Source organism: Ruegeria sp. BG11 (assembly GCF_056538565.1).
The window spans coordinates 170580-227235 of record NZ_JBQFTH010000009.1 but is presented as its reverse complement, the minus strand read 5'-3'; the positions used below and the strand labels follow the sequence as shown (position 1 = coordinate 227235).

Below are 56656 nucleotides of genomic sequence, written 5' to 3'. Positions count from 1 at the left end.
GGAATCTCCGATCATAAGCGCATTCGGGACTGCGGCGCGCATGGCCGCCAGAATCCCGACTTGAGCGCGGTAGTCCGGCCCTATCTCTTCAAACGCCGCAGCGCGGGTTCTTTCAGCGCGGTCCATTCCATCTCGCTGGTTGGATTTTCCGGGCAATGCCGACAGCAAGGACGAAACAACCTGATCGGTGCGACCCTCTATGGCTATTGCGGCTTCGTGACGGGTCAGTTGATCCGGGCAAATATCCACGCGTATGAGCCCCGACATAGAGGCCATATCTCCGGTGGCATACATGTCGTAGTCCGTTGGGCCCAACTCGGTCCCCAAAGCGAGGACGCAATCGGCATCTTCGATCAATGCCCGGACGGATTTCAAGCTTGCACTGGCGGGAACAGTCAGTGGATGCCCATGCATCAGACCGCGCGCATTTACGGTTTGCACGACAGGCGCATCGAGACGCTCTGCAAGAGTTTGCAGACCTTCCGCGGCTGTTTTCGCGCCGCCCCCCGCCAAGATGACGATTTTGTGCGCAGCTGACAGCCGGTCTGCGGCCTGTTGGATTAAGTCGCTGTCCAGTGCCTGATGAGGATGATCTTTCGACGTCAGGGCGCTTTCAGCGACCAGCCCCGCCACATCCAGCGGGATTTGGATATGGGTAGGGCCCGGTCGTCCAGCGGAATAGGGTGCAAACGTGCGATCCAATGCAGCGCTCAGATCATCGGGCTGGTCCACATGTTCGGACACCAGCGCAACAGTCTTGGCGAGCGCATGTTGGTCGGGCAGTTCATGCAAGTGGCCAAGGCCTTGGTTCAGCGTGCTCTTCTTGTTGACGCCGGAAACCACCAGCATGGGAACGGAATCCGCCCGGGCCTGCGCCATCGGTGTCAGTGTATTTGTCAGGCCGGGTCCTGTTATGACAAATGCAACGCCCGGCTTGCCTGAGACACGCGCATAGCCGTCAGCCATAAAACCTGCACCTTGCTCGTGCCTTGGGGTCACATGCTGAATGCCCGAGGCCGCAAGACCACGGTAGAGCTCAACGGTGTGCACGCCGGGAATACCGAACACGCAAGACACGCCCCGTTGCTTCAATTCGGCGACCAGTGCCTCGCCCACTGTTTGTTTGGTCATGCAACATTCCGTTTGCTGAGGTTTGCGTGGGCGACGATGCGGTCCAGCGCCGTCGCGAATTGGCTGTCGTCGATGGTGAGGGCGACCCGAACCCAGTCCTTGAGGCTTTCACCAAAGGCCGAGCCCGGCATCACTGAAACGCCATGCTCCAAAAGATCCCAAGCATAGGCGTCACCATCCATTCCAATGCCCGATACGTTGACCAGCGCAAACATGCCCGCATCCGGTTGGTGGACGGTCAGAGGCGTTTCACTATGAAGGCGGCGCTCCAGAACACGAGCGCGAGCCGCAAAACGAGACGCCATGCCTGCAGCGACCGAAGATCCGTGTCGCACAGCTTTTTCAGTCATGTCTGCGATAAAGGGCTGGTTGCCAAACAGCATCGTTTCCGAGACCGGTAGTAACGCAGTACAGAACGCGGCTGGGCCAACGCACCAACCGCTGCGGAAGCCAGGGGCTGCGTGAGATTTGGAAATCGACGACACGGCGATGACCCTATCGGCCAGGTCCGGGTCCGAAAGCGGAGATACAAATTCTGCTCCTTCAAACACCAGATGCTCGTACACTTCGTCCGAGATGATCCAGAGGTCGTGCTTGATCGCAAGTTCGCCAATTATCCGTACATCTTCAGCGGTCAGGATCGCGCCTGTCGGATTATGCGGTGTCGTCAGAAGTATAGCGCGGCTGCGCGGGGTGATGCGCTCGGCAATATCTTCGGCCTGCAACCGAAAACCGTTTTCAGGGCGGAGCGGCACCGGCACGGGTTCGGCTCCTGATGCGCGGATCACGCCCTCGTACGTGGCATACATCGGATCACCGACCAACACTTCGGAACCGGCTTCGGCGACGCCTTGCATCACCGTATAAAGCGCGGTCTGCGTGCCGGGAAAACAAAGAATATTCTCCGGCAAAAACTGCCGGCCGCGGCTTTTGGTATACGACTCTGCCAAGGCTGCGCAAAGCCCGGCCTCTCCGCGGCCGTTGGAATAGCCGGTACGGCCCGCCTGCAAGGCCAAGGCAGCGGCGTCGCACAGCTCTGGCGGCGTTGGCACGTCCGGCTCGCCGATTGTCATTTCCACCAGATCAGCACCCGCATCAACCATTGCGCGCGCCTTCAAGTGTACTTCCCACTTGCCACCACCCAATCCGGCCAGCCGGTCAGTAATTGCTGTCAACCTCATAGGGGCTCGCTCTCCTGCGTTAGATCCAAATCGATAATGGCGGAAACGGATTGCAGCCCGATTTCAACCAGTTCGCCCTGCTCAAAGGCATGGGGCAACGCGCCGCCTTCCAGCCACAGACCGTCGATGACCGCGTTGCAGGCGATAGCCAGCTGCCGCAATTGGGCAGACGATGCCGAACGGTTCGCTTCTTTCAGCGAAGCCGCGATCAACCCTTCAAGCTGGTCCCGAAAATAGCCGTATGTTCGTTCGTGGGTCGCCTTCATTTGCTGGTCCTGCTGAACTTTGTTCAAAAAACTGGCCCAAAGAGCGATAGCACGGGGGTCGACAACCGGGGGCGTCAACGACGCCTTCACGAAAGCTGCCAACTTGGCTTGGGCGCTGGCTTCGACTTGGCTCGCGGGTGCGAATGTCTGATCTGTCATCGAGTTCATGTGGTGCTCATACGCCGCGACGATCAGCTCCTCCTTAGAGTTGAAATAATGACGGATGAGCCCCTGCGTAACATCTGCGCGGTCTGCGATTCCCCGCACTGTGGCGCCACGGACGCCCTGTTCTGCCACCAAATCAAGCGTCGCGAGAATCAGTGCGTGCTGTCTGGCTTCGGCCGACTCACGCTTAAATTTCTTGCGGTCTTCGCTCACGATTGGTCCTTTTTTGCGGATGCCGTAATTATACACTTGCATAATTACTATGCTCACGGCTTACTGCAATCAGAAAGTTGGGGTCAAAGAAAAATGGACACAGCCGCCGCTGACGCAGTCGCTGAACGACCGGATACGCGCCGAGAGGCGATCCGCGTTGAAGACTTGCATAAGTCTTTTGGAAATCTCGAGGTGCTAAAAGGCGTAGACCTCACTGCACATCAGGGCGATGTCGTAGCGATCATTGGTGGCTCGGGGTCTGGCAAGTCGACTATGCTGCGATGCATCAATTTCCTTGAAACGCCGACCTCCGGCAAAATCGTAATCGGAGGCGAGGAAGTGGCCATGCGGGCGGATGGCAGCCCGGCCAGCCAAAAGCAGATAGAGCGCATTCGGACAAAGCTGGCGATGGTGTTCCAGCAATTCAACCTGTGGACCCACCGCACTCTGCTGGAGAATGTTATTGAGGTTCCGGTACATGTGTTGAAGGTTCCCAAACCCGAGGCGATCGAACGCGCCCGCGAATTGCTGGTCAGGGTTGGCTTGGGCGGCAAAGAGGACACCTTCCCAGCGTATCTATCCGGCGGTCAACAGCAGAGGGCCGCTATTGCTCGGGCATTGGCGGTTGATCCTTCCGCCATGCTCTTTGACGAGCCAACATCCGCACTGGATCCGGAACTCGTGGGCGAAGTGCTGACGGTGATCCGTGATCTGGCTGCCGAAGGGCGAACCATGTTATTGGTCACCCATGAGATGAAGTTCGCGCGCGAAGTGGCGAACCATGTCGTCTACCTCTACCAGGGGCGCATTGAAGAGCAGGGACCACCTGCCGACCTCTTTGGAAATCCAAAATCAGAACGACTGAAGCAATTCCTCAGATCAGTCGGATAGCATCAAAACACCAAATAAAACCAACCGGGAGACTCCTAATGAAATTGAAAGCACTTCTGACTGCAGCAACAGCCGCAGCCGTTCTAACTGCAGGCGCGGCCGCAGCTGAACAAGTTAAGATCGGTATCGCCGCCGAACCCTATCCCCCATTTGCGTCACCCGACAGCTCGGGCAATTGGGTCGGATGGGAAATTGAGGTGATCAATGCCGTCTGCGCCGCGGCGGAGCTTGACTGCGTGATCACCCCTGTTGCCTGGGACGGTATCATTCCGTCGCTGACCGGCCAGCAGATCGACGCGATCATGGCGTCGATGTCGATCACCGAAGAGCGTCTGAAAACCATCGACTTCAGTGATGCGTATTACAACACACCCGCAGTGATTGTGGCGGACAAGTCGATGGACATCGAACCCACCGCAGAGTCCCTTGCTGGCAAGATCATCGGGATCCAAGCCTCGACCATCCACCAGGCCTATGCGCAGGAGTACTTCAAGGATTCAGAGCTGAAAGTCTATCAGACTCAGGATGAGGCCAACCAAGACCTTTTCGCGGGTCGCATCGATGCTACTCAGGCGGACAGCATTGCCATGGCGGATTTTGTGAATTCGGAAAATGGCAGCTGTTGCGAGATCAAAGGCGCTGTCGCGGATGATCCGGCAATCTTGGGCCGTGGCGTCGGTGCCGGTGTGCGCAAGGGTGACACCGAACTTCTTGAAGCGCTAAACAAAGGGATCGCTGCGATCTTGGCGGATGGGACCCACGAGAAAATCACCTCGGGTTATTTCACCACCAGCATCTACTAAGGCGTTGCTGTGACCGGACTGTTAGAGACACTGGGCCTTGGCACCAGCATGGAGTTGCTGTCGCTGTCTAGTTGGGGTGGCAACCTGTTGCGCGGGCTTGCCAATTCCCTGCAAATCGCCTTCGGCGCATTTGGAATGGGGCTGGTTATCGGGCTGTTCGGGGCCTACGGAAAACTCTACGGCGGGAAGGTCACGCGTGACCTTCTTGCCATCTACACAACAGTGATCAGGGCTGTACCCGAATTGGTGCTGATCCTGATCCTGTATTATGTCGGCAGTGATATCATCAACAAGATCTCTGAAGCGGTCGGAGGCGGCCGGGTTGAGATCAACGGTGTAGCCGCCGGTATTTGGGTGCTGGGCGTTGTACAAGGGGCCTATGCCACCGAGGTTCTGCGAGGTGCCATAAAGGCGGTGCCCGTCGGGCAGATCGAGGCGGCGAAGTCCTATGGAATGCCCGCTTTCATGATCATGCGTCGGGTGACCATACCGGCAATGATGGGATTTGCGGTGCCCGGGCTGGCCAATCTGTGGCTTATCGCCACCAAAGACACGGCCTTGCTTGCTGTCGTCGGGTTCAGTGAGTTGACGCTGGAAACACGCCAAGCGGCTAGCAGTACCCGTGCTTATTTCACCTTCTTTTTGGCTGCAGGTTTCTTGTACCTTATGGTGACCCTTTTCTCAGGGGTCGTTTTTGCCCGCATCGAGAAATGGGCGCGGCGTGGTCAACCTTCGTTGAAGGGTGGCTCGGCATGATCACTGTAAAAGCTCTTATGCAACCGCACCGTATCGTCATGATGTTGCTGTTTGCAGCATTGGTGATCTGGTGTGCGTTCTCGTTGCGTTGGGATTGGATTCCAAAATATGCCCCTTTGGCGTTGCAAGGTCTCTGGACCACAATCTGGCTCTTGGTGGTCACAACCGTATTAGGCTTTCTAATGGCTGTGCCTCTAGGATTGGCGCAGGCAGTGGGTCCGTGGTACTTGGCTACGCCCGCCCGGGTTTTCTGCACGATTATTCGAGGCACACCGCTGTTGTTGCAGATCTGGTTGCTATACTACGGGCTTGGTTCGCTATTTCCGCAGTTTCCCTGGATACGATCGTCTGAGCTTTGGCCCTACCTGCGTCAGGCTTGGCCCTACGCCGTCCTAGCGCTGACACTGTCCTTTGCAGGATATGAGGGCGAGGTCATGCGAGGCGCGTTTTCCGGCGTGGCAAAAGGCCAGCTGGAGGCAGCAAAGTCTTTCGGGATGCCACGTTTCACGATGTTCCGCCGGATCTGGCTACCCCAAGCCGTACGCAATGTTCTGCCTACCTTAGGCGGAGAAACCATCTTGCAGCTCAAAGCAACTCCACTCGTAGCAACGATCACGGTGGTCGAGATATATGCGGTTTCGTCCCGGGTTCGAGCAGACACATTTGTGGTCTACGAGCCGCTGTTGTTGTTGGCATTGGTTTACATGGCCATCGCCGGGTTAATTGCCTTGGCCTTCCGACGATTTGAGGGAGTTTGAGGCTTTGGTAGCAATGCTTACGTATGGTCGACAGGTGTACCGGGTCAGAAATGCTTGATGTTTGGGGCAGATATTAGTGACGTGATGTACTCATTCCTTGAGGTTCTGGCCATCGATTAAGTCAAAGATTTATGACGTCCCACAATTCTGGTGATCAACCACCGCAGCCACCTGGATGGTTTCGCTCTGATGGACGTGGTGCCCGACGCCAAGTGGATCACCTTCGCCGCAAAAAAGGAACTTTGCGACGCGGATAGCAGCCATTGCTGGGTGCTGTCAGACGAATTCGAACCAGTCTTAGTTGGGTCAATATGGCTGTCCTTAGTACCGATCAAAGATCGCGCCACTCTGCAAGAGCAGCGCTGCGTGTCAGCTTGAAGGTGTCTCTGCTGGCGAGCGATCTTTCCTGGTTGAAGTGGTTGTAGACGGAGGAATGGAAGGGCGCGAATTTCTGTAAACTTCGCATGCGCCTGAACCGCTGCATGGCGCGTTCTCTTCGTCAGAACGGCAGGTGAGAGTTCTAAACTCGATTATCAAGCCATCTGCCCGTCTGTTGTTTTTCGGTGGCTCCCAGCTCTCTGAGCGCGGCCCTGTATGACGCGAAGCGATCCGTTACAATTTTTTCCGCTTTACCGTGTCGTTTCATCAATTTTTTGAGGAATTTCAATGCCGCCTGCTTGTTTCGGCGTTTGGTGACTACGGCTTCCAGCACCTCACCTTCATGATCGACCGCACGCCAAAGGTAGTGCCGCTTTCCGTTCACCTTCACAAAGACCTCGTCGACATGCCACTTCCATTTTGAGAATGCACGCAGTTGTTGGACACGCTTTTTTTCTGATCTCCGAGGCAAACATCTGGCCGAAGCGGTTCCACCAATATCGGACGGTTTCGTGACTCACCTCAATTCCCCGTTCGTGCAATAAATCTTCCACATTTCGAAGCGAAAGCGAAAAACGGATATACAGCATCACCGCAAGGCGGATGATCTCGGGACTGGGTTTAAGATACTTGAAGGCGGCAGGTTTTGTCATTTCCAAACGCTACGCAACCGCCCTGCCCCGCTCAAGTTAAGTTACTCTGACAAGACCCTCACACGTATAGTACATTCATTGCTGCGCTATGGTCCATGTCGCCAGAGCGGTCGTTGAAAAGCAGTTTCAGGGGCAGTACAAAAACTGTCTTTTCGCCGCAACCAAGACAGACCATCGAGACGCGTAACAAAGCAACCGTAAGCTCAACCTCAACGGCCCGAAGTAAATTGTACGTCTACTCTGCGGCCAAATCCGCTTATTTTTATTCTTCTGAAAACCAATCAACGTGTTGGTTGGATATATCCCAGCTCGTTATGACGATAATCTGGCGACCGTACGTGTGCCGCAAGAAAAGCGGCTTCGTTTATTTGTCACACAGGGCGAAAAGCAATCACCGTCAAGTCATCCATGCGCTCTTCATTCTTCATATAGTCTAGGAACGCAGCGTCGATGGCCTTCAAAAGCTCTTCCGAATTTGACCAACTATCTTGTTCAATTATCGCCATTAATCTTTGAATGCCGAAGGCTAAACGCTTTTTGCCACCCAATTGGTCGATTAGGCCATCAGTGGAGATAATCAGGTCCGTGGCTTTATCCAATTGGATTTTGTGCTCGACGAACTCTGGCTCATTTGGGGTTTCCACATACCCAATGCTCTGTCTGTCACCCCGGACTCGATCGACACCGGCCATCGATTTAACCAACAAAGACATATGCGCACCTGCAAACTTAGCTATCCCTTTGCTTGAATCGATCTGGCAAATTGCGGCGTCCATGCCGTCATTAGAAGTCGCGCATTTAGTGTCCTGATTTAGGAGCTTGCGGGTCAAGTCGCTCAGCTTCGATAAAGCCGAAGCGGGGCTGAGCGTATCGTTTTCAAAGTAAAGCCGCTCGAGAGTTGCGATTGCCAGCATGGTCATGAAGCCTCCGGGGACGCCGTGCCCAGTACAGTCAATTACGGCGAGCGTCGAAATCCGGCCTTCTGATCTAACCCAGTAGATGTCCCCACCGACTAGATCGCGAGGTTCCCATTTGACTGCGAAATCTGCAAAGGCCGCCTGGCACAGACTTGTCGTAGGCAACAAACCTTGCTGAATTCGCGTGGCATAGTTTACACTATCGACGATCTGGCGGTGACCATCACGGATTGCATTTACGCGTTCGACCTCCCGATCCAGCATAGAGTTATAGCTTTGAACAACCTTGCCAATCTCATCTTCCGACTGGTACGGGACCGTCTGCGGGTCATCGTATAGCTCGAACCGTTCAATGGCTTTCAACATTTGGCTGAGAGGCCTGTTGATAAGCCATAGAAATGCCGTCGCGCCTGCTAAGATCAGCGCGAATCCTCCGAGAATTCCCAGAAGAACAACAACTCCCACTTCTGTTTGCAGCTCCTTGTTCAGGATCTCCTGATCAATTCGCGCCAACATCGTAGTCGGCCCTGCAACCGTCGGAACGGAAACGATGATATCCAAACCAGATTTTTTTATCCTGTCGCAACCTATGGCAGGCCAGGAAGCCAGTGTTTCTGAGCTTAGCTCTAACTTCTGCTCAGCGCAGATTACGTAAGGAAAACCCGAATAGACGGCCAGCAGGCTCTTCGCTTGGGTAACATTCCCTGCTTCAACCAATTCAGCCAACGGGCGCGCAATACGATTCGCAATCGTTGCCATTTCCGCGGCAACCTGATCCGTTTGAGCTTGCCTTTTGAATTCATAGTAGAAAAGAAGCACAACGGCATTCAAAACGCCCCCAATCAGGAGGGTCGTCAGAATATGCTTTAGAAAAATTCGGCGCTTTACAAAGTTCCTGAGTTTATGCACTAAATGCCTCTTCAGTGTTTGGCATCTAGTTTGCGATGTTCTTCATCGCGGCCTGAAGAGCGCCACGATTATTTACGATCATCTGTACAACCTTGTAGTCACCTGAAACTTCACGCACCAGGAAGTCTGCGGTCACCGTGTCGCCGCCTTCAGTTATCATTTCAGAGCAGACGAAATAGTCATTTCCCGCAGGAATAACCATGGGATGAACGTTTGCAGGGTACACGGTTTCAATCGCGTTGGTGGTCGTGTCCAGATAAGTGTAGGCACCGTCGACCATAACGCCATCGACATGCGCAATCATTGCGGATTGAAGCTTTGCCTTGACCTCAGTCGGAATGTCGGCCGCTGCAGCCGGACCGGACGATAGTATCACAGCGACCACACAAGATAGCCTAATCATGCTAACCTCCACACTAATAATCCTGCACAATTGATACACTAAAAATGCATAAATGTGTATCTTATGATATTAAGGCCTGGATTGAACTTGGTGCTATCCAAGCATGATCAAGGGGAACAAATGCTTGCAAGCGAAGTCTACGAACTACGTGCCAATCTGCGCGGACAAGGCGTTGTTTTTGCCTACAGCGGGTATGTAACCGAGGGTATTCTTAGTGGTGTTGGCGATGCATTGAAGCAGAAGTTGGTGTCAGAAGATGCGGACACCAAAACGCTTCGCAGCGTATTCGCAGTGTTTGTAGAGCAAATGCAGAATATCATCAGATATTCGGTTGAACGGCTGCCTGCTGACGGTGAGGCTGAGGTGCTGGACATAAGTTACGGCATCCTGACCATCGGGAACGAAGCTGGCAACTATGTCGTTCATGCTGGGAATCTGATCCTCTTAAACGACGTCGACACCATGCGAAGCCGTCTCTCAGAACTGCGTGATATGAGTCGAGATGAACTCAAGGCCGCATATAAGGACCAGCTCCGATCCGAAGCCGTCTCTGTCGGCAACAGCGCGGGCATCGGGTTAATCGAAATTGCGCGCCGAGCGTCAAGACCAATCGAGTTTGATTTTATGCGAATTAACGACAAGCACGCGTTTTTCGCACTCAAAGCAACGGTTTAAGAGGGGGCTTATGGAAAAAATTGAAATCCCGGCAACAAACCGTACTCCGACGGTGGCGTTTGATTTTGACGCGGGCCACCTCAGGCTGATTGGAGAGTCCTATCCAGAGGACGTTACGACCTTCTTCAACCCCTTGTTTGATGCTCTGAAAAGGTGGTTGTCAGAAGGTTCAAGTCGTGACTGTCGCTTTGATTTCGAACTCATTTATTTCAACTCCTCCAGCGCTAAGGCGATTATGATGCTAATGGAGCTTTTGGACTCCGCCGCAGAGGCGGGGAAAAACGTCGAAGTTTGCTGGTTTCATGATCCCGAAGACGAAACCATGGAAGAGCTTGGCGAAGAGTTTGGAGAAGATCTGAAGCACGCAAAATTCACGCTGAAGAAGTTGTACGTTCGATGACCATCGACGATCTTTTCGCCCGAGAGAAAGAGGCTTTAGAAGTCGCGGAAGCAACTTTGAACCGCGGTCAATTCTCTAGTTTAGAGACGCGTAACTCAATTAAAAACCTTATTGAAGAATACAGGAAACTGCTCCGAACTACGCGACGAATGATGCGATTGAGCGATCGTAACGAGCGGGAACTGAATGCATTGGCCGAAAATCAGCGCATCGCAACCGAGGAAGTTACCCGGAAAAACCAAGAGCTTGAGGCGTTGTCAGGAAAGCTCGCAAAATACCTATCGCCACAAGTCTATAATTCAATCTTTTCCGGTCGGCAGGAAGTTAAGCTCGCCAGTCAGCGGAAGAAACTGACAGTGTTTTTCTCGGACGTAGCTGGGTTCACAGAGCTCACAGATCAGATGGAGTCGGAGGACTTAACGCAACTTCTGAACAGTTACCTGACCGAGATGGCACAAGTCGCTCTGGCCCACGGCGCGACAATAGATAAATTCATCGGTGACGCGATCCTCGTCTTCTTTGGCGATCCAGAGACTAATGGGGTGCGGGAAGATGCCTTAGCGTGCGTGAGAATGGCAATCGCAATGCGAGACAGGCTGACCGAACTGCAAGCCGAATGGAGGCATCAGGGAATATGGCAACAGTTGCAATGTCGAATTGGTATCAACACAGGCTTCTGTACGGTGGGAAACTTTGGAAGTGAAGACCGTATGGACTACACCATTATTGGTGGGGCTGTGAACGTTGCCTCAAGGCTCGAGCACCATGCCGACGAAGGAGAGATTTTAATTTCTTACGAGACCTGGGCTCACGTCAACGAAGAAATAGAGACCGAAGAGGTTGGGCCCATCCGGGTTAAGGGGGTAGCTCAACCCGTCATTGCGTATCGTGTCTTGGGTCGAAAGGGGGCGAAATCACGCCCCGAAGAGGTTACGTACAGGAAACCGAACTTTCAGTTGTTTTTCGACCCAAACTCCATGACATCTGACGAGCGCGCTGAGAGCGCGGAAATATTGGAATCAGCGCTTGCATCAATCCGCGGCTACGATGCCTGAGATGTGAGTGGATAGGCTTAAAAGTTGCACCGGTTATAACACTTCGAACCTCACGTACACAAAGCTTTTTGGGCCGCTGCAAGTTAGCATTGTGGAAACTTTCTAAAAAGAGACTTCCAATCAGCCATTTGGTAGTATGAGGACGGTGCTGTCAGACGAATTCGAACCAGTCTCAGTTTGCCGCGGAAACTGTGAATCTATCCAGAATAAAGTTGACGCCACTCTGCGAGAGCGGCGGTGCGTGTTAGCTTGAATGTATCTCTGCGGGTCAGCGATCTTTCCTGGTTGAAGTGGTTGTATACGGAGGAGTGGACGGCGGCGAACTTCTGCAAACTTCGCATGCGTTTGAAACGTTGCATCGCGCGTTCGCGTCGTCGAAACGGGAGGTGCGAATTCTCGACGCGGTTGTTGAGCCACCTGCCCGTCCGTTGTTTTTCAAGCGCGCCCATTTCTCTGAGCGCAGCCTTGTAGGAAGCGAAGCGATCTGTGAAGACCTCCTTGGCGCAACCGTGCCGCTTCATCAATTTCTTGAGGAATTTTAGCGCTGCAGCCTTGTTTCGGCGTTTGTTTACAACGGCTTCTAGCACCTCGTCTTCATGATCAACAGCCCGCCAAAGATAGTGCCGCTTGCCGTTCACTTTCACGAATACCTCGTCCACGTGCCACTTCCATTTCGAGAATGCGCGCAGTTGCTGAACCCGTTTTCTTCGGATCTCTGATGCAAACATCGGGCCAAACCTGTTCCACCAGTATCGGACAGTTTCGTGGCTCACATCGATGCCTCACTTGTGAAGCAGATCTTCGACATTCCGAAGCGAGAGCGGGAAACGGATGTACAGCATCACCGCAAGGCGAATGATCTCAGGGCTGGTTTTGAAGTATTTGAACGAGACAGCTTTGGTCATTGCCAGAAGCTATGCGACCACCCTGCCCCGCTCAAGCAAAGTTCTTCTGACAAGGCCGTATGAGCTATGTGCTTCTGCACGACGCTGACCACGTTAGCCCCTGAAACGGCTACATATTTTCTTCACAGGGAAACGCGCCCCAAAGGCTTTTTGAGATTGCTGAACCAGCACTCTCCTCCCATGTCTCGGGGTGATCCGAGATATAGTTCACCACGATTTCACGCATTTGGTGGTTCGGAAGTCTGGGAAAAACACACCTGCCGAAGCGAAGCGGATCTGTAAACTCTTCTGTATTCTCAATTGGCTCGCTTCCCAAACCTTTTGTGGTTCGGATAGTGTGCCAAGTCGTGTCTCTTCCTTCGCGATATCCGGCCATATACCCCATACAATAGCCCAGTTGCAGCGCATCCCCGTCAGTGCAGATATCAACAAGTGTACGGCCATCCATTTCGGCAGCGGCTTGCGAAACAATGCTCGATAAAAGCACTGCTGCGGCTGAGTTTAGAATTCTGGCTGTCATTTCACGCCTCCTTACTTTCAAGCATTTGCCAGTAGGAGCGGCATTTCTCGGAGACCTCATTTCAGATCCCGAGTTGTAGATAACTAACATAATCTCGGCATTTCTGCTTTGACCCAGATCATGTTCGTGGAACTTAGACGTCCTTCAATGTCTGCGCTTGGGAAATGCGCTGCATTGCTACGGTCTATTTGGCGTAGCGATGCAGCAGTGAATTTGGCCGCGTCAACATCAGGCAACTTGTTCTGCAGTTCGGACGTTAGCGCCTAAAGTTCGCTGCGCTCTTAATCAATGACAGTTTTTTTGTCTAAAACGCAGCTAGTGGGGTTGGCGAAAATTTTCTGCGCCCGTGAAATGCAGGAAAGCAGCACTTCCAGTATTAACTCGATCCAGACCTTCTCTACTCAGTACACCAATGGCCGCTCCGGCACGAGAGTGCTATTCCGCCGCAGCCGTAAGCGTCTCACAAATATTTTCTATTTGTCTCACCCCACCTATCGTTCCATGATTTCACTGGGAAATAAGCCCGCCAGCTCTTGGCTACAAAACCCACAACGGCCGCATTTCTTCAAGCCATCCCCCTCGTCGGCCGATTGTTGGAGATATTGAACTTCATTCCATCTAGCAACTCTTCCAGATCCGGACGTGCCGCAGGCCCGTTAGACAAAATGACAATCTGCGTCGTGCCATCCGGAAGAATGAAAAAGGATGCCGGTTCCGCAAAACGCCGATCCGTTTCATTTGGCGAAATAGGATCGGTTACATAGACACCCAATTCCCTCATTTGATCTTCACTAAGATCATAAGCTAAATCAAACTCCCAGCCGAATTCATCATGGTCCGCGAGAGATTTTTCGATCGGATCAGCGGAAGCGACCAGGACATCAATGCCTGCTTCTTCGAATTCTGGCAGCATCTTTTGCAATTTGTTGAGGTGTCGCTTGCAGCGAGGGCAGTGCTTTCCGCGGTAGACGACGAAAAACTGATGTCGCTCACGCTTTCCGCCCACGGTCATTGTTCCGCCGCCGACTGTTGGTAGCGAGATATTTGCAATGGGGGTGCCCACAGCGGGTTTGTAGTTATTCATTCTTTTAGCCCTTTTTTAGGTTGGGGGTATTGTACGTCGATTTGAATTTAAAAATTGCCAAAATGACCGAAGTCTGCGGTGGTCTGCCCGATTTGTACTTCAGTCGGTGCTGTTTGTATGCCTGCTGTCACAATAACGGACGTTCGACAGTATTGGGGCAACGACCGAGTTGCGAACAGAGCAGCCATCAAGTTTTTCAGTACCCCTGCTTCACGCGTATTCAAAATGGTCAACCAAACGTCTGCCGCAAATGCTGTGTCCTAGTAGACAAAACCTATCGCGGATCTTGGAGGGCTTTCCAGATTTAAGCCATGGGCATGAAGCGCCTATCATATAAGATCGCCTAGGGACTTTCAGCTCGACGAAATTCGTTTCGTGTCTACCGGAAGAACAACCTAAGCTTGGAGTTAACGTTTCATGGAGCACAACTTGGAAAGACGCCTCGCTGCGATTGTGGCCATGGACATGGTCGGTTTTTCCCGTCTTTTGGGTTTAGATGAAGAAGGAACAATAGCGCGGCAACAACGTTTAAATTCCGAAATATTCGAGCCAATTATTGCTGGAAATAGTGGTCGCGTTTTTAAGAGTAGCGGGGACGGTCTATTTATCGAATTTCCCTCGGCAGTTAGCGCCGCACGAGCTTGTGTAGCGATTCAACAATCAGTTTCAGAAGCCGAGAAGTCTATTGATCCCTCTAAACGCATTGCTTATCGGATAGGTTTGCATGTTGGTGACGTAATAGTCGACGGCGACGATTTGTATGGTGACGGAGTCAATATCGCTGCTCGTCTCGAAGCTCTGGCGGAACCTTCAACGATTGTTACTTCAGCAGATGCACATCGCCAGTTTGATGGTAGGTTTGAAGCGGATTTTGCACCAGCAGGATCCCGCATCCTAAAAAACATATCTGAACCTGTTCACATCCTCCAGTGGCCCCCTGACGCCGTTATTGCTGCGATGACTGTTTCCAAGCCGACTGTTGCAGTGCTCCCTTTTGAAAATCGATCCTCTGATCCAGAAAACGAATTCATTGCCGATGGTATGGCGGAAGATATAATTACAGACTTAAGCCGTATGCCTTGGTTCAATGTGATTTCGCGAAATTCCACAATGACCCATAAGGACAACGGACTGGATTTGACGGCGGCGATTAGAGAACTGGGTGTTGTCTATGTACTGAAAGGCTCTATCCGTAAGTCTGGAGACCGAATTCGGGTCACTACTCAATTAATTGACTTGGCGACTAAAACACAGGTTTGGGCAAACCGCTACGACAGAGTATTCACTGACATCTTTGATATTCAGGACGAAATATCGAACGCGATAGTGTCAGCGGTCGGGCCAGGATTTTTGAGTGCCGAAGCTAGGCGCGCCCGGGCTAAAGATCCGACGCAGTTGGACGCCTGGGAATGTGTAATGAGAGGGCGACCTCTCGTCATGCGTTTGGGGCAGACGGAAACAGCAGAAGCTCGACGCTATTTTGAGCGGGCAGTCGAACTGTCCGGCGGCGCATTTGGCAACGCCGACCTGGCTCTCGCGCATTTTCTACAAGCTTTCTACAGTTGGGCAGAACCCGGTGAGAATTCCGCCGCGGCTATGGTCGCAGCGGCAGATGCAGCGGTGCGAGCCGACAATCAAGATCCCATTATTTTGGCGATCAAAGGATGGTCTTTGATGTTTGTCGGCCGCTGGGACGAGGCAGTTGACCTCTTTGATCGCGCCATTACACTCGCGCCATCGTTTTCGACTGTATTGGGCTTTTGTGGAAGCGGATACTGCATAAGCGGCGCATACCAAAAGGGCCTGGATCTGGTTAAACGAGCAGAGACACTAAGTCCTCAGGACATTTTTACACCGCTTTGGTTGATGGGCGTCTACTTTGCCTATTTTTGCTTAGAGGACTACGAAAGTGCAGAAAAGACGGTGCGTCGTGCACTGGCCTTGGCACCCGAAAACCCAACCTACAGAAGGCAGTTGGTGGCGACGCTACATCTTTCTGGTCGCATTGAGGAGAGAGACAAGGCGTTAGACGCCTACCTGGCAGTTGCGCCGGACGTCAGAGCAAGTGATGCAAGACGAATTCCCGGTCGAGACCGCGAACAAGTAGAGCGCTTTGTTGAAGTCTTGATTGCCGCTGGCGTTCCAGACTGAATTCTTCTGGAAGAATTTGCTAAGCGAACAAGGTCCACCTTAGGCTCGTTGCCACCTTTGGCTACTTTACAAATCAATAACCGGTAGCGGCCCAAAGCGGACCTTCATTACCAAGCTTTGTATACTCCGAGATGCGGATAATGCTGACTATCGTCACTTGGGGTTGGCTAACACAAATAAGGTTTCAATTGCTTGAGCGCCTCTGCCATTAGAACTTTTAAAGCAGTTGCTCCAACGTGCGAGAGCTTTATGCTGGAATCATGGCCAAACGTACCCTGCTAATTCTCAACAGGAAGTCCGCAGCAAGACCCGATCTGCGTTTTGCTGTCCGGCCATTGGAAAAAGAGCTTGGCATTAGGGTGTGTATTCCTTGGTCAGGAAAAGACTTGAGGAAGACGCTTCGAGAAGCCGTAGCCGATGGGGTAACCAGGGTGATCGCGGGCGGTGGTGACGGCACTTTGAACTCGGTCGCGAGTGCAGTTTTGAAGTTGAAGACAAAGTCGCCTGTCTCGCTAGGTCTTGTTCCCTTAGGAACAGCGAACGATTTCGCTCGATCGTATGGTGATAAGGGTTTGGACTTGGCAACATCTGTTCGAGTTGCTGCATCGGGAGACGCGCGACCTATCGATGTCGGATACATAAACGGCAGTCCGTTTGTGAATGTTGCAAGCGGCGGTTTTGGAGCGATGATCACTGCAACGACACCCAAGGAAATGAAGAAAAGACTGGGGGGACTCGCGTACACTCTGTTTGGGCTTGCTCGTTTATCTGATGCAAAATCTGTTCCCGCAAAAATCTCGATTGATGATGAAGACCCGTACGACGTTTCCATTTCCGCTATCGCGATTGCGAACAGCCGCTATGCGGGTGGCGGTTTTGACGTGGCGCCTGAAGCGGAAGTGTCCGACGGGTTGCTCGATTTAAGCGTGCTTTCCGCAGAGCGTTTAATGCCAGAAAATCTGCCCTTTGGCAGACTGCCGGATATCTCGGATCCTAAAGATGGTGTTGTACAGCGTTCTCGTCTGAGATCTATGGTTTTGGAAACCTCCCAACCGTTTCATATGAATCTGGACGGCGAGCCGATGATCGATCAACGCTTTGAGGTTTCAATTAAACCAAATGCGCTGAACTTCGTTTTCCCAAGCGGTAAGTAGCTCGGGTTTCTCTTTAAACTCAAACGTTGCACGGTGTTTCGAACTATGTACGGGGCTGACACATACACTCGACGATTTAGTCAGGTAAAAAGCTGCCATCCAGTTTGGCGAACGTCTCTCGCGCTTAGCTGTCAACTGCGTCAGTGTTGTTTATCTTCCCATCACCGGACATCAGTATCGCGATTGGCTGCGTAGATGGGATATTCGAAAGCACAATCATAATGCACACGGTGATCGGGACGCTCATCAACGCTCCGGCAATGCCCCAGATCGCAGTCCAAAACGTGAGAGCCAAAATGACCATGAATGGCGACAAATTCAGGCTTTTCCCAAGTAGCATTGGCTCCAGAATATTGCCGATAGAGAATTGAACAGCGCCACAACCAATCAGAACCACAAGAAAGGGCACGACTTCTTCAAACTGTACCAGTGCGACAATGGAAGGAAGTGCGACGCCCACGATGGAGCCGACTGTCGGGATAAAATTCAACAAAAACGCAAGAACGGCCCAGGTTTCAGAGAAGTCCAAGCCGACGGATGCCATCACGGCGTAACTGCCCAAGCCAGTTAGTGCACTCACCAGCGTTTTGATGCCAACATATCTTTGAATGCTGTCCGACGTGCTCTCAAGAACGCGACGAACTTTTTCAGCGGCTTCCCTGTCTTTGATTGCCAGCTTGATTTTGGCGCGCATTGGAACACGTTCGACCAACATGAATGGCACATAAAGCAGCACCAGGAAGAAAGCGCTTAGGAATGCCCCAGCAGAGCCGATCACTCCTGTCGCGAGCCCAGCTAGGTTGATCTGCTCCAAGGCTTTGATCGCGGCTGCATAGTTATCTTGCCCAACCAGTGATACCAGCTTTGCGACTATGCTGGAAAACCGTTCCTCATAGCGCGGAAACGCTTCCGAAACCTCGCCGGCTTGACTGGATAGTATCGACAACACAAGCGAGAGGCCAATTAACACAATTGAAATTGCGGCCAAATGCGCAAGCCACTTCGGGACGGTGCCGCCAAATATCTTGAATCTGCCAATTCGATCCGCAGTCGCGGTGAGAAGAACGAACAGGAGAGCCGCAAAAGACAGGGGAACCAGCACAGAGGCGGCGAGGACTAGCGACGCTATGGTCAAGAACACAAGGACGACCAACTGATACCAGAACGTGAGTCCCAAGAAACCTGATGAAGGATCTTGATTATGCATACCCTTTTTCATTTATTGGCTCCCTACAGGACTGAGCGTTGTCCGGCCGCTTTCTGCAATTATTAAGTATTAGCTCGCCTTGATCGCAACTTGGCAAGTGGCTAAAGCCTTTCCCTATAGCGCGAATAGCTGAGGTTTTCAGATGATGGTCCTCATTTCTTTGCTTTGAACTGGCTGTTGATCAGAAACTCTAGGCTGCAAGACTGTCGGAAATGGGGTGCTGTCAGACGAATTCGAACCAGTCTCAGTTTGCCGCGGAAACCGCGAACCTATCCGGAACAAAGTTGACGCCATTCGCTGAGAGCGGCGGCGCGGGTCAGCTTGAAAGTGTTTCGGCTGGCTAGCTATCTTTCCTGGTTGAAGTGGTCGTATACGGAGGAATGGACGGCGGCGAATTTCTGTAGACTTCGCATGCGCCTGAAACGCTGCATCGGGCGTTCGCGTCGTCGAAACGGGAGGTGCGAATTCTCAACGCGGTTGTTGAGCCACCTGCCCGTCTGTTGTTTATCGAGCGCGCCCATTTCTCTGAGCGCAGCCTTGTAGGAAGCGAAGCTATCTGTGACGACCTCCTCGGCGCAACCGCGCCGCTTCATCAATTTCTTGAGGAATTTCAGTGCCGCAGCCTTGTTTCGGCGTTTGGTGACAACGGCTTCTAGCACCTCGTCTTCATGATCAACAGCCCGCCAAAGATAGTGCCGCTTGCCGTTCACTTTCACGAATACTTCGTCCACGTGCCACTTCCATTTCTAGAATGCGCGCAGTTGCTGAACCCGTTTTCTTCGGATCTCTGATGCAAACATCGGGCCGAACTTGTTCCACCAATACCGGACAGTTTCGTGGATCGCGTCGATGCCTCGCTCGTGCAACAGATCTTCGACATTCCGAAGCGAGAGGGGAAACCGAATACACAGCATCACCGCAAGACGGATGATCTCGGGGCTGGTAGTAAAGTATCTGAAAGAGGCAGGTCTGGTCATGGGCAATAGCTATGCAACCGTCCTGCCCGCTTCAAGAAAAGTTCTTCCGACAAGATCCTGCGGACAAAGCCGCCGTCCACTCAGTGCAAGACAGTGCCCGCACCCGGTCCAAAGCGGACATCGCGCTTCCGCGCAATGAAAAAAATGTTGTAGCGGTTTCTTTCCAATTGATGAGCTTTCTTTACAGCTATCCTTGATCAGGAGAACCTTCATGCTTGTCCAGGTCCAACACCGCAGGGTCGATCATGCGTTTGCTGGCGCTCACATTGACAGAGTTCCGCATGGCCTTGCTTCGCCTCAGCAAGCGCCGGAATCTTGCTTCGTCAAGCATAAGCAGTGTCGAGGGCGCCAACGCTCGCGCGTTTACCCGACGGGGCCGTTTCATTAGCATGGCCAATTGCCCAAACATTTCGCCACGACCTAACCGTGTGGTATGTCTGCCGAACTCCACTTCGACTGCTCCAGAAGCGATGAAAAACACACTCCGGGTCAATTCATCTTTGGAAAGGATCGTGTCGCCCGCGTTGGCGTAGCGCGTACGCAGCGCTCTACTGAGTTTTCGCAATGAAGCTTTGTCGAGATCAGAGAATAGTGGAAACTGCCTGACCAGATCCCGCCCCTTCAGGGCGATGTCCAGTACAGGACGCCCTTCGGATAAAGCACGTCGTGCCGCCACTTCCTGCATCAACACTGAATAGAGCTCTTCGCCTACCAGGCCATCCTCGCGCATGACCGCGTACTCTCGCTCCTCCAGTCGCAATGCTGTCTTTCGGATGAACCGCCGCTCCAGCTTTTCCGCATAACCTGGATATTGGAGCCGTAATCCTTCAAGCGCTGTCTCGACCGCCTCGGATCGGCGCTCCAACAGGTCGTCTAGCAACTCCGCAACCCGGCGACCGTGGATCCGGCGTATGCGACCACGGACAAACCCATCGAGATCTCGAAGGATCAGACGTTGCATGAGCAGTCTTTCGAACCTGTCCGCTGTTATACGAGTGAGCGGAAACGAGATTCGTAGGCGGTTGTGCAGGAAAACGGCGATCCGAAAAGACTTGCCATAGACGACAGATCGATTGGACGCGCGCTGATAGCCGATCCGACCACCGGTCCTTGCGCCTTCAATGAGCCGATCCGCGTCTGACAGAATTTTTTCGCTGAGAACGGATGACATGGTGCGCTCTCGCATTCGGGCCAAAACTGAATCCCGCTCTGCACCGGCCAACGCAATAAGGCCAAGCGTGATCCTATCGCGATCAAGGATCTCCGCGCTCTCTTCGGCGGCTTTTACAGCCTCGTCGAGGCGTTCGCTAAACTGCTTGGCTTCGTTTCTTACAATTTGGTGGGTCAGGTCGTAGTTTTCCGCGGTGCGGGACACATCCTCGCGGACTGATTGCAAGGCGACCGCGACCACCTGGCGCGACAATGCCGTATCAAGCGGAGTGAGTTCGTCGAGCCCTAGCTTTGTGATCACCGTTCGCAAGGTTGTCCCTTGGACAATCAGTGTAAACAGCGTAAAGCCAGTGGCCAAAATACCGACCAGACGCTTGGTTTCGAGCGGTACTTGAGTGCTTTCAGTGACTGCTAGTGCCAATGCCAAAGTCACGGCGCCCCGCAGCCCACCCCAAAGCATTGCGGTGCGATAGGGGCGTTCCACAAATGGCGACAGACCGATTGTCGTGAGCAAGGGCAACAAGCCGAACAGAACCGCCGCCCGCGCCAGTGTTGCTGCAAGGACCACCACTGCCAACAGGCCAAAGTCAGACGGCTGCACCCCTTCCAAAAGCCTCGGTATCAACAATGCTGCAAGAATAAAGATCAGCGCTCCAGCCCAATGTGCTAGGAGATCCCATACTTCTTGCAGATTTGTCCAAGCGATTGGCGACAAACGACCAGGGCCGGTGAGGTTGAGCGTTAGTCCTGTGACCACCACTGCGATAACACCCGAAGCCCCGACGCTTTGTTCCGCAACGATATAGGCGAGGTACGGCAGCGCGACAGAAATTGAAATTTGCGCCTTCTCCCAACGGTCTACGAAAGCCATCATCCAAACCGCCAAACGCGCCATAAGCCAACCAGTGAGTGCTCCGCCAACGATCAACAGCGGAAACTGCCCCACGGCGTCACTTAGCGACGGATCAGGTCTCCCGAGCATCACAAAGCTCATGAATAGCCCGAAAAGAGCAATCGCGGCAGCATCGTTCAGGAGGCTTTCACCCTCGATTATTCGCGACAATCTGCGTGGTGCGGAGATCGACCTAAAAATGCTGACAACCGCCGAGGGATCTGTTGTCGATACGATAGCACCAATCAACAGGCAAGCGACCAACGGTAAGGCACTTACCCAACTGAGCGCATAGCCAATGGAAAGTGTCGCCACAATCACAGCCACGACGGCCATCATCAAGATGGGCATCCAGTCATCCAGCATCCTGCGCAGGTTCATGCCGAGTGTCGCCTGGAAGAGCAACGTTGGCAGGAAAACATAGAGGAAAACGTCTGACCGGATCGGCAAATCAATAATCGCCTGCGCTCCCGGGTTCAGCGCATCCGTCAAGTCAGTATTGAGAAAGAACGTAGCGCCAAGTCCGATCACTATCCCCAAGACGGCGAGAATAACGCTGAAGGGTAAACCCAATCGAGCGGCCAGTGGCTCCGCCACGCCGATTACAATAAAAAGAGCAGTAATGATGGTCGTAGTGACGACAATATCCATCAGTACCTATTATCTAAGAACTCGAACTAAGGGAACTCGCCCTTCCAACCTGATCAGCTTTGTGAGGTCAATGTGCTAGCTTACAAACATCTAGGTTGTGCAGTTGCAACGAGTGTTTGTAATGGCGGACCGCTCTTTGACACTAGTTCTGTGAGTGAACCGCTGAAATATGTCGACCACCTGGCTTTGCAAAGTCCGCTTCCTGCGCATAGCCGCCGTCGATTGATCGCGCAGCATCGGTCACTATGGGCTCGTAGCGGTCATTCGCTGTACTCGGCATGAGCATCCGCTTTGCGGACAGAGTTGCCGTCCGCCTGGATAGCCCGATTGTCCGGTGATGAATGCTGATGATCAAAATGCAACAAAGCACCCATGTTTCCATGGGCGCTTTGGTTAATATGAAGGCTCTTACCGTGCCAGTTGGTAGCGCTTCATCGACATAGAAGATGCATCGATCATGCTCATAAACTTCTCAGCAGCCGGAGCAGAGGCAAAGCTGTCCATGGATGCTTGCGCTGCCTCCGCGCTTTCCCAATTGACGACAACCGCCCATTTGTCGTCTGCGAAGGCGGCTTGCCGGGAGATGAAGCCAGGCTGTTTACTGACGTACTCGTCCTCAATGGCCTTGTCGACCGGTTCGAACGCTTGAGCTGAAACACCCTCGGCAAGGTTCATTGTCACAATCTCGACTACACCAGTTTCTTGAGCCATAGCTGTGCCTCCTAGCATCATCGTGAGGGTGATCAGGAATGCTCTCATGTTCCCCCGATCAAAACTTGCCGTTGTCATGAGCCATTTCCGCAGGGATATCTGCGATCACGTCCCAATGCTCAACGATTTTGCCGTTTTCGACGCGGAACAGGTCATAGAAGGCCGTCGGCTTGTCGGCAAACGTGCCCTCAGAGGCGCTGAAGACAAAGTTGCCCTCGGCCACAACAATGTGGACATCCGAGTAAATCATCTGGATGCCTCGCTCGGCCATGCCAGCGAGTGCCGCACCCAAACCGTCCAGTCCGTCAGCAATGTTGCTGTTGTGCTGGATATAGGTCTCCGCGGACAGGAAATCCGTGATCCGGTCAACATCGCCATTTTTAAGGATCGTGTTCACAAAGTCGGTGACCAAAGCCTTGTTCTCGGACGTCTTTTCCAGATCGGTGATCTCAGTTGGACCATCGATCTGAGTGTGCCCCGAAGGATTTGGCGGTGTAGTTGGGGTCAGGTTGTCCCAGTGTTCTGCAACCTTTCCGTCTTCGACGCGGAAAACATCGAAGCCCACCAGAGTTTCAGCACCGAACGCCTGAGCGTTGTTGTAGGTGGTGTGCAGGACAACCATGTTGCCTTCCGCGATCACCCGGTGGATATCCACCTCGATCCCGCTTTCTTTCAGACCAGGAATGAAGCCAAGGATCGGCGCAGCCCCCGTGGGGACGGCTGGGTTGTGCTGGATATAGTCCTTTGCCAGCAGCTGTTCGGCGGCAGTTGCGTCGAAGTGGACAAAAATGGCAGCTACGGCCTCCATTACGAGTTCTTTAGGTGTCATTGTTGTAGCCCTCTCTTGGTTTGATTTGACGACATTCACGCGGCGCAAGCCTGCACTGAGGTGATCGTGAATTCTGTGCCCCACGGATCGACCTTCTGGCCGGGCGTGAGACTTGCGGGGTCAGCCAACAGCTCAACACTCGCGAGACCTGTGGTTTCGACAGAGCGCGGGCCTGCCCCCTTCGATTGCCAAGCATTCGCCGCAAGATGGTGATGGTAGCCACCGGACCCGAACCAGCGGGCTGAGGGCAGCTCAAATGTCTGAACCATACTCAGCTCGTCAGTAACGAACTTGGCTGCCTTGCTGACATCACCGACACGTAAATGAACGTGTCCGATGACTGTGCCTTGCGGTGCGCCTTGCCACTGTGTGGCATCTTCCGTTAGTGATTTCAGGTCGAGCGGGTGCGTTGTCATATGGATGGTATCGCCTTGGCGTTTCCACGCTTCGCGAGGCAGATCACGATAGATTTCGATGCCGTTTCCTTCTGGATCGTTCAGATACAGCGCCTCACTGACACCGTGGTGGGATACGCCATCCAGGCGAACACCGCGCTCATCCGCGTAGACCAGCCATGCGCCGAGGTCTTGTTTGGACGGCAACAGAAATGCGGTGTGAAACAGCCCCGCCTCTTTAGGAAAGGGTCTAGCGTTTCGGTCCTGGCGCAACTCGATCAGCGTTCCGGCTTCGGTGCCGAGGAAGGCGCTTTCACCGTTGCGTTCGATCAGGCCGAGGCCAATCACGTCTTCATAGAAGGTGGCGGTCTTATCCAGATCGCGCACCGTCAGGGCGACCTGACCTATTGAGATGGGGGCGTCTGACGTTGCCATGTTCTTTTCTCCTGCGATTCAGCTTGAGAGGAACTTAGCGATGGTCTTTTCTCCATGAAATGGCGATAAGAGCGAGTGTGTATCGCGCAAATGGAGGCAATGCTATGGACCGGATCGACGGGATGCAGAGCTTCGTGGCTGTTGTGGAATCCGGTTCTTTTGCCGCCGCCGGACAACGGCTTGGCATTTCAAACAAGCTGGTCAGCAAACGTGTGGCCCAGCTCGAAAACATGGTTGGGCTGAATCTTCTCCATCGCACCACCAGGTCTATGTCGTTGACCCACGAGGGGGAGCGATATCTGGAAGGAGCGCGACGGGTGCTGGCTGAATTGGAGCAGTTGGAGACTGAGTTTGACGCTTCAGAGGGCTTGAAGGGCATCGTTCGTGTGGCGGCGCCCCTTACCTATGGCGACACGGCGGTGGCTAAAGCAGCAAGCCGTTTCGTAGAGCAACACCCGGACGTCACAGTCGAATTGGACTTGTCGGATCATTATGCTGATCTGGCCAAGGGCGGTTTCGATATCGCAATACGGATCGGCGCGCTCAGTGACTCCAGTTTGGTCGTTCGCAAGCTCGGTGAAACGCATATGAAAGTCGTCGCGACTCCTTGCTACCTTGAAGAACATGGTGCGCCTTCACATCCTGCGGAACTCTCGGACCACATTTGCATTCGAGATGCGAACAACCCCGATCCAAACCGCTGGCCATTCCAGATCGAAGGGCAAACCGTGCAGGTGCCTGTCTCTGGCCCATTTCTGGCAAACAGTCCTCCCGCCTGCCTCGTACCGACGCGTGCCGGGAGCGGCATCTTCATATGCCCAGATGTGTTTTTGGGGGACGACCTTGAAACCGGACGTCTTGTGCAACTCTTTCCGGAGTTCCATTCCCGCACTTTGCCGATCCAAAGCGTGCAGTTACCTTCGGCCTTTCGAAAGCCGCGTGTAAGGGCCTTTGTGGAGTTTATGCGTGAAGAGGTTCGGGCGTAGGTCGGCTCGAAAGTGGCCATTCGTGCAGTGTGCAGCATTTGGTAGGTATGGGCTCAAGTCAGTCATCTGAGTCGTTAAGTCAGATGACGGCTTAGGAACGGATAGCAGTCATTGTTGGTGGTCATTCCGAGAAATTTCGCCTGAACGTCTGCATTGAACGGCGCTGGACGTTCTTTGAAATCTGCTGAACGGCAGAGTTTCGGTCAAAGCAGACACGGGAAATAACAGACCGCGTTGCCTCGTTTGAATATCGCACTCGATCTGGCCACTCACTCGGATAAACCAAAATTCGTTGCTTTCTTGACAACGCCCGCACCAGTTTCGGCGGGCTAACCAAAACCTTGATGCTTGAGGCGAAGAGACAAAAAATGACGAATAAATGACCCCGCAAACTGCGGGGCCACAAAGGGTTTGACGAAAAGGCGACTCAACTTTTTTGAGGTTGAGCAACGGCCTAAGTTAGCTTGCAAGTGCAAGGTTGCATTTACGCCCTTCTTCCATAGCCTTCTTTGTACCGGTTAGGTCCACAATGAAATTTGCGGACTTCTTTGGAAATGCGATCAAAGTCTGTCCTTCGGCCACGGCAGTCGCCATGTTTGCGTCCTTTACAACGATATAGCCACCAGAGTAGTCATCCGCTAGCTTCTTGCTTTTTATGCCTTTTGCGCGACCTTCATACACGAAGTCGTCAATTGCTATTTCTATTTTTTGACGGTTTTTGATGTCTATGTCAGCTTGCGTGAATACTCCCAAGTAACCGTGTTTTTGGTTTTTGGTTAGACCCATTTGCATTACGTTCCCGCTCTCGAAGACTTTTTCTATCAGGCATGTACCAGAGTCGTTGTCAGCATAAACCGTCCAGCCTTCAACCTCACTGTAAATCTCGAAGTTGTCGCTACTTGCCGGAACTGGGTCTTTGGCAGCGGCAACAGTTGCATAAGCGGAGATTGCCACGGCGGCAAAAATGGCAGCATATTTCATGTATTCCTCCCAATTAGATGATGCGTCGCGTAGCTACCTACGACGCAACAAAAGCAAATATTTCGATGTGAATTCATTTCAACGAGTGAAAGCGTCGTTTGCAAACAACTGCTCGAAAAGCACTGCGGAACGTCGGTGAACACCTATAGCCTGAACAACTCGCAAGCTCCTCTTTCAAAATACAAATCTTTTGTGGGAGTTTTGATCCAAACTCATGATGGCTTCGTACCTATCATACCCCTAACTGATACCCACGGTCGTCTCCCATCCCATGAACGACCGTGGGTTTTTTCGCCAATTCCATTGGTTCGTGTCTGGAAATGACTAGGGGCTGCACCCAAAACAGAACTACAAAAGCTCGTCGCTGCATTTACAGAAGTATTTTCCATCTCGTGGATGCTTTTTGAGTAATTGTTTGGAATAGCTCCAAAAAAGTATCAACCAACATAAGCAACCAAACAATTCTAAGAAGGTGCTCGGTTAACTCGCGACCAAAGCTCTCCATCTCGAGGGGTGTGCGCATTGCATGCTCCGACTTTTAAGAAGTTGGATCTATCAAATATCCAAATTGGATACATAAATAGAGCAAGCATCGAAATATCAGAATGTTTCCCGTAGTGAGTGCGGGCGTCATTTGATTACCTAGCACTTTCCTACAGCCCCGCGTTGATCCTATCCCAGGGTAATCGACGCGGGGCAACAGATAGAATCACCTCTACAAGCAAATAGTCTGCAACTTTGTCATTGTTCCAGTTCACTTTGTTTCTTGATCCTAAAAGAAAACGTATAAAGTGACCGAACTAGGTTAGCTTCCCGCCCTACTCGGGTTGGACGCGGTTACTCGTCGCATCCAACCTGAACTTTAATTTGTGAGCAATGCAGACGCCAGCGGCTTGCTTTTGCAGACGACCATTCAAGTATGACCGGAATTCCTTTGGCGATAGTCAGAGGGTGCCAATCCCGTTACCTTCTTAAATGCGCGGCTGAAATTATTTGCGGTTTCATATCCTAGCATGGAGGAGATACTGGAGACTGTCTCGCGCGTATCTGTGAGGAGTTCCTCGGCCCTTGCTACCCTGATATCGTTGACGATTTCGCGAAAACGAACCCCTTCGCTTGCTAACTTCCGTTGTAGTGTGCGAACGCCAAGATCGAGCGAACGCGCGGTGGCATCAATCGACATTTCCTCCCGATGAAGTTGTTGCCAAACCACTTCCTCGACTTGTCCTCTAAGTGTTTGAGGTGGGCCGCCCAATCGTTCGCGTGAAATATCTCCGACAGTTGTCGAGCCTCTGCTAAGTTTCTTGGGCGCGGCTTCGGAGCTCAAAGCCGAAGCTTCAAACTCAACCCCAAGGCGGGTGGCGTTCCAGATTACAGGACAAGCGTAAGTGTCTTCTGCCTCGACAAACCCAGGAACTTTCGGGAAGTCCAAGAGCACGGCCGATGGCTTCCAGTCGTTTCCTAAATACGCGCGGAATATGCTCAGAAAAACCCCAACGGCCGAGAAACCGATGTCCGGATACGCGAAATGCGAGCGAAGTCCAAAACGATAACAGTAGCGCACGCTAGTGCCCGAAGTTTCAAGCCACGCGCGATCCGTGGACGAATGAAATGGCATGACGGCAGAAGCTCGTATTAGCGCTGCCCCCAGCGTTGGAGCAGAAAGAACGTAACTTCCCCAGGCGCCGTAGTCAGCGACAGTGAGATACGGTGACCACAACAATCCGATGTTTTGTTGTCCCGAGGATCGTGCGGCTTCGTGCACAAAGGTCGCCAAGGCATGCTCCGAGATGTAACCGCCTCTTTCCTCAATGAAGTGAACAGGAAGATCGGCAGAGTCAAAAGCACGCAACAGGCGTCTTTCCCCAGCGGCTTCAAGCACAAACTGGGGCATCGCGCCCAAGGCCTTGGCCGAAATCATCGGTGGTAGGTTCAATCCGTCAACCCGCTTGTCCGCCCGCGTGTCGTGAAATGATACGCATCGGCTGAACGGATGTGCAAGCTTTCCACAAACAGCAGGGAGCATTGCGCCATGAAAATACTTGGGCCATCACACAGCGGTTTGTCGACGCGTCTTTTTGGCGTGGCGCTTATTGTGGGTATTTCTTCCTCGCCAGTTCTTTCCCAGTCTTTCAATGACACGGGTGACATCCTTGCACGATCAGCCGAAGTCGAGGACATTGATTACAAGATCATGGTGCAGCGCGCCACTCAGACTGCAATCTGGGGAATGCCCGCCGCTGGTATGATCGATTTTCTGAAGGGCATTCGCCGCGACCTCGGTGGCGACTACAACGACATCATTTATCTCAATAAGCCGTTCGATTCCAAACATGGGTTTCTTACGGCTAACGATGTTACGGCCTATGCTTGGGCTTCAATGACCTCGGAACCCGGTCCCCTTGTCATTGAAGTGCCCGCTGCCACCGAAAAGGTGAACTACTTCGGTACAATCGTGAATGCTTGGGATGTTCCTATCGTGGACGTTGGTCCCGATGGTTTCGACGAAGGTGCCGGCGGCAAGTACCTCATGCTACCCCCAGGCTACGAAGGGGATATGTCCCTGGAGGAATTAACTGAGGCGGGATACCTTCCCTTTGAAACAGATACCTACGAATATGGTTTTTCGTTCCGGCCAAAACTGACGAATGGCGGAACGGACGCCGATGCGGCCGAGTACGCTCAGACGATCAAAGTGTACTACCTGTCCGAGGCCGACAATCCGCCACCCAACAACTATCTCGAAGCGTCAGAAGTGCCGTACGACTCGCTTCCATACTACAACGAGACATTCTTTCAGGACCTGAACGATTACGTTCAAAACAACCCGATCCGTCCACAAGACAAGGTTATGGTGAATTTTCTGAAAGATCTCGGGATCGAGAAGGGAAAGCCTTTCGAACCAAGTGAACTTCAAATGCAGGCAATGAACGAGGGATTGTTGCTCGCGTACGCCTCGATGCAGAACTACTTTGTGACGCCCGGGAAAGCCATGATCCCACTTTGGGTCGACGATAGCGGCGAGATGAGGAGCCAGTGGTTGATTTGGGATTTCGCGGATGGTCAACCCGAGGCTGGTTTCCCCTATGAGACTGAGACCGAAGTCCTTGTGGATGCGCGTGCGGGCGGCAGTTATTTCTGGATTACATACCTGCCGAAACAACTGGGCGGAGGTACATTTTATCTGACAGGCCTGCGCGACAGCGACGGGGAAATGTACGATCACAATCAGACCTATAAACTGAACGTCCCAGCGGATACACCTGCCGACGATTTCTGGTCCGTGATTGTTTATTCGATGGAGACCAAGAGCTTCATTCGGAACGTTGATCCTGTCGGTTTGTCCGAGCGCGACACTGATGCGATGCAGGCTAATGAAGACGGTTCTTACGACATCTTTTTTGGACCAGAAGCACCGGAAGGCATGGAAAGCAACTGGATACCAACCACAGAGCCGTACTTCCTTTTGTTTCGTCTATATGGGCCGCAAGAAGGATGGCTGGAGAGTGGCTGGATGCTGGGCGATCTAGAAAAAGTAAACTGATCAAAACAAACAGTAATTCCCAATGGAGCGAACAATGAAAACAAAGTCGTTAGCTGTGCTGACTGCCCTGGTACTCGCATCGCATTCTTCAGCCCAAGAATTCAAAGCCGACGTTCCTGAGAATGTTCTTACACCAGACAAGGTCGAGACCCAGACGCTTGGTGATCTGGAATTCTTCGATGGTATGCCATCACCTGAGACGGTGGAGAAAGTCTTCGACAACCTTGATCTGATCAGAGCAACGACGGCTTTCCTGGATGGCATGAAGATCGCTTCGCTTCGAGCTATGTTTCAGGGATACGAAGACTTGGGCGTCAGTCCCAATGACGTCGTGATTGCAGAAGACCTGCTGGACGCGCGGTCCATCTGGCTGACGCCCAATACAACCACAATCTACATTGGTTCGAATGTCGATATCTCGGATGGCCCGATGGTGATTGAGGTTCCGGCAGGCCTGCTTGGGTTGCTTGATGACGCCGCGTTTGACTATGTGACGGATATCGGGGCGCTTGGCGCGGATAAGGGAGAAGGTGGCAAGTATCTACTTTTGCACAACGACGATGAAACGCCGGTGCCCGAGGGCTACTTCGAACTACGCACAAAGACATATGAGCACTGGTTGTTGCTAAGACGCTCGCCAGACGCAGACGGAGATACGGCTGGCCCTGTTGCCGAGATCAAGGCGGGTCTGAATATCTATCCGCTTAGTGAAGCGGACAATCCTCCCGCGGAAACTTTCCTGAATATCTCCGGTGTTCAACACAACACTGTTCACGCGAACAACGAAGACTTCTTTGAAGAGATCCACGTCGCACTCGAAAACAATCCAATTGGTGCGTTCAGTCCGGAAATTGTAGGAACGTTTGCTTCCATAGGGATCAAGAAGGACGAGCCCTTCGAACCCGATGCCCGTATGCAGGCCATTTTCAAGGAGGCAGCAGCAATCGCAAACGCCACGGCGCGAGCGATCACGTATGCCTCGCGCGATCCAGGAGTGTTCTTTTATGACGACCGGCAATGGAACTCACCGTTCCAACGCCAGAGCTATCTTTTTCTTGAGGACGGCGCGCGCATCCTCGATGATCGGTCGTACTTTTTCTATATGGCAACGGGCATAACGCCTGCGATGACCTCGCCACCGGTCGGGACGGGGTCTGTCTATGCGATGACGGCGCGAGACAGCAACGGACAGTACCTTGACGGCTCAAAAACCTATAAGGTAACGCTACCGGCGCCGGTTCCCGCCAAAAACTTTGCGTCGTTTATGTTGTATAGCGGACAGACTCGGTCAATCCTTGAAACTGACCAGCAATCCGGTGGTATCGACTCTAATAGACCGGGGATAAAACCTAATGAGGATGGGAGTACCAGCATCTATTTTGGTCCAGAAGCCCCAGAAGGTTGGGAGAACAACTGGGCGCAAACCATGCCCGGGCAAAGCTTCAACGTGATGATGCGCCTCTACGGCCCGCTCGAGCCTTGGTTCGACAAGACCTGGCGTCCCGGTGATCTGGAACTGGTAGAATAAAGCGACAACCGCGACTATCGGGCGACGCTACTTTTTGGCGTCGTCTGACATTTTTTCGGTGTCCGCTTCGGGCTCGGTACGGCCATTCGCCGCTTTTCGCATCGGTGGCCGCTCGCAGCCCGAAGCAGACATTCACAGTCAGGCTTATCAATTGAGCACCAAGCCGTTGACTAGGACATGCGCGACGTTCAGGAAATCATGTTGTCTTTTCCAAGCAGCGTAATTTGCGTTACCAATAGACATGAATGGAGACCGCAGACTTTCCGCAGTACTCTCGGCCGATGTAGTAAACTACTCAGGTCAGATTAAGGCAGATGAAAATACGACTCTCAGCGAACTTCGTGTTCTACGTCGAGAGTTATTTGATCCTTTGGTTAGCGATCATCGAGGTAATGTCGTTAAGAGGATGGGTGATGGATGGATAGTCGAGTTTAACTCGGTATCTGATGCAGTACGATGCGCCCTTGATCTTCAAAGCCAGGTGTCGACTCAGTCCTCATTGAAACTACGAGTGGGTGTGCATCTTGGAGATGTCGTATTCGACGAAGATGACATTTTCGGCGATGGCATCAATCTATCTGCACGTCTACAAGAGGCTTCCAACGAAGGGGCTGTGTTAATTTCAGATGTCGTCCATCGCAGCCTTGACGAGCGCCTCGCTGAGCAATTTTATCGCGCTGGAGAGCGACAGTTTAAGAACGCGCCGTCACCAATAGAAGTTTTCCAATGGTCGCCGCCAGGTTCTGCCCCACCGCGAGTAACTCCGGCTAGCCATACAAAGTCTCTGCTAATCGGCGTCTTACCTTTCGATAATCTTTCTTCTGACCCCGATCAGGAGTTTTTTGCAGATGGAATTACCGAAGAGATCATCACCACTTTATCAAAACTCCCGAATTTACTAGTCGTCGCGCGTAACTCTACATTCGTCTACAAAGGTCGCTCCGTTGACGTGAAACAGGTCGGTCTGGAGCAGGGTGTCGATCTTGTTCTTGAGGGAAGTGTCCGTCAAAGCGGTAACCGGGTGAGGATCACAGCACAGCTAATCGATGCAAAGTCCGGCATGCATATTTGGGCAGACCGCTATGATCGCCTCATTGAAGATGTATTCGAAGTTCAGGATGAAATCGCACTTAGGATTGCAACCGAGCTTCAAGTCGAACTGTTGGCGGGAGAAATGGCTCGTTTCAGAGGATCCGGCACAAATAACCTAGGCGCGTGGACTGCTCAACTAAAGGCCGTTGAGGCTTCGCGCAGAATTACCAGGGAAGCTCAGGCCGACGCTCGCCGATTTGCACAACAGGCAATTGCACTCGACCCGGGTTACTCGGCTCCGTATTGTACTTTGGGATTCATTTGCACTGTTGAAGCACGACATGGATTTGTTGCTGACAGGCGTGCCGCGCTAGCGGAGGCTCGTGACTGCGCTCAACGGGCTCTGGAAATAGACAGCTACAACCCAGAGGCTCACGCTATTGCGGGTTTTGCGGATGCAATCGATGGCAAGCTGGTTTCGGCTATCGAGAAGTTCAACGAGGCACTAGCGCTGAATCCAAACCACGCTGACGTGGCTGCCAGACTGTCAATCACCCTAGCTTTCAATGGCCAGGCAAATGAAGCGATCCAAGTCGCACAACAAGCCATTACCCTGAACCCTCACTATCCAGGTTGGTATGCAGGCGTTCTGGGTTTAGCGCTTCGACTCGACGGTCAATACGAGGAAGCCAAGAAAGCATTCACCGAATATGGTCAAAGGGTTGAAGGCTTTGGTCACCTCGACCTCGTAATCGTCCATGTAGAGACGGAGAACCTTGAGGCCGCTCGCGATGAAGCACGGAATGTGATGAAATACCGCCCTCAGTTTTCCATATCGGACTGGGCGAATACTCAACTTTTCTCTGACAGAAAAAGGCTGGAGAAAGACTGTGCGTCATTGCGACTAGCCGGTTTGCCTGAATAGGAGCAGGGTTTCGCTGTAGCAGGATGGTTTGTGATGCAAACCAATCTCACACGTTTCCGATTTGGGTTTGGTAACAGGCACCATAGTGCCTTCTCGATCCAAAACCTCGGTTGATTCAGCAGTGTTGGCAAGCTCATCTTCATATGATTTCGCCCCCAGCCGGAATCTACCCCTTATGCGTCGTCGGCAATGATTGCATCAACTTTTATCTCGACCAACCATTCGGGGTTCACAAACCGATTGATCGCCATAATTGTGTCGACGGGTCGTGCATCGACGCAATACTTCTTCCTTGCCTCGATGGCTTTTTTCCAATTGTCTATATCTGTCAGTATGACTCGCGTCCGAACAATGTCTTGAATTCCCGAACCCGCCTGTTCGAGAGCCGCCTTGATGATTTCAAAGCACTGGGTCGTTTGGGCAAATACATCTCCGACCCCGACGGTCTTACCTTCAGCATCGACAGGTGCGGTGCCGCCAACCGATATGTAGGGGCCAACTCGGACTGCTCGGCTGAACCCAACGATTTCTTCCATCGGGTTTCCGTTTGAAACGAGCTGACGCATGGCATGAACCTCTTGTTTGCCCCAATTATAAGCATTTTTGCACGACTTGTTCTTGGTCCAGGTGATGCTAGGATTTTTAGTAGAGAATACTGAGCGTTATTGAAGGGTAGTTGGGATGGCTGATCCGTTTCAAGATGTAGATGCTGCGGGTGCGGAGTTCATTTCCGCATTTGCCGACTCGATGGACGCGCGTCAGGCCGATCCCACAATGGAAGAGATCGTTTCAAACTATCTGGCCAAACTTCAGTTTGCAGAAGGCGGTCTGACCATTGAAGTCGGATGCGGTGCAGGAGCTGTCACGCGCCGCATTGCAGAGAAGGCCAAACCCGCGCGGGTCATTGGTTTCGAGCCGTCTGTAGGCTTTATAGCCGAAGCAAGAGCGCGGGTTGGGGGCCACGACAATGTGGAGTTTGAGGTCGCAGGAGGAGCGTCGCTGCCCCTGGACGATGGCTCAGTTGATAACTTGATAATGCACACGGTGCTTACCCATGTGGAAGATCCGGCACCTCTTTTGACCGAGGCAAGGCGCGTTCTAAGGTCGGGAGGGTGTCTCGTGGTGTGTGACGCTGACTTTTCGAAAGCGTCACTGGGAAACTTACCAAACGATCCTCTGGACGCCTGTGCCAAGATATTTGTGAACGAGTTTGTCACCGACCCATTTGTTGTCGCCAAGCTGCGAAGCCTAGCCTCAAATGCGGGGTTCAAAGTCGAAGAGTTCAGTCTTCAAAGCAGAAGTATTCTGGACAATGACCAAATGCTCCCCTGGGTCGAAGAAACTGGAAAAGTGATGATGAAACGCGGCGAAATTGGAGAGGATCTGCACAATGGCTTAGTTGCCGAGTATCGCCGTCGAGCAAGAGAGCGCACACTTTTCGGCTATCAGGTCTTTGCAACGCTGATTGCCAGGCGGCCATAAACTCTTGGCATTCGAGTCGCGACAGTAAACAGTTGCCAGCCAGAAGCTTTGCTTCATAACGATGGTTTAGAGAGCGCGGCCGAGATCAAGTGGCGCATTGTAGAACGATCAACCTTGTTTGCGCGCCACGACGATAAATTGGGTCATGAAAAAAGAAGCGCCCAACTTTTGCAAGACTAAGCTGTTCGTCAAACCACGATTGCGCAACAGCGGGATCAACGTGGTCATTTGCGACAGCGTATTGCTTCATGAGGTGCATCATCATGATTGCGAGGCCATCAGGCTTTAGCTGGTGATCTGTCATTGTGAACGACAAGACATCTTCCACATGGTCGCCGCGATCCTTTATCAGTGCGGGCAGTCTTTCCGGGAGGGAACCACTCACAAAGTGCTGGTTCCAGGAAGTCAGCATCTTTTGCATTCTGCCGGGCTCGTCGCTGAACCAAATCAAGCTGCCAAAGTGTAGATCGCTGATGACGAGGCGCCCGCCGGGTTTGACGCACCGCAGCGTGTCAGCCAACGCACCGTCTACGTCTTCGATGTACTCAAAGACCTGTACCGAGACGGCCTTGTCAGCACTCTCATCCTCAATGGGCAAGCTATTTGTGGCACCAGCACGAAACTCCACGTTTGCGTAGTCGCTGCACCGTTCTCTAGCAGCTGCCGTCATGTCAGCGCTTGGGTCGATCCCGATGACATAGCCATCCGAGCCAACTGCCCGTGCCAACTCAACTGTTAACATCCCGTTGCCACAACCGATGTCCAAAATAGTTTCACCAGGAGCCGGGCACAGCGCATCAAATGAAGCCTGTCTTCGCCGCGTCAGTTCTGCGCCTTGATAGGCGATTTCAAGTAATTTCGTTGTTTCAGCGTCAAATTCAAGCAACTCTCCACCCTTACAAAGCCCACATGCCCCCAAAACCTTATCAGAAATTGAGTTATCTACGAAAAGCAGGATGGATCGTTGAGGCTTGAACATGGATCCACCAACAATAAATGAATGCGCCGACTTGATCCGACGAATGATTTAACCCCGAAAGCGAAGGACGCATCTGCCGCTCTATCGGACCAGCTTTTCGTGGCGTTTCGCACGTTAGAACAACATCAATTCAAGGGATGTCGAGGCCGTTCTCTCGTCCGAAATCGGTATAGAAGCTGTCACTGCGGCATCGGTTTAAAGTGGCTTCGTCCGCTTCTCTTGGGTCGGTGCCAGGGCTTTGGACACCTGTTCCTTCTATGAAGCGGTTCACGAGATTAAAGACACCGCAAACTTGGATAGCATCGAACAGCGCACTCTCCGACCAGCCTGCCGCGTAGACTGCTCTAGCGTCGGCTTCTGTCATTCGGGATGGCGAGACAGTGAGCTTTTCAATGTATGCCAGCAACGGTTTGAGGTGATCCTCTACGGGCGCCGTATCGCGGTCTTCCATCAGTGCCTCGATTGTCTCGACTTCAATACCGTAGGCTTTGGCGAAAACGATGTGCGCCCCATGGCAATACGCACAAGCATTCAATCCCGAGACATAGGCCGCAATGAGTTCACGTTCAGCAACCGAGAGGTCGCTCTCGCCCCTCATCACAAGGCTTTCGTACGCACAAAGCGGAGAGAGTTTATCTGGAAAGGCTTGATAGACACTTCCAAGTGTCGCGTTCTCCGGCAGAGATGGAAACAGGCGTTTCATTTAATTCTCTTTCAGTCTTGCTATGGATGACTTCGTCTCAAAGTGAGGAACCAACGGTGTTTACGCAATCCCGAAGCGGTTGTTAGTCGCGCACAAAAATTTTGTGTGAACACGGCAAATGGCAAGTTCGCCCGGCCACACCACGACATGTTCGTCGATTGGTGAAAGGCTTGCCGTTCTCGTAAATTTGCAAAGTCAGCTTTCTGCGCATCGCTGATATTGGTGCGCTGAGCAGCATCGGTTGATTTGGGCTCAAAGCCGTCATCCGACGGTATTAGCGATTAGACCGGTTTGTGGTTGCGAGCGGTCATTGGGGCCGCTTTCAGGATTGGTCCGACATCGGCCCTCCCAGTACTATTCAACGAGATTTCAAGCTTGACGCTGAGGTTCTACCGCCGCCTGATCCGCTCGCGACGGCGCTCGCGACGTTCGATGTTTATCTGATGATCATGGCCTAGCGCCCGATAGAACCCCACTCCCTTGGACCAGTTCGCAAAGTGGGCAAAGCTGTCGACCTGATCGTCGTTGCGTCCGCGTGGAAAGGACTGAAGCTCCCGTTTGAACGCTGCCAGCCAAGGAGCGTCTGCAGGCAGATACACCTTGCCCTCTTCAACTGGGCTGCAAGCTGATTGGAACCGGGTTTCCTTGTCCTTATCAGGTTTGACACGGTCGTACCGCCGGCGGTCATCACGAAACAACTCATCGAAAAGCGGTTTGCCAGAAGCGGCATCGGTGCTGTCAGACGAATTCGAACCAGTCTCAGTTTGCCGCGGAAACCGTGAACCTATCCGGAACAAAGTTGACGCCACTCGCTAAGAGCGGCGGCGCGGGTCAGCTTGAAGATGTCTCGGTTGGTGAGCGATCGTTCCTGGTTGAAGTGATTGTAAACAGAGGAATGGACGGAGGCGAATTTCTGTAAACTTCGCATGCGCCTGAAACGTTGCATGGCGCGTTCGCGTCGTCGAAACGGCAGGTGCGAATTCTCAACCCGGTTGTTGAGCCACCTGCCCGTCTGTTGTTTTTCGAGCGCGCCCATTTCTCTGAGCGCAGCCTTGTAGGAAGCGAAGCGATCTGTGACGATCTCTTCGGCGCAACCGTGCCGCTTCATCAATTTCTTGAGGAATTTCAGTGCTGCAGCTTTGTTTCGACGCTTCGTGACGACGGCCTCAAGCACTTCACCTTCGTGATCGACGGCACGCCAGAGGTAGTGGCGTTTGCCGTTCACTTTCACGAATACTTCGTCTACGTGCCACTTCCATTTTGAAAAGGCTCGGAGTTGCTGAACACGCTTCCGCCTTATCTCAGCTGCAAACACCGGCCCGAACCTATTCCACCAATAACGGACAGTTTCGTGGCTCACGTCGATGCCTCGCTCGTGCAACAGATCTTCGACATTCCGAAGCGAGAGCGGGAAACGGATGTACAGCATCACTGCAAGGCGGATAATCTCGGGACTGGTTTTAAAGTATTTGAAGGAGGCAGGTCTGGTCATGGACAAAAGCTACGCAACCGCCCTGCCCGCCTCAAGCCAAGTTCTTCTGACAAGTCCGTTTGGGGCTTCATTTCGTTGTCGTAATATGTATCTGAAGAAACCGACGAAACGGGTTTCAATGTTGCTTAGTGGTGCTGACCCCCGGCACCGCCTATTGTTCATAATCAGAAACAGAATTTAACGGCAGGAGGGTCGAGTGCATAGCATCTCTGATCGAAGTATGTTCGCCACCAAATTGGCTGAAGAAGCAGGTGCATTGGCTATAAAATATTTTGGCAATAGAGACACTCTGGTGGTGGATGCAAAGGGTGCTCAGGATTGGGTCAGCGAAGCCGACCGGAATGTCGAGACGTATGTTCGCGAAAAAATAGCCGAGGCCTATCCCGATGACGCAATCTTCGGAGAGGAGCACGCTGCGAAATCAGGGTCCAGTGGGTTTGACTGGGTAATAGACCCAATTGACGGCACCACGAACTTCGTAAACGGCATTCCGGCGTGGACGATCGTCCTGGCGGTTGTTTCAGAGGGACAAACACAAATCGGTGTCATTCACGAGCCGAACGTGGCTGAGACCTATGTCGCCATGCGGGGGGCGGGAGCAACGCTCAACGGGCAGCCAATGCAGGTCGCATCAGGCGTCGATATGGCAAGCGGGACCGTCTCGGTCGGATATTCGAACCGCATCGAAGCGGCAAAGGTGATACCAATCATTTCAGCCATCATCGAACGCGGGGCCATGTATCATCGCAATGCAAGCGGCGCGCTGTCGCTTGCCTATGTCGCAGCAGGCCGGCTGTTGGGGTACGTCGAAGAGCATATGAACGCGTGGGACTGTCTTGCCGGTCAGCTGTTGATCACAGAGGCGGGCGGCGTCGTCGAAGAACAGGACGTGAATGAAATGATCCGCGATGGTGGCCGTGTCATTGCCGGTACGCCAAAGATCTTTGATGATCTCAAAGCAATTTGCGAGAAGGCGTGGCACGTCTGATTTGCGTCAGGCGATAGCCCGCCAGCCGGGGTTGCAGCACAGCGTGTCCAAATCAGCGCTCCAGAAATGTCCCTGCCCAGGCTGGTCGTGCTGGCGATCAATCCGCACCCCGGAGAGATGACACCACAGCAGCGTCCCAACCGCGCCGTGGGTTACGATGGCAAGATCACCACCATCGTGCGCGTCCATGATTGACGTGACTGCCCCGACAATCCGGGCCTGAGCATCTGTCGCGGTTTCCCAGCCGCGAAAGCTCACGTCGGGTGCAGCGAAGAATGCATCGGCGGCGGCTTCGAACTGGTGCGGTGGCAAGAAACCGGTGGCACTGCGGTCATTTTCGCCCAGCGCCGGGTTTACCTTCACTTCAAGGCCGTGCGGTTTGGCCAGGATCGCAGCTGTCTGTTCTGCCTTGCGTTCGGTGCTGGACCAGATGGCGCTGACCGAAGCCATGATCGGCGCATTTGCAAATGCTTCGGCCCGGGTGCGGCCCACCTCACTCAGTTCCCAGTTGGTGATTGCGATCTCTGGGTTCACGACCACTTCCGGGTGCGAAATGATAACGAGTTTCGGCAATGTCAGCCCTTCGGCAGCAAAACCGGTCCCCGGTCTGCAAAGGCCATTTTGACGTCAGCGCCCGGTAGCAACGGATCATCCACGTCGTCCTGCACGGCAAACACCTGTCCGAATGCGCCGGTCAGCGTATATTCCATGCGCACGCCGACATAGGTAGCTTTGGAGACTTTTGCCGGGATGCCGGTTTCGTATCCGATCAGGATGCGGGACGGACGCACCGCCAGCGTTGCCGGACCCACGAGCAAATCGCGAGAGGGCAAGCTGTGGCGGTGACCTTCGATGTCGATTGTCGCCTGATCGCCATCGACTTCGACGATTTTGCACTCGATCAGGTTCGCTTCACCGATGAAGTCAGCCACGAAGCGGTCGATTGGTGCGTCATAGAGTTGCCGTGGTGTGCCGATCTGGGCGATGGCGGCGTTACGCATGACGACGATCTCGTCGGACACGGCAAGCGCTTCCTCCTGATCATGGGTTACATAGACAACCGTCAGTCCGAGGTCCCGCTGAATGGAGCGAATGTCTTCGCGCACCTGTCGGCGCAGTTTGGCATCGAGGTTCGAAAGGGGTTCGTCAAAGAGCAGCACCTGCGGTTCCAGCACCAGCGCGCGGGCGACTGCGACACGTTGTTGCTGGCCTCCTGACAGCTCGCTAGGCAAACGGTTGTCGAAGCCCTTGAGGCCCACCAGTTCCAACCCTTTGAGCGCGCGCGATCTGGCCTCGCTCTTAGCAAAGCCGGAGAATGTCAAACCGTACATCACGTTTTCCAGCACGCTCATATGTGGGAACAGGGCGTAAGACTGAAACACCATAGACACATCGCGATCGGTCGCGGGCAGCTTGGTCACGTCGCGATCGCCAATCACGATCCTGCCCGAGTTGGCCATCTCCAGACCGGCAATCATGCGCAGCGTCGTTGTTTTGCCGCAGCCCGATGGTCCCAGCAGCGTCACCAGTTTACCTGCTTCCACATGCAGGTCGATGTTGTCGACGGCCACGACATCTTTGCCAAATACTTTTGACACTCCTTCGAACCGAACCGGCGCGGCTTTACTAGCAATGTTGGTATCCGTCATGTCGTTCTTTCCGCTCCGATCTGGGTGCGCCGTCCGATCTGCACGCGGCCCACGAGGAATTGCAAAAGCCCTACAGATGCCAGCATCACGAAGATCAGCGTGGTGGAATAGGCGATGGCAAGGCCGTAGTCATTGTTCTCGACGCGCCCGATGATGTAGCTGGTCGCCATGTCGTATTCGGCCGATACCAGAAAAATGACTGCCGAGATCGCGGTCATCGCGCGGACAAAACTGTAGACGAGTGCCGCTAGGATGGCGGGCTTGAGCAGGGGCAGGATCACGCGTCGGAACGTCTGCCACGAGTTTGCACCCAGAGTCAGCGAGGATTCATCAAGCGACCTGTCCAGTTGCGACATGGATGCAATGCCCGCACGCACGCCGACGGGCATGTTGCGGAAAATGAAGCTGATCACGAGGATCACACCAGTGCCTGTGATTTCAATCGGGGGAACGTTGAAAGCCAGGATGTAGCTGACCCCGATGACGGTACCGGGAATGGCGAAGGACAGCATCGTTCCGAATTCGAAGGCGTTTTTTCCGGAGAAATTTTGGCGCGTGAGCAAGTAGGCGGTCACCAGTCCTACAGCTGCCGTCAGCGGAGCCGCTATGGCCGCAATGCTGATGGTGGTCCAGAAACTGTCCCATGCGGCACCCGTCCAGCGGATACCTTCCTCTTCAAAGCGAACTGAGAAGGCGGTGAAATAGTGTTTGAAGGTGAGCGTGTTGTTGACACCCCAAAGCTCAACGACGCTGCCGTAAATGATCATGCCGTAAACAACCGCTGTAAACAGCGCCCAGATGGTCGCGATGGCCAGCACGGGTATTGCCAGCCCATTGGGCATCAGCGGATGCACCCCGGCGTCCCCCTTGCCGGAAACGGTGGTGTAGCTTTTCCTACCGAGCCAGGCGCGCTGCGCGTAAAAAGCAGACAGCGTGAAGAAGAGCAGTACCATGGCCAGCACGGCGGCCCGACCCTGATCATATTGCGCGCCGACGATGGCAAAGAATATCTCGGTCGACAGAACGTCAAAATTACCGCCTAGAACAAGCGGGTTGCCGAAGTCGGCCATGCTTTCGATGAAGCCGAGCAGAAATGCATTCGCCAGACCGGGTCTCATCAGGGGCAGCGACACCGTTCGGAAGGTTTGCCACCTATTGGCGCGCAGCGTTTGGGCGGCTTCCTCCATCGACGGCGACACGCCTTCGACAACACCAATCAGCACCAGAAATGCGATGGGAGTGAAGGCCAGCGTCTGGGCGATCAGGACGCCCGGCATTCCATAGAGCCACCGCGACGGTTGCACGCCAAAAAGATCAGCGAAAAAGACTGTGACCGACCCGGACAAACCGAAGAGTAGGATCAAGGCCAGCCCGATTACGAAGGGAGGCGTGATTATTGGCAAAACAGTCAGCGCGCGCATCCCACGCTTGAACCGAAACCCTGACCTGGTGACCACAAGCGCAAAACAAAGTCCCAGAACCGTGGTGATCAGGCCGACGAGAATGGCCAAAAAGAGGGAGTTCCACGCGGCGCCGCATTTCGCACCCCAAAAACACCCCAATCCCCAGAGACGATCATCAAAGAACTTCGAGGCAAAAACAGATACCGAATAGGCGCCGTCTTCGGTCACAAAGGCCGAAAACAGCATGTTGGCAATTGGAAAGAACACGAAGGCGGTGACAATTGTAATGACACCGCCGATGGCGCTGACGACAAACACATCGCCGTTGACTGCACCGCGCGCCGCGATGCCCTGCGTGAGCAGGAACAGGAAGGCCGACGCACAGAGCATCGCGCCATACCCCATGCCGAACTGTCGGATTTTTGGCGCGCCAAACAGGGCCTTGAGCCAGTCGAAGTTGAAGCCGCGAATGCCGATCCCGAAGCCTTGCGCAATCAGCCAGCCAAAGCCCAGTGCACCCGCAAGTATCAGGATCTTAGCGTAGATCGGATCAGATTTAGGTTTCCCAAGCACCAGAATTGGCAATGCCAGCGGTATCAGCAAGGGTGCAAGCCAGAGCTTTTCACCCTGCCCGATCAGAAATAGAGCGGGCGCAAAATCTTCGTCATACGGATAGCCGTTAAAGAGCCATTCAAATGACCAAAGGCCATCCTCAACCATGTACCATGGCAGCAGGACGTAGCCGACCCACCCGACAATGATCCAGAAGATCAATACCGGGTGGGTCCTGGTTTTCGCAGTGTCAGTCACTTACTGCGGCAGAACCGAAACGTCTTCGTCCCACTTTTGCAGCAGACGCTTACGTTCATCAGAGGAGCCGTACTTTTTGAAGTCGTAGTCAATCAGCTTGATCTGGCTCATATCCGGGGCGCTTTCAGATGTTTGCGCACCCTTGTTGGACGGAACCTGGAAGGCATTGACTTCAAGCGCGAGGTTTTGCGCTTCGGCGCTCAGCGCCCAGTCGTAGAACTTTTTGGCTTCTTCTTCGTTGCGAGCGCCTTCAATGATCGACATCGAACCGATCTCGTAACCAGTGCCTTCGCACGGGGCGACAACCTTTACAGGGAAGCCCGATACCGCCTGCTTGACCGCGTCATGCATGAAGACAATGCCTATCGTGTTCTCGCCACGACCCGCGGCCTTGATGGGCGCCGAACCGGATTTGGTGTACTGATTTATGTTGGCGTGAAGGCCTTTCATGAACTCAAAGCCCTCGTCCTCGCCAAAGATCTGCACCATCGACGCCAGCGTCGTGTAGGCAGTTCCGGACGAATTCGGGTTCGCCATCTGAACGTGCCCTTTATACTCAGGCTTGAGCAGGTCCTTCCAGCAGGCGGGTTCAGGCAGGTTGTTGGCCGCCAGGAGGTCAGAGTTGTAGCCATAGCCCAACGCACCCGAATAGATACCGATGGTCTTGTTGCCAGCACTTTCGGCCTGTGAAATTGCCCAGTCATGCAACTGGTCACGCATGGGCGAGACATATTCCATAGTTAAACCTTCTTCGGCGGCTTGAAGGTGCGGGTCACCAGTGCCGCCCCACCAGACATCTCCTTTTGGGTTTGAGCTTTCCGCACGGATTTGCGCAAAAGTCTCGCCAGAGGATTTGCGAGTCATGTTCACGTCAATGCCGGTGGCGTCCTCGAAACTGCGCGCCATCAGCTGGCACCAGTCTTCCTGCGCCGAACAGTAGAATGTCAGCTTGTCGGCTTGCGCAGCACCCATGGAAGCGGCGAATGCGATCAGTGAGCCAGCAAGTGTGTTTGTCAATTTTTTCAAAGTCTTTCCTCCCATAACTATCCAGCTTCCAGCTTTGAGCCGGGAACTGTCATGTCACCTGTGAGGGCGGCCACGCTTAATTGTGGCATCTTCTTATTTCACCGGTCTCGGTACGGCTTTTCCTCTTTGTGACTATGTAAGTCTGACCACTCTAACACTTGTTTCGCAAGGATTTTTGCAGAGCGACAAAATCAGTGCGATCCAAACGAAGCACCATTGCAAGCATTATTCAAAGGAAGATCGCAAGTTCACCCATAGCCTTCGAATGCGCGGAGCTTGATACTTGCGCCAATTGGCGAATATGTTCTGGGCAATCAGATGGTCTAGCGGTCATACAGATTTTGCCGCGAATGTTGAAAGCTAGCTTCCGATTTTGACCCCACTTGTGATGTGTGGGTTCACGCAGTGAGTGCGTTCTCATCGCGCTACTTGACCGAGGAAATTTACCCTCCGAACGTCAACAATGGGCTCGAGCGGACCTTCGCTGCAGTTGGCCCTAACGGCAGCTTTGCGCTCCATCGCAGACGTTCGAGGTCGAAGACTTGATATCCAACCCAAGGTCGCTGGAAAACGCCCTCGCTGGCGTCAGAACCGCATGCGATCTTCCCTTCTTGGTCGTTCGGGTCGATAGTTGCCTTGGCGGCGGCCGGTGTAAGGATCTGTATCGAGATACGTCCCTTGCCTTCGACGCATGTATTCAGCGAACTGGGTCAGGGCATCTACCTGATCATCTTTGACAGCATCCGGAAACGCCAGCAGTTCCCTACGAAACTCATCAAACCAGGGCTTGTCCGTAGGGATGACTAACTTACCAGATTTTATCCAGTCGGTCTGTGGGATGAAGCGGTCCAGTTTGTCGGTGACCACGTTGACGGGCATGTAAACACCTGCAGCGGTGCGTTTCAATTCATCCAAAAGGTGGATACCCATCGCCGAGGACTCGATCAGGACCCGGTCCGCGCGCCACTGTTTGCGCAATCGAAGAACAGCGTTGCGCACCTCAGTATAGTTCGTTCGAGCCCGAAAGACGTCGAGCAAATACCATCTCTCTTCATACGCATGCCACCCAAAGGTCAGCCCCACCGTAAAGTCAGAACGCGGACTATCCTTCGCGGCTGTATCCCAGCTTTGGACCCGCCGGACGAACACGTCTTCGTCCGGCAAGGTTTCCACTAGATGCAAATCGGACATTGAGAGAAATTCGTTTTCACCGTCCGTGGGGTTCTGTTGATACTGTGCTTGGAAGGCAAAATTGCCTATGTCGGCCTTGATCCGATCAAGAACCTCCTGCGGTTCCCGCTCTGGGTTCAACAAGTCCCCTGGCCGACGCTTCAGCACACGGTTGTTGTAGAGCGGGATCTCTTCCGGGATCTCCGCGATCGACGGCAGGCAAAGATGGTCAAATGTGTCCTTTTCCAAGAGGTAGGCCGAGAAGTCATCCGGGTGCAGACGCTGCTGGATCGAGACAATACGATCGGTGCGCTTGTCGTTCAGCCGCGAGAACAGGGTCTGGTCGAAGAAGTCACGCAACTCCTGCCGGTACGTATCGTGGCGCATTTCAGAGGGTTTACCCAGATCGTCGATGATAATGAGGTTTGCACCGAAGCCGGTGATACCACCGCCAAGAGAGACCGATTTGCGCCCGCCGCCTTTAGTGGTTTTCATATGTTCGAACCGGTTGTGTTTGGGATCGACCTTCATCTTTGGAAACAGGCGCTGATAAAACGGGCTGGTCACCAGCCGACGAAACTGTTCCGCAGGTGCTGTCAGACGAATTCGAACCAGTCTCAGTTTGCCGCGGAAACCGCGAACCTATCCGGAACAAAGCTGACGCCACTCGCTAAGAGCGGCGGCGCGGGTCAGCTTGAAGGTGTCTCGACTGGCTAGCGATCTTTCCTGGTTGAAGTGATTGTAGACGGAGGAATGGACGGAGGCGAATTTCTGTAGACTTCGCATGCGCCTGAAACGCTGCATCGCGCGTTCGCGTCGTCGAAACGGCAGGTGTGAATTCTCGGCGCGGTTGTTGAGCCACCTGCCCGTCTGTTGTTTTTCGAACGCGCCTATTTCTCTGAGCGCAGCCTTGTAGGAAGCGAAGCGATCTGTGACGACCTCCTTGGCGCAACCGTGCCGTTTCATCAATTTCCTGAGGAATTTTAGTGCTGCAGCCTTGTTTCGGCGCTTGGTGACAACTGCTTCCAGCACTTCACCTTCGTGATCTACTGCACGCCACAGATAATGTCGCTTGCCATTCACCTTTACGAAAACCTCGTCCACGTGCCACTTCCATTTCGAGAACGCGCGCAGCTGCTGCACACGCTTCCGTCGGATCTCAGCTGCAAACATTGGACCAAACCTGTTCCACCAATATCGGACGGTTTCGTGGCTCACGTCGATGCCTCGCTCGTGCAACAGATCTTCGACATTTCGAAGCGAGAGCGGGAAACGGATGTACAGCATCACCGCAAGGCGGATGACCTCGGGACTGGTTTTGAAGTACTTGAAAGAGGCAGGTTTGGTCATGGGCAAAAGCTACGCAACCGTCCTGCCTGCCTCAAGACAAGTTCTTCTGACAAGACCGCGGCGCGCATCGATGCAGAAATTGAAGCAAGTACCGGAATTCCAACAGACCGGTCCTTGGCAGACATTTGGCAGAACAAAGGGCATTGGTCGTTCACGGCAGCGATGACATTTGCCTTGTCGATTGCCAGAGATTTGCCGGATACATCTCTGCGAGACATCAGTGCCTGGGAGGGCGGAGACGATTGGTTTTGTCGCGAAGGCTTCGGACACCTAATTGCATGCACTGCAAAGGGGCTGCCAATTAAATTGGCCACTCCGGTCACAGAAATAAAATCTCTCACTGAAGGGGTGCAGATAACTACGGCCACTGGCAAGATCAAAGCTCGAACCGTAATTGTTACAGTTTCCGTCGGCGTCCTAGCCGAAGACATCATCCACTTTGATCCCCCGCTAGAATCCGACCGACGCTCAGCGCTCGAGCTCATCACTATGGGAGACTACAATCACGCTGGCCTCCTTTTCCGCTCCGGAGCTTTGCCAGTGCAACCCGATACTTGGTTGACGTACCACTTAGAACCCGACGCCAACGGGGTAGCCCGCGGAGGCGGTTTTCTTTGCAACATCTCAAACACCGGCCTTACCAGCTTTGAAAGTTCTGGAAGCTTTTCCAGACTTTTGCAGGACGCGGGGCCTGAAAGCGCCATAGAGCACGCGCTCGAAACATTGGTTGGCTTTTTCGGCACAACAGTCAGAAAAGCCTTCATCAAAGGCCACGCTACCGCTTGGCGAAATGAACCCTATGTGCGTGGTTCTTACGCTGGAGCCAAGCCGGGAGGCCACAACAAACGCGCTGTCTTACGCCAGTCTCATGCTGAGCGGGTGCACTTCGCCGGTGAAGCTACACATCCTAACCAACAATGCTCGGTCAGCGGAGCCCACCTAGAAGGATTAAGGGCCGCGGAAGATGTGTTGGCGCAGCTACGCTGAACACCTGGCGATCAACTTGCTCCAGCAAGTGGAACAGTCTTAGAATTTCGAATGAACCTTTGACTATAAGTCACAAGGCCAAGTTCATCTTTCGCATGCTCCGCGACCAGTTCAGGGTAAGCTAGCTGCCCTTTGGCCGGGCCACCTGATGCGGCTGTGCGGCCCTTCAGAGGAGACATTCGCCACGAGCGCTATATCTAATTCAACTCGAACTCTTGGATTGCCGGACTTTTGCCTGTCGTCGTATTGAGAACAGACACGCATTTGGCGACATCTCTAAATGAAACGATGACTTCTGCTGAACCCATACCTCAATCTCCGGATCGCACCCTTGTCGGCGTTGCGCTGATGCTGGGGTTTTGCCTAACCGCTCCTTTGCTGGACGTGTCTGCGAAACTCGCGTCGACCAGTGTGCCGGTTGGGCAGATTACGGCTGCGCGGTTTGTGGTGCAATGCGCGCTAATGGCGCCCTTCATCTGGATAATGGGACTGTCGTTGCACGTGGCGAAAGGTCAGGTGATGGTGCTGATTTTCCGCTCATTGCTGCTGGTGTTCGCAACATTTTGCTTCATTGCCGCAATCCGAGTGATGCCCCTTGCCGATGCGCTGGCAATCGTGTTCGTGGCCCCGTTCATCGTCTTGTTGGTTGGTAAGTTCTATTTTGGTGAAGATGTCGGCCCGCGTCGCGTCGGCGCGGCGCTTGTGGGGTTTGTCGGGGTGTTGTTCGTCATCCAGCCCAGTTTCGCAGCTTTCGGCGCGGTTGCCATTATTCCGCTTGGCACAGCAGTTGCCTTCGCTTTCTACATTCTTTTGACCCGGGGGTTGTCGCGTCGGGTGCACCCTGTGACCCTGCAATTTCACACCGGCCTGATCGCCAGCCTGTTTTGCATTCCAGCACTATTTGTTGCGCAAGGTTCCGGCTCTGATTTGTTTGATCCCGTTTGGCCGACAGACATCGCGTTATTGTGGCTTTTAGGCGCTGGCTTTTTCGCGACGGTGAGCCACATGATGATGACCTATGCGCTGTCTTTTGCGCCTTCCGTCACGCTGGCACCGCTGCAGTATTTTGAGCTGCCGGTCGCAACCTTGTTCGGCTATCTTGTCTTCAATGACTTCCCGAACACGCTTAGTCTGCTTGGCATTGCCATCATCATCGGTGCGGGGCTGTATATGATACATCGTGAAAGGGTGGCGGCCAGACAGTTGGTCGCCGTGCGTGCCGTGCCTCCAATCTAAGGCTACACGCCCGGCCCTAAGCTGCTGTTGGCTGCCTGTTGGTGATGCTGCGACGCATCCCTTCGAAGCTGCCATTCGCTAAGGGAGCGAAAACTTTAACGCTAAGCACCCACATACTTCAGTGTTATAGCAAATTGACATTATCTCACGTGCTTCGATGAAAGTAGCTAACCAACAAAAAGTTGCTGTCAGACGAATTCGAACCAGTCTCATTTTGCCGCGGAAACCGCGAACCTATCCGGAACAAAGTTGACGCCACTCGGCGAGAGCGTCGGCGCGTGTCAGCTTGAAGGAGTCTCTGCTGGTGAGCGATCTTTCCTGGTTGAAGTGGTTGTAGACAGATGAGTGGACGGCGGCGAATTTCTGTAGACTTCGCATGCGCCTGAAACGCTGCATCGCGCGTTCGCGTCGTCGGAAAGGAAGGTGTGAATTCTCGACGCGGTTGTTGAGCCACCTGCCCGTTTGTTGTTTTTCGAGAGCACCCAAATCTCTGAGCGCCGCCTTGTACGATGCGAAACGGTCTGTGACGATCTCTTCGGCGCAACCGTGCCGCTTCACCAATTTCCTGAGGAATTTAAGTGCTGCAGCCTTGTTTCGGCGTTTGGTGACAACAGCTTCCAGCACCTCGCCTTCGTGATCAACAGCCCGCCAAAGATAATGCCGCTTGCCATTCACGTTCACGAAAACCTCATCCACGTGCCACTTAAATTTTGAGAATGCGCGCAGCTGCTGAACACGCTTCTGTCTGATCTCAGCAGCAAACATCGGGCCAAACCTGTTCCACCAATATCGGACGGTTTCGTGGCTCACGTCGATGCCGCGTTCGTGCAGCAGATCTTCGACATTCCGAAGCGAGAGCGGGAAACGGATGTATAACATCACTGCAAGGCGGATGATCTCGGGGCTGGTTTTGAAGTACTTGAAGGAGGCAGGTTTGGTCATGGGCAAAAGCTACGCAACACCCCTGCCCGCCTCAAGCAAAGTTCTTCTGACAAGACCCTTTGCCCAACAGTCAGTCGTTCCTGTTCCCGGAAACAGGGCACGGGGCCCTTGTGTTCAGTCAATGCGCCCGCGATATTGGCGAAGCGTTTCTGGAAAACCCCGGGGCAGGCATTGATGGCACATGCGTCTCGGATCTAAGGCTACCGTATTTGATGCCGGACGGCAGCATGCATAGTGTCGAGAATTGAAGACTGCGTAAGCAAATGGAGACTCCAATGAAGGCCCTGATCACAGCAACGATTTTGGCGGTTGGCTTTGCATCGTCTGCCCATGCATTTGATCGTCAAACGACTGACGCGCTTCAACTGTGCCACGACTATTTGTGGGATGTACCCAAATATGCTGACCTGCCAAACGCCGCGATTTCCGTATTTCCGGGCATTTTGAACGATCAAAGTATCGTCGTTTTCTGGAATGTGTATTGGGACGACCCAACAGTGCGCGCAGCTGGTAACTGCACGATCATTGACGGCGCGGTGAAGGGTTTTGAAGATTATCTGGCGCAGGAATAGGACAAGACCCTTGCCGTCTTTTGCAAAAACGTGGCGCGGGTCGGAGACTTTATGAAGCGGTCAGCGTTTCTCTGGCTAGCGGCTGCTCTTCTTATAGCGGCGGGCACGACCTGGCTTGTATCTCGCCCTCTTTTACGGATTGAAACACTCAGAGACTTGGCGGAGGCAGTACCGCCTGAACCGGCGCTCCTTAACGCATCAGAGTTGGAGCAGCGCCTTCTGGCAGTCGGCCTTCACCCGACCGGTCTGCTAAGCGATCTCGGCGTCGATGACCACCTGGCTCGGCTGGAAGCCGACAAGGTCGACGCAGTTACACTGAGCGCGTATGCCGATGCCATAGGGGTATTGTCGGCAGTCAGCGCGGATCGCGGTCAAGCCTTGCCGCCGACGCTTTGGGATGTGAGCACGCCAGCGCTTCGTGAGGCGGGCTGGACTGTATACACACTCACCGAAGCAATGGCATCAGATGCCGGAGCGATTCACGTCGCACTTCTATCTGATGCCTACGCTGCTTTTCTCGAGCGCAAGCCCAATGCATTGGAAGGCGCATTGGCGCTGCTGCCGCTTTCCCGTAACTATGTCGAAACGCTGCCAGAGAGTGCGCGAGCAGAGCGTGAACGCCATGCCAAGACAGAGGGACAGGCCACTCTGTTGATCTGGCAAGCTCTGTTATCAGGCACAAGCAGGTACAATCCCTTGACGCACCGCCCCCTTTGGAGCCACGGCTACATCGGCCACTTTAGTGTGCCGCACATCCATCAATATGCAACGGGCGAAGGCCTTACCGCGAGCCAGGTTTGGGGAGTTGACGGGTTCAATCCCGCGTTCGTCGGCTCCCCTACTAATAGCAACCAAGTGGAACATTTGGGCATTAGCGCATTGCTACAGGGCGTGGCGCATGTGCCGGGCGCAGTCTTAACCGCTACTGAAGCATTCGAAGTCTTCGTCGATCACGATGAGCCAGCCGCTGCCCAAGCGGATAGGGCATTGAACGACGTCGTGAGAACAGTACTTCTCCCCCGCATGGAGGAAGATCCGAACGCGCTGGTCTCTGCATTGACTAAAGCACTCCAATAGCGTTGCCACTTTGTCAGGCCGACTTTGATGCCGTTAGCCGCATTATCGAGATAGTCTGTTTCTTTACCTTGGGCGGCAGTCCGGAAGCGGACATTCGAAATAGGTGCAGCAATCTGCCGCTTTGGGCTCGATACGATCGTTCAGTGACTTGCACCCGATGCCTGTCTTGCGTACCGATCCGTTCTTCAACCGCCGACCAGTGTCAGCGGTTGAAATCTTTCGCGCAGTGTCTAAGCGGGCAGCTGTGCCTCGGACAGCTTTCGTGGGTAGGGATCTCCTTGTTTGTACGATCCCGCCGCGGTGAACAGAACGTCGGTCGATGAGTTCAGGCCGGTCTCCGCAGAGTCTTGCAACACGCCGATAATGAAGCCGATGCTCACCACTTGCATGGCCGTTGCGTTGTCGATGCCGAACAAGCTGGCGGCCATTGGGATCAGCAACAGTGATCCTCCAGCTACCCCCGAGGCCCCGGTGGCAGCAATCGAGGCAATGATGCTCAGGAACACGGCCGAGATGAAATCAACCTGAATACCCATTGTATGAACGGTGGCCAGCGTCATGACAGTAATGGTGATCGCAGCGCCAGCCATGTTGATGGTAGCACCGATTGGAATCGTGACCGAGTAAGTCTCTTCATCCAAATCCATTCGGCGGCAAAGATCCATGTTCACAGGAATATTTGCGGCCGAGCTGCGCATGAAGAATGCGGTAACACCGGACTCTTTAAGGCATGTGAAAACCAACGGATATGGGTTTTTGCGGATGCGCAGGAACACGATCAGCGGGTTAACAACCAGCGCCATGAAAATCATGCAGCCGAGCAGCACCCCCAGAGGTGCTGTCAGACGAATTCGAACCAGTCTCAGTTTGCCGCGGAAACCGTGAACCTATCCGGAACAAAGTTGACGCCACTCGGTAAGAGCGGCGCTGCGGGTCAACTTGAAGGTGTCTCGGCTGGTGAGCGATCGTTCCTGATTGAAGTGATTGTAGACGGAGGAATGAACGGAGGCGAATTTCTGTAAACTTCGCATGCGCCTGAAACGCTGCATCGCGCGTTCGCGTCGTCGAAACGGCAGGTGCGAGTTCTCGACGCGGTTGTTGAGCCACCTGCCCGTCTGCTGTTTTTCGAGAGCACCAAGCTCTCTGAGAGCGGCCCGGTACGATGCGAAGCGATCCGTGACGACGGTTTCCACCTTACCGTGTCGCTTCATTAACTTCTTGAGGAATTTCAGTGCTGCAGCTTTGTTTCGGCGTTTGGTGACAACGGCTTCCAGCACCTCGCCTTCGTGATCAACAGCCCGCCAAAGATAATGCCGCTTGCCATTTACCTTCACGAAAACTTCGTCCACGTGCCACTTCCATTTGGAGAACGCGCGCAGTTGCTGAACACGCTTCCGTCTGATCTCAGCAGCAAACATCGGCCCGAACCTGTTCCACCAATATCGGACAGTTTCGTGGCTCACGTCGATGCCTCGCTCGTGCAACAGATCTTCGACATTCCGAAGCGAAAGTGGGAAACGGATGTATAACATCACCGCAAGGCGGATGATCTCGGGGCTGGTTTTAAAGTATTTGAAGGAGGCAGGTTTGGTCATGGGCAAAAGCTACGAAAGCCCCCTGCCCCACTCAACCCAAGTTCTTCTGACAAGACCGCACCAGGCATTGACCGGCGCCGAATGCCATTTTCTACAAGAGTGGCAATGACAATAAGCCATAACCATCGGCTCACCGACAGTAGAAACTCTACATGCGCCGCAGTAGCAGATTCCTTGGTAGGTTTCAGAATCGCCGCTCATCATCTTTTCCCAAATCGATCAAGGGCGCTCTTTGTAACACACTAAGGACACCCGGCTTCCGCAATACATTTCTAAACATACAACCCAATTTTGCTGCCCCAAAGTAGCTTCTTCATCTCCGCTGCTGAACTTCGAACGATATCCTGAAAAAGCCTCTGTCCGGTGTCCATGGCAATCACTCGATTTCGGGGTTTCAGCCAGTTTAATATGTCACCATGCCAAAGGTAACGACAACAACGGAAGCTCTTGCAACCCGGATCACTGCTGCATTTGACGGCCTTGATCCACCTGCTGATGATGAACTTCTTCACCCCGAAAGTATGGATGACGTGGATATTCTTGAATTCTATGGAGGGGTCAAATGGCATGAGATGACCGATCAAATGATCGTATACGGGTACGCAGCCCCCACTGCCTTCAGCGCCAAGGCCTTTCAGTATTATTTGCCCGCGTATCTGCTTTGGACTCTGCGAAATTCAGACAGTCCGGAATATGCCAGTGAAAGCATCCTACTTGCACTCGACCCCGGCACATCGAAAGAACTGCTGCATGAGTTCAGGAAGTCCAAGTTCAACCAATTGACGCCTGCACAGAACGAGGCCGTGTTGAGGTTTCTGTACTATTTTAGCGACCATCCTGATCTCGGTGAGTTAGCGGAAACTGCATTGGTCAACTACTGGATTGACCAAGGCGTGCGGTCACCGGGTTGATTATTTCTACCTATCTGATGTGGCTCTTCGCAGCGCTTTTTTGTCCTAACCGGTTTACTGCTGTCAGTGACTGAGAATGAGCAATGGCAACGGCTATGGGGCGGTTCCAGTGCGCTGTCACTTGGCCTTTTTGCAATATCCATGGCAGCGGGTGGTTTACTCAGAGGCCAGATAAGAATTCATTTTTCGATTATCCGCCGCTCCAGCCAGCCGCGTTTGTTCTTCAGCGCTATCGCATTGGTGTCCGCCGCCTGCGCCGGTGTCATCATTGCTGCTATCTGGGCAATTTCCTTTAAGGGTAAGTGAAGTTCACCCGACACGGTGTGCCTCGGAGCAAATGGGCTAGTTTTGGCTGAGCGATCACCCGACCGCTGTGATTTCGTGGTTCGTCAGTTTTCCAGGCTTTCGAACCAGTCGAGCGCCATCGTTCCCCATTCCTTTGGATAGCCGTGCCCACCGTCGTGTAAAAAGAGTTCAAGACTACCGTGTTCGCATTCCCACCGTTTGCGCCAAAGATTGGCCGTCACTTCGTTTTCTGTCGCGTTGTGTTGGCATTCGTTTCTTCGCCGCCATAACGAAAGACCCTCCCAGACATCGGCCTGGGTAATGGTGATATCGAACTCTTCATTGTGTATTGATCTGCCCTCAAGCGGCACAACCTTGTCAGTGAAACCGTGCGTATGAAGCATATGTACCGGGTCAAGACACTCCTGGGTCATGGGAAGCCAGAAGCCACCGGACGCAGGAGCATAGCCACGCGCCAGGTCAGGCGCGAGGCACGCAACTTCCCACACCATGGAACCACCTCGTGAGAACCCTGTCAGCAGCACCTGGTCCGGGTCTACGTCTGCACGGATCACGAGATCCGCCAGCACGTCACGGAGAAACCTGACATCAGAGCGGGGATAGGTAATCCACCCATCCCTAACCGACCAGTCAGCAGGTTTTCCTTCCAGCCATGGCAATGCGGTCGGTGCCACAAACGCATAACCCCGCGCAGTGAATGTTTCGACGAACTGCTTGTTTTTAAGTACCTTTGCTCCGGACCCGCCATAACCATGCAAGTGCATCACGACCGGCCCGCCCCGCCATTCATCTGGCAGGGCGATGTGGTATTCACCGGTGTCTATTTTGCAGGGATTGGATACATCTCCACAATCAAGCGCAAAGGCCTGCCCCGAAATCAGAAACATGGACAATGCGATTGTTACCTTTTCGAGCATATCTGGATCCCTCCCGATGTCTGACCGTACCATATTACGGAAAGGGCTTTTTTGAGACGGCGGTGGTGCAGAATTCCACTTTGCTGAGCAGCCTCACCTGACTGATCCAAAATGATCGTTAGTGCATCAGCGGCTTTTGCTCCATGGGTATGATGGTTTGAGGTGCTGGCGGACGATACACGAACTCACATTTCGTGGGACTAAGCGGACGTACGCCGCACTAATGCAAGTTATCCCGGAAGGATTGAGGCCAAGCCGCAAAAGCCACTTAAGACCGAATTAGTTCGAGACCAATCGAAACTGGACAGATACTAGATCCGCTGCCGTCTTAGTCCGGGATTTCCACGGTTCCGACAATATGAGTTCGCCTCAGGGGCAGCGCTTGGTATGCTGAGGCGATATCTGTTGTCGCTATGCCGCTGCCAGTCATTCCTTCGTAGCGCCCCGTCCCGGTGACGATTTCCCAAGTGTTTGCCTCGCCTTTTTCCCCGGCCTTCCATCGCATGATAAAAGTGTCATCACCTTCACCGAAAACGCATATTCCATTGATTGAGTTGGTGCCGTCTTCAAATCCAAATCCAGAACCCAAACATCTGGCAGGCCCATCATCCATTGGACCCTCAATTACTTCGAAACCACCCCGATTGTCTGTTAGGTGAAAAATGTGATCCCCAAGGTCAAAGTTCTCTTGATTTAGAGGGTAGACATTGTTGATTTCGATGCGTTGCTCGTCAGCACTGGCGGGAACACCGAGTGTCGCCAAAAGCAGGCTAATCCGTAGGACTCTCATCTGGTCCTCCAAAGATTGCCACTCATCTTAAGGGCCTTCAAAGCATTTACAATCAGCAATAACTCTGCGGACCCACCACTAATGGTGTACGGGGTTACGCGGTTCCAGCCAATTGATGGCGGACCAAATCGGGCATCGGCAAGGGCTTGATGACGCTGCGGTGCAGCCCGCAGAAAAAGAATTTCGCTGCGGTTGCCAGTTGCCCGGCCAGATGAGGTCATGCTCAGGGAAGACACCCTGTCGTCGCCCTAAGGTTCACAGGAGACCCAAGACAATGTAGATTTCTATGAAGATTTGACAGCAATAGGCGTGGATCAGAATGGCGCGACAGTTCCCACTCGAAGGTGACAAGACCTTTCTGGTTTATGCCGGCACTGGCACAGACCTGATATTTAATCATGGGGTTGAGCTACCCGGTTTCGCGTCGTTTCCATTGCTGGAAGAACCTGACACCAGGGCAATACTGGCTGGTCAAATGCAGGCACTTGTCGATCTCGCCGGTGAAATGAGTGTCGGATGCATCCTTGATGCGCCCACATGGATGGCGAACGCCGACCGGGCAGCGCCTTTGGGGTACGATGCAGAACGGCTCGTTGAGGTGAACAAAGACGCGGTCAGTCTAATGGAAGACGTGCGCCAA

54 protein-coding genes and 3 pseudogenes (2 of these 57 only partly in view) are annotated in these 56656 nt (G+C 53.4%); 22 read left to right on the top strand and 35 right to left on the bottom strand.

Features of this window, described 5'->3' with window-relative positions:
* The 3 genes in view from ACR0JF_RS16030 to ACR0JF_RS16020 are tightly spaced (each overlapping or abutting the next) and all read right to left on the bottom strand, a layout consistent with a single transcriptional unit that may run on beyond the window.
* Nucleotides 1-1131 carry the 5' portion of a 5-guanidino-2-oxopentanoate decarboxylase gene (locus ACR0JF_RS16030; RefSeq protein WP_170660780.1) on the bottom strand. The gene continues 474 nt to the left of window position 1, outside the view, so 1131 of the gene's 1605 nt are visible here — the first part of the coding sequence; its start codon is at nt 1129-1131; its stop codon lies beyond the left edge, outside the window.
* Entirely contained in the window at nt 1128-2312 is a 1185-nt protein-coding gene (locus ACR0JF_RS16025; protein ID WP_170660779.1) for a pyridoxal phosphate-dependent aminotransferase, read from the bottom strand. The genes ACR0JF_RS16030 and ACR0JF_RS16025 overlap by 4 nt, the downstream gene beginning before the upstream one ends.
* Nucleotides 2309-2956, bottom strand: coding sequence for a TetR/AcrR family transcriptional regulator (locus ACR0JF_RS16020; RefSeq protein WP_480669543.1), 648 nt, complete (start codon nt 2954-2956; stop codon nt 2309-2311). Before ACR0JF_RS16020 ends, ACR0JF_RS16025 begins: the two co-directional genes overlap by 4 nt.
* Before the next feature lie 93 nt (nt 2957-3049).
* On the opposite strand from ACR0JF_RS16020, the gene ACR0JF_RS16015 reads away from it, so the two are divergent.
* From ACR0JF_RS16015 to ACR0JF_RS15995, 5 genes are all read left to right on the top strand, one after another.
* On the top strand, nt 3050-3847 hold the full coding sequence (locus ACR0JF_RS16015; RefSeq protein WP_170660778.1) for an ATP-binding cassette domain-containing protein: 798 nt from the start codon (nt 3050-3052) through the stop codon (nt 3845-3847).
* 38 nt (nt 3848-3885) lie between these two features.
* Nucleotides 3886-4650, top strand: a complete 765-nt coding sequence (locus ACR0JF_RS16010) for a transporter substrate-binding domain-containing protein (RefSeq protein WP_170552214.1) — start codon at nt 3886-3888, stop codon at nt 4648-4650.
* Nucleotides 4651-4659: 9 nt separating this feature from the next.
* Complete coding sequence (locus tag ACR0JF_RS16005; RefSeq protein ID WP_170552217.1) at nt 4660-5406, top strand: ABC transporter permease subunit; 747 nt, start codon at nt 4660-4662, stop codon at nt 5404-5406.
* Entirely contained in the window at nt 5403-6164 is a 762-nt protein-coding gene (locus ACR0JF_RS16000) for an ABC transporter permease (protein ID WP_170660777.1), read from the top strand. The genes ACR0JF_RS16005 and ACR0JF_RS16000 overlap by 4 nt, the downstream gene beginning before the upstream one ends.
* 150 nt (nt 6165-6314) lie before the next feature.
* Entirely contained in the window at nt 6315-6542 is a 228-nt protein-coding gene (locus ACR0JF_RS15995; RefSeq protein ID WP_170660776.1) for a lysophospholipid acyltransferase family protein, read from the top strand.
* On the opposite strand, the pseudogene ACR0JF_RS15990 reads toward ACR0JF_RS15995, so the two are convergent.
* The 3 genes and pseudogenes from ACR0JF_RS15990 to ACR0JF_RS15980 all read right to left on the bottom strand — a co-directional run bounded on the left by ACR0JF_RS15990 (nt 6496) and on the right by ACR0JF_RS15980 (nt 9424).
* Nucleotides 6496-7195 (bottom strand): annotated as a pseudogene (locus ACR0JF_RS15990) (IS6 family transposase). The gene ACR0JF_RS15995 and the pseudogene ACR0JF_RS15990 overlap by 47 nt on opposite strands.
* Nucleotides 7196-7566: 371 nt before the next feature.
* The gene (locus ACR0JF_RS15985; protein ID WP_170660775.1) at nt 7567-9021 is read right to left on the bottom strand and encodes a SpoIIE family protein phosphatase; all 1455 of its coding nucleotides are present in this window, start codon (nt 9019-9021) and stop codon (nt 7567-7569) included.
* Between the two features lie 25 nt (nt 9022-9046).
* Nucleotides 9047-9424 (bottom strand): hypothetical protein, encoded by a 378-nt coding sequence (locus tag ACR0JF_RS15980; protein WP_170660774.1) that lies wholly within the window; start codon nt 9422-9424, stop codon nt 9047-9049.
* Nucleotides 9425-9544: 120 nt separating this feature from the next.
* On the opposite strand from ACR0JF_RS15980, the gene ACR0JF_RS15975 reads away from it, so the two are divergent.
* Genes ACR0JF_RS15975 through ACR0JF_RS15965 form a run of 3 tightly spaced genes read left to right on the top strand, consistent with a single transcriptional unit; the run spans nt 9545 to nt 11554 of the window.
* Nucleotides 9545-10099: a SiaB family protein kinase gene (locus ACR0JF_RS15975; protein WP_170660773.1), complete on the top strand. Its 555-nt coding sequence runs from the start codon at nt 9545-9547 to the stop codon at nt 10097-10099.
* A gap of 10 nt (nt 10100-10109) precedes the next feature.
* The gene (locus ACR0JF_RS15970; protein WP_170660772.1) at nt 10110-10499 is read left to right on the top strand and encodes a DUF1987 domain-containing protein; all 390 of its coding nucleotides are present in this window, start codon (nt 10110-10112) and stop codon (nt 10497-10499) included.
* On the top strand, nt 10496-11554 hold the full coding sequence (locus ACR0JF_RS15965; protein WP_170660771.1) for an adenylate/guanylate cyclase domain-containing protein: 1059 nt from the start codon (nt 10496-10498) through the stop codon (nt 11552-11554). Before ACR0JF_RS15970 ends, ACR0JF_RS15965 begins: the two co-directional genes overlap by 4 nt.
* Before the next feature lie 197 nt (nt 11555-11751).
* Here ACR0JF_RS15965 and ACR0JF_RS15960 read toward each other — a convergent pair.
* The 3 genes and pseudogenes from ACR0JF_RS15960 to ACR0JF_RS15950 form a co-directional block, all read right to left on the bottom strand.
* Nucleotides 11752-12459: pseudogene (locus tag ACR0JF_RS15960) on the bottom strand (IS6 family transposase).
* Between the two features lie 109 nt (nt 12460-12568).
* Complete coding sequence (locus ACR0JF_RS15955) at nt 12569-12979, bottom strand: Rap1a/Tai family immunity protein (protein WP_170660770.1); 411 nt, start codon at nt 12977-12979, stop codon at nt 12569-12571.
* Nucleotides 12980-13544: 565 nt separating this feature from the next.
* On the bottom strand, nt 13545-14063 hold the full coding sequence (locus ACR0JF_RS15950; protein WP_170660769.1) for a redoxin domain-containing protein: 519 nt from the start codon (nt 14061-14063) through the stop codon (nt 13545-13547).
* Nucleotides 14064-14492: 429 nt separating this feature from the next.
* Here ACR0JF_RS15950 and ACR0JF_RS15945 point away from each other — a divergent pair, with 429 nt between their 5' ends.
* The gene (locus ACR0JF_RS15945) at nt 14493-16214 is read left to right on the top strand and encodes an adenylate/guanylate cyclase domain-containing protein (RefSeq protein WP_170660768.1); all 1722 of its coding nucleotides are present in this window, start codon (nt 14493-14495) and stop codon (nt 16212-16214) included.
* Between the two features lie 260 nt (nt 16215-16474).
* Nucleotides 16475-17368 (top strand): YegS/Rv2252/BmrU family lipid kinase, encoded by an 894-nt coding sequence (locus ACR0JF_RS15940; protein ID WP_170660767.1) that lies wholly within the window; start codon nt 16475-16477, stop codon nt 17366-17368.
* A gap of 124 nt (nt 17369-17492) precedes the next feature.
* Here the strand turns inward: ACR0JF_RS15940 and ACR0JF_RS15935 are convergent, their stop codons facing one another.
* The 6 genes and pseudogenes from ACR0JF_RS15935 to ACR0JF_RS15910 all read right to left on the bottom strand — a co-directional run bounded on the left by ACR0JF_RS15935 (nt 17493) and on the right by ACR0JF_RS15910 (nt 24635).
* A complete protein-coding gene (locus ACR0JF_RS15935) occupies nt 17493-18587 on the bottom strand; it encodes an AI-2E family transporter (RefSeq protein WP_170660766.1) in 1095 nt (364 codons plus the stop codon).
* Nucleotides 18588-18844: 257 nt separating this feature from the next.
* A pseudogene (locus ACR0JF_RS15930) lies at nt 18845-19552 on the bottom strand (IS6 family transposase).
* A 187-nt stretch (nt 19553-19739) separates the two neighbouring features.
* Nucleotides 19740-22265 (bottom strand): cation:proton antiporter, encoded by a 2526-nt coding sequence (locus tag ACR0JF_RS15925; RefSeq protein WP_170660765.1) that lies wholly within the window; start codon nt 22263-22265, stop codon nt 19740-19742.
* Between the two features lie 408 nt (nt 22266-22673).
* Nucleotides 22674-22976 carry an antibiotic biosynthesis monooxygenase family protein gene (locus tag ACR0JF_RS15920; RefSeq protein WP_480543496.1) on the bottom strand — a complete coding sequence of 101 codons (303 nt, stop codon included), beginning with the start codon at nt 22974-22976 and terminating at the stop codon, nt 22674-22676.
* Between the two features lie 58 nt (nt 22977-23034).
* Entirely contained in the window at nt 23035-23805 is a 771-nt protein-coding gene (locus ACR0JF_RS15915; protein ID WP_170660764.1) for a nuclear transport factor 2 family protein, read from the bottom strand.
* Nucleotides 23806-23840: 35 nt separating this feature from the next.
* Nucleotides 23841-24635 carry a VOC family protein gene (locus tag ACR0JF_RS15910; RefSeq protein ID WP_170660763.1) on the bottom strand — a complete coding sequence of 265 codons (795 nt, stop codon included), beginning with the start codon at nt 24633-24635 and terminating at the stop codon, nt 23841-23843.
* Nucleotides 24636-24739: 104 nt separating this feature from the next.
* Here ACR0JF_RS15910 and ACR0JF_RS15905 point away from each other — a divergent pair, with 104 nt between their 5' ends.
* Nucleotides 24740-25621, top strand: a complete 882-nt coding sequence (locus tag ACR0JF_RS15905; RefSeq protein WP_170660762.1) for a LysR family transcriptional regulator — start codon at nt 24740-24742, stop codon at nt 25619-25621.
* A gap of 459 nt (nt 25622-26080) precedes the next feature.
* On the opposite strand, the gene ACR0JF_RS15900 is transcribed toward ACR0JF_RS15905, so the two are convergent.
* Together ACR0JF_RS15900 and ACR0JF_RS15895 are read right to left on the bottom strand one after the other, a co-directional pair.
* Nucleotides 26081-26602 carry a hypothetical protein gene (locus ACR0JF_RS15900; protein WP_170660761.1) on the bottom strand — a complete coding sequence of 174 codons (522 nt, stop codon included), beginning with the start codon at nt 26600-26602 and terminating at the stop codon, nt 26081-26083.
* Between the two features lie 913 nt (nt 26603-27515).
* A complete protein-coding gene (locus tag ACR0JF_RS15895) occupies nt 27516-28538 on the bottom strand; it encodes a helix-turn-helix domain-containing protein (RefSeq protein WP_480669542.1) in 1023 nt (340 codons plus the stop codon).
* A gap of 96 nt (nt 28539-28634) precedes the next feature.
* Here ACR0JF_RS15895 and ACR0JF_RS15890 point away from each other — a divergent pair, with 96 nt between their 5' ends.
* The 3 genes from ACR0JF_RS15890 (at nt 28635) to ACR0JF_RS15880 (ending at nt 33631) form a co-directional block, all read left to right on the top strand.
* Nucleotides 28635-30146 (top strand): DUF1214 domain-containing protein, encoded by a 1512-nt coding sequence (locus tag ACR0JF_RS15890; RefSeq protein WP_170660759.1) that lies wholly within the window; start codon nt 28635-28637, stop codon nt 30144-30146.
* 34 nt (nt 30147-30180) lie between these two features.
* Complete coding sequence (locus ACR0JF_RS15885; protein WP_170660758.1) at nt 30181-31674, top strand: DUF1254 domain-containing protein; 1494 nt, start codon at nt 30181-30183, stop codon at nt 31672-31674.
* 241 nt (nt 31675-31915) lie between these two features.
* Nucleotides 31916-33631, top strand: a complete 1716-nt coding sequence (locus tag ACR0JF_RS15880; RefSeq protein WP_170660757.1) for an adenylate/guanylate cyclase domain-containing protein — start codon at nt 31916-31918, stop codon at nt 33629-33631.
* Nucleotides 33632-33804: 173 nt separating this feature from the next.
* Here ACR0JF_RS15880 and ACR0JF_RS15875 read toward each other — a convergent pair whose 3' ends face one another.
* On the bottom strand, nt 33805-34167 hold the full coding sequence (locus ACR0JF_RS15875; RefSeq protein ID WP_170660756.1) for a Rid family hydrolase: 363 nt from the start codon (nt 34165-34167) through the stop codon (nt 33805-33807).
* Nucleotides 34168-34405: 238 nt separating this feature from the next.
* On the opposite strand from ACR0JF_RS15875, the gene ACR0JF_RS15870 reads away from it, so the two are divergent.
* Nucleotides 34406-35113: a methyltransferase domain-containing protein gene (locus ACR0JF_RS15870; protein ID WP_170660755.1), complete on the top strand. Its 708-nt coding sequence runs from the start codon at nt 34406-34408 to the stop codon at nt 35111-35113.
* An 85-nt stretch (nt 35114-35198) separates the two neighbouring features.
* Here the strand turns inward: ACR0JF_RS15870 and ACR0JF_RS15865 are convergent, their stop codons facing one another.
* The 4 genes from ACR0JF_RS15865 to ACR0JF_RS15850 all read right to left on the bottom strand — a co-directional run bounded on the left by ACR0JF_RS15865 (nt 35199) and on the right by ACR0JF_RS15850 (nt 38287).
* A complete protein-coding gene (locus ACR0JF_RS15865; RefSeq protein ID WP_170660754.1) occupies nt 35199-36092 on the bottom strand; it encodes a methyltransferase domain-containing protein in 894 nt (297 codons plus the stop codon).
* Nucleotides 36093-36222: 130 nt separating this feature from the next.
* Nucleotides 36223-36795: a carboxymuconolactone decarboxylase family protein gene (locus ACR0JF_RS15860; RefSeq protein WP_093964968.1), complete on the bottom strand. Its 573-nt coding sequence runs from the start codon at nt 36793-36795 to the stop codon at nt 36223-36225.
* A 389-nt stretch (nt 36796-37184) separates the two neighbouring features.
* On the bottom strand, nt 37185-37604 hold the full coding sequence (gene terL / locus ACR0JF_RS15855) for a phage terminase large subunit (protein WP_480669541.1): 420 nt from the start codon (nt 37602-37604) through the stop codon (nt 37185-37187).
* Nucleotides 37580-38287 (bottom strand): IS6 family transposase, encoded by a 708-nt coding sequence (locus ACR0JF_RS15850; RefSeq protein ID WP_170660752.1) that lies wholly within the window; start codon nt 38285-38287, stop codon nt 37580-37582. The genes terL (ACR0JF_RS15855) and ACR0JF_RS15850 overlap by 25 nt, the downstream gene beginning before the upstream one ends.
* 220 nt (nt 38288-38507) lie before the next feature.
* Here ACR0JF_RS15850 and ACR0JF_RS15845 point away from each other — a divergent pair, with 220 nt between their 5' ends.
* On the top strand, nt 38508-39275 hold the full coding sequence (locus tag ACR0JF_RS15845; protein WP_170660751.1) for an inositol monophosphatase family protein: 768 nt from the start codon (nt 38508-38510) through the stop codon (nt 39273-39275).
* A gap of 6 nt (nt 39276-39281) precedes the next feature.
* Here ACR0JF_RS15845 and ACR0JF_RS15840 read toward each other — a convergent pair whose 3' ends face one another.
* The 6 genes from ACR0JF_RS15840 to ACR0JF_RS15815 all read right to left on the bottom strand — a co-directional run bounded on the left by ACR0JF_RS15840 (nt 39282) and on the right by ACR0JF_RS15815 (nt 46620).
* Nucleotides 39282-39848 (bottom strand): histidine phosphatase family protein, encoded by a 567-nt coding sequence (locus ACR0JF_RS15840; RefSeq protein WP_170660750.1) that lies wholly within the window; start codon nt 39846-39848, stop codon nt 39282-39284.
* 2 nt (nt 39849-39850) lie between these two features.
* Nucleotides 39851-40924 (bottom strand): ABC transporter ATP-binding protein, encoded by a 1074-nt coding sequence (locus ACR0JF_RS15835; RefSeq protein WP_170660749.1) that lies wholly within the window; start codon nt 40922-40924, stop codon nt 39851-39853.
* Nucleotides 40921-43047, bottom strand: a complete 2127-nt coding sequence (locus ACR0JF_RS15830) for an ABC transporter permease (protein WP_425085059.1) — start codon at nt 43045-43047, stop codon at nt 40921-40923. The genes ACR0JF_RS15835 and ACR0JF_RS15830 overlap by 4 nt, the downstream gene beginning before the upstream one ends.
* Nucleotides 43048-43137: 90 nt before the next feature.
* Entirely contained in the window at nt 43138-44178 is a 1041-nt protein-coding gene (locus tag ACR0JF_RS15825) for an ABC transporter substrate-binding protein (RefSeq protein ID WP_371415275.1), read from the bottom strand.
* 570 nt (nt 44179-44748) lie between these two features.
* Nucleotides 44749-45900: a phage terminase large subunit gene (terL, locus tag ACR0JF_RS15820; protein WP_170660747.1), complete on the bottom strand. Its 1152-nt coding sequence runs from the start codon at nt 45898-45900 to the stop codon at nt 44749-44751.
* A 75-nt stretch (nt 45901-45975) separates the two neighbouring features.
* Nucleotides 45976-46620: an IS6 family transposase gene (locus ACR0JF_RS15815; protein ID WP_480608424.1), complete on the bottom strand. Its 645-nt coding sequence runs from the start codon at nt 46618-46620 to the stop codon at nt 45976-45978.
* Here ACR0JF_RS15815 and ACR0JF_RS15810 point away from each other — a divergent pair.
* Complete coding sequence (locus ACR0JF_RS15810) at nt 46543-47670, top strand: flavin monoamine oxidase family protein (RefSeq protein ID WP_480669540.1); 1128 nt, start codon at nt 46543-46545, stop codon at nt 47668-47670. The two genes, ACR0JF_RS15815 and ACR0JF_RS15810, sit on opposite strands and share 78 nt — an antisense overlap.
* Nucleotides 47671-47958: 288 nt before the next feature.
* Nucleotides 47959-48906 carry a DMT family transporter gene (locus tag ACR0JF_RS15805; protein ID WP_254429090.1) on the top strand — a complete coding sequence of 316 codons (948 nt, stop codon included), beginning with the start codon at nt 47959-47961 and terminating at the stop codon, nt 48904-48906.
* Nucleotides 48907-49140: 234 nt separating this feature from the next.
* On the opposite strand, the gene ACR0JF_RS15800 is transcribed toward ACR0JF_RS15805, so the two are convergent.
* A complete protein-coding gene (locus tag ACR0JF_RS15800; RefSeq protein WP_170747563.1) occupies nt 49141-49848 on the bottom strand; it encodes an IS6 family transposase in 708 nt (235 codons plus the stop codon).
* A 275-nt stretch (nt 49849-50123) separates the two neighbouring features.
* On the opposite strand from ACR0JF_RS15800, the gene ACR0JF_RS15795 reads away from it, so the two are divergent.
* Nucleotides 50124-50420, top strand: a complete 297-nt coding sequence (locus ACR0JF_RS15795; protein ID WP_170660744.1) for a hypothetical protein — start codon at nt 50124-50126, stop codon at nt 50418-50420.
* Between the two features lie 51 nt (nt 50421-50471).
* Nucleotides 50472-51497 (top strand): hypothetical protein, encoded by a 1026-nt coding sequence (locus ACR0JF_RS15790; RefSeq protein WP_480669539.1) that lies wholly within the window; start codon nt 50472-50474, stop codon nt 51495-51497.
* 230 nt (nt 51498-51727) lie between these two features.
* Here the strand turns inward: ACR0JF_RS15790 and sstT are convergent, their stop codons facing one another.
* The 3 genes from sstT to ACR0JF_RS15775 are packed head-to-tail and all read right to left on the bottom strand — an operon-like array spanning nt 51728 to nt 53293.
* Nucleotides 51728-52324: a serine/threonine transporter SstT gene (gene sstT / locus ACR0JF_RS15785; protein ID WP_480669538.1), complete on the bottom strand. Its 597-nt coding sequence runs from the start codon at nt 52322-52324 to the stop codon at nt 51728-51730.
* A gap of 60 nt (nt 52325-52384) precedes the next feature.
* Nucleotides 52385-53092, bottom strand: a complete 708-nt coding sequence (locus ACR0JF_RS15780) for an IS6 family transposase (RefSeq protein WP_170660741.1) — start codon at nt 53090-53092, stop codon at nt 52385-52387.
* A 9-nt stretch (nt 53093-53101) separates the two neighbouring features.
* On the bottom strand, nt 53102-53293 hold the full coding sequence (locus tag ACR0JF_RS15775; protein ID WP_480669537.1) for a GFA family protein: 192 nt from the start codon (nt 53291-53293) through the stop codon (nt 53102-53104).
* A gap of 215 nt (nt 53294-53508) precedes the next feature.
* Between ACR0JF_RS15775 and ACR0JF_RS15770 the strand changes: the two genes are divergently transcribed.
* Nucleotides 53509-54003, top strand: a complete 495-nt coding sequence (locus tag ACR0JF_RS15770; RefSeq protein WP_170517372.1) for a DUF6714 family protein — start codon at nt 53509-53511, stop codon at nt 54001-54003.
* Between the two features lie 179 nt (nt 54004-54182).
* On the opposite strand, the gene ACR0JF_RS15765 is transcribed toward ACR0JF_RS15770, so the two are convergent.
* The 3 genes from ACR0JF_RS15765 to ACR0JF_RS15755 form a co-directional block, all read right to left on the bottom strand.
* Nucleotides 54183-54323, bottom strand: coding sequence for a hypothetical protein (locus ACR0JF_RS15765; RefSeq protein ID WP_170403785.1), 141 nt, complete (start codon nt 54321-54323; stop codon nt 54183-54185).
* Between the two features lie 69 nt (nt 54324-54392).
* Nucleotides 54393-55226: an alpha/beta hydrolase family protein gene (locus ACR0JF_RS15760; RefSeq protein WP_170660740.1), complete on the bottom strand. Its 834-nt coding sequence runs from the start codon at nt 55224-55226 to the stop codon at nt 54393-54395.
* A 328-nt stretch (nt 55227-55554) separates the two neighbouring features.
* The gene (locus ACR0JF_RS15755; protein ID WP_170800051.1) at nt 55555-56028 is read right to left on the bottom strand and encodes a hypothetical protein; all 474 of its coding nucleotides are present in this window, start codon (nt 56026-56028) and stop codon (nt 55555-55557) included.
* A gap of 307 nt (nt 56029-56335) precedes the next feature.
* Here ACR0JF_RS15755 and ACR0JF_RS15750 point away from each other — a divergent pair, with 307 nt between their 5' ends.
* Nucleotides 56336-56656, top strand: partial view of a homocysteine S-methyltransferase family protein gene (locus ACR0JF_RS15750; RefSeq protein ID WP_480561245.1) — the 5' end (the start) only. It continues 591 nt past the right edge of the window; the window shows 321 of its 912 coding nt (coding positions 1-321); the start codon lies at nt 56336-56338; its stop codon lies off the right edge, out of view.

What these genes read in the sequence shown, in the direction of transcription:
- ACR0JF_RS16025 (WP_170660779.1), bottom strand. Translation starts at nt 2,312, where the DNA reads ATGAGGTTGACAGCAATTACTGACCGGCTGGCCGGATTGGGTGGTGGC.
- ACR0JF_RS16015 (WP_170660778.1), top strand. Translation starts at nt 3,050, where the DNA reads ATGGACACAGCCGCCGCTGACGCAGTCGCTGAACGACCGGATACGCGC.
- ACR0JF_RS16010 (WP_170552214.1), top strand. Translation starts at nt 3,886, where the DNA reads ATGAAATTGAAAGCACTTCTGACTGCAGCAACAGCCGCAGCCGTTCTA.
- ACR0JF_RS16000 (WP_170660777.1), top strand. Translation starts at nt 5,403, where the DNA reads ATGATCACTGTAAAAGCTCTTATGCAACCGCACCGTATCGTCATGATG.
- ACR0JF_RS15980 (WP_170660774.1), bottom strand. Translation starts at nt 9,424, where the DNA reads ATGATTAGGCTATCTTGTGTGGTCGCTGTGATACTATCGTCCGGTCCG.
- ACR0JF_RS15975 (WP_170660773.1), top strand. Translation starts at nt 9,545, where the DNA reads ATGCTTGCAAGCGAAGTCTACGAACTACGTGCCAATCTGCGCGGACAA.
- ACR0JF_RS15970 (WP_170660772.1), top strand. Translation starts at nt 10,110, where the DNA reads ATGGAAAAAATTGAAATCCCGGCAACAAACCGTACTCCGACGGTGGCG.
- ACR0JF_RS15965 (WP_170660771.1), top strand. Translation starts at nt 10,496, where the DNA reads ATGACCATCGACGATCTTTTCGCCCGAGAGAAAGAGGCTTTAGAAGTC.
- ACR0JF_RS15955 (WP_170660770.1), bottom strand. Translation starts at nt 12,979, where the DNA reads ATGACAGCCAGAATTCTAAACTCAGCCGCAGCAGTGCTTTTATCGAGC.
- ACR0JF_RS15950 (WP_170660769.1), bottom strand. Translation starts at nt 14,063, where the DNA reads ATGAATAACTACAAACCCGCTGTGGGCACCCCCATTGCAAATATCTCG.
- ACR0JF_RS15940 (WP_170660767.1), top strand. Translation starts at nt 16,475, where the DNA reads ATGGCCAAACGTACCCTGCTAATTCTCAACAGGAAGTCCGCAGCAAGA.
- ACR0JF_RS15935 (WP_170660766.1), bottom strand. Translation starts at nt 18,587, where the DNA reads ATGAAAAAGGGTATGCATAATCAAGATCCTTCATCAGGTTTCTTGGGA.
- ACR0JF_RS15925 (WP_170660765.1), bottom strand. Translation starts at nt 22,265, where the DNA reads ATGGATATTGTCGTCACTACGACCATCATTACTGCTCTTTTTATTGTA.
- ACR0JF_RS15920 (WP_480543496.1), bottom strand. Translation starts at nt 22,976, where the DNA reads ATGGCTCAAGAAACTGGTGTAGTCGAGATTGTGACAATGAACCTTGCC.
- ACR0JF_RS15915 (WP_170660764.1), bottom strand. Translation starts at nt 23,805, where the DNA reads ATGACACCTAAAGAACTCGTAATGGAGGCCGTAGCTGCCATTTTTGTC.
- ACR0JF_RS15910 (WP_170660763.1), bottom strand. Translation starts at nt 24,635, where the DNA reads ATGGCAACGTCAGACGCCCCCATCTCAATAGGTCAGGTCGCCCTGACG.
- ACR0JF_RS15905 (WP_170660762.1), top strand. Translation starts at nt 24,740, where the DNA reads ATGGACCGGATCGACGGGATGCAGAGCTTCGTGGCTGTTGTGGAATCC.
- ACR0JF_RS15900 (WP_170660761.1), bottom strand. Translation starts at nt 26,602, where the DNA reads ATGAAATATGCTGCCATTTTTGCCGCCGTGGCAATCTCCGCTTATGCA.
- ACR0JF_RS15890 (WP_170660759.1), top strand. Translation starts at nt 28,635, where the DNA reads ATGAAAATACTTGGGCCATCACACAGCGGTTTGTCGACGCGTCTTTTT.
- ACR0JF_RS15885 (WP_170660758.1), top strand. Translation starts at nt 30,181, where the DNA reads ATGAAAACAAAGTCGTTAGCTGTGCTGACTGCCCTGGTACTCGCATCG.
- ACR0JF_RS15880 (WP_170660757.1), top strand. Translation starts at nt 31,916, where the DNA reads ATGAATGGAGACCGCAGACTTTCCGCAGTACTCTCGGCCGATGTAGTA.
- ACR0JF_RS15875 (WP_170660756.1), bottom strand. Translation starts at nt 34,167, where the DNA reads ATGGAAGAAATCGTTGGGTTCAGCCGAGCAGTCCGAGTTGGCCCCTAC.
- ACR0JF_RS15870 (WP_170660755.1), top strand. Translation starts at nt 34,406, where the DNA reads ATGGAAGAGATCGTTTCAAACTATCTGGCCAAACTTCAGTTTGCAGAA.
- ACR0JF_RS15865 (WP_170660754.1), bottom strand. Translation starts at nt 36,092, where the DNA reads ATGTTCAAGCCTCAACGATCCATCCTGCTTTTCGTAGATAACTCAATT.
- ACR0JF_RS15860 (WP_093964968.1), bottom strand. Translation starts at nt 36,795, where the DNA reads ATGAAACGCCTGTTTCCATCTCTGCCGGAGAACGCGACACTTGGAAGT.
- ACR0JF_RS15850 (WP_170660752.1), bottom strand. Translation starts at nt 38,287, where the DNA reads ATGACCAGACCTGCCTCCTTCAAATACTTTAAAACCAGTCCCGAGATT.
- ACR0JF_RS15845 (WP_170660751.1), top strand. Translation starts at nt 38,508, where the DNA reads ATGTTCGCCACCAAATTGGCTGAAGAAGCAGGTGCATTGGCTATAAAA.
- ACR0JF_RS15835 (WP_170660749.1), bottom strand. Translation starts at nt 40,924, where the DNA reads ATGACGGATACCAACATTGCTAGTAAAGCCGCGCCGGTTCGGTTCGAA.
- ACR0JF_RS15830 (WP_425085059.1), bottom strand. Translation starts at nt 43,047, where the DNA reads ATGGTTGAGGATGGCCTTTGGTCATTTGAATGGCTCTTTAACGGCTAT.
- ACR0JF_RS15825 (WP_371415275.1), bottom strand. Translation starts at nt 44,178, where the DNA reads ATGGGAGGAAAGACTTTGAAAAAATTGACAAACACACTTGCTGGCTCA.
- ACR0JF_RS15815 (WP_480608424.1), bottom strand. Translation starts at nt 46,620, where the DNA reads ATGCTGTACATCCGTTTCCCGCTCTCGCTTCGAAATGTCGAAGATCTG.
- ACR0JF_RS15805 (WP_254429090.1), top strand. Translation starts at nt 47,959, where the DNA reads ATGACTTCTGCTGAACCCATACCTCAATCTCCGGATCGCACCCTTGTC.
- ACR0JF_RS15800 (WP_170747563.1), bottom strand. Translation starts at nt 49,848, where the DNA reads ATGACCAAACCTGCCTCCTTCAAGTACTTCAAAACCAGCCCCGAGATC.
- ACR0JF_RS15795 (WP_170660744.1), top strand. Translation starts at nt 50,124, where the DNA reads ATGAAGGCCCTGATCACAGCAACGATTTTGGCGGTTGGCTTTGCATCG.
- ACR0JF_RS15790 (WP_480669539.1), top strand. Translation starts at nt 50,472, where the DNA reads ATGAAGCGGTCAGCGTTTCTCTGGCTAGCGGCTGCTCTTCTTATAGCG.
- ACR0JF_RS15780 (WP_170660741.1), bottom strand. Translation starts at nt 53,092, where the DNA reads ATGACCAAACCTGCCTCCTTCAAATACTTTAAAACCAGCCCCGAGATC.
- ACR0JF_RS15775 (WP_480669537.1), bottom strand. Translation starts at nt 53,293, where the DNA reads ATGAGCGGCGATTCTGAAACCTACCAAGGAATCTGCTACTGCGGCGCA.
- ACR0JF_RS15770 (WP_170517372.1), top strand. Translation starts at nt 53,509, where the DNA reads ATGCCAAAGGTAACGACAACAACGGAAGCTCTTGCAACCCGGATCACT.
- ACR0JF_RS15760 (WP_170660740.1), bottom strand. Translation starts at nt 55,226, where the DNA reads ATGCTCGAAAAGGTAACAATCGCATTGTCCATGTTTCTGATTTCGGGG.